Raw genomic sequence first — 56,454 nt, forward strand, 5'->3', positions numbered from 1 at the left:
CCGCACAGCACAAAAGCTCAGCTCTCCGTCAACTCGCGATACGCGTCCGCGCTCAACAGCGCGTCCACCGCCGCCGGATCCGACACCGCGATCTCCACCAACCAACCCGCGCCGTACGGATCACTGTTGATCACCTCGGGCGTGTCGACCAACGCCTCGTTGCGCGCCGACACCGTCCCGGCCACCGGGGCGTAGAGCTCCGACACACTCTTGGTCGACTCGATCTCACCCAACGACTCACCGGCCGCCACCGCCGCACCCGCCTCCGGCAACTGCACATACACGATGTCGCCAAGAGCATCCTGCGCGAAATGGGTGATGCCCACCCGAACGGCCCCACCGTCCGCGGCAGCCACCCACTCGTGCTCGGCGGTGTAACGCAGATCCTCAGGAATCACCAGCAGCGTCCTCATCCATCGCGACACCGGACCAACCGGTGCCGGCCCCGCCGACCTTCAGGAGACCGGACGGGCATGTTCCAGCGGGCGGGGATCGTGCAGCGCCGAGACCTCGGCAACCTCACGCTCCTCAACGATCACGTTACCGCCGTCACCGGCCACCGACGCGACCACCCCACCAGGAATGTTGAGCGCCGTACGCATCGTCGCCGGGTCGCCCAGCACGGTGATCGTGAACGGCCCCGTCAACGGACGCCCGTCCACGATCAACGACCCGCCCTCCCCGTTCAGGAAATACGTCGACGCCACGATCCGCACCGTCGCCCGATCACCACCGGAGATCTGCATCGCCTCCGCCCCGGCACCCCGCAACTCCTGCACCGCGTCCAGCACCCGCACCGCCGAGATCGGCTTCGCCCCCGCCTGGAACCGCACCGTCAGACCCGGACCCCGCGCCGGCAACGTACCCGCCAGAATGCCCAACTCGTCCGCCCGCCGGGTCGCCTCCTCCAACGCGGCCTGACGCCCCTGCTCACCCGAACGCAACTGCCGCTGGCTCTCCTCCAACGCGGCGATGTCCTGCCGCAACCGGATCTCCCGCGCCTCCAGGTCGTACAGAATCCGGACCAGGTCCTCCTGCCGCGCCGCCGCCAACGACGAATCCGTCGTCGTCATCTTCAACTGCACCGCCAGAGTGAACCCCAGCAGCCCCAGCAACACCACGATCATCACCGCGGCGGAACTCAACCGCCGCCACGGCGGCACCACCGCGGCCGCCTCGGCGGGCTCCGCCGACACCGACCCGTCCGGCGCGGCCGACGGCTCCTCTTCCTCCGGCGGGTGCCCCTGCGGCGACAACGGACTCAACTCGTCCGGATCCGGCGCCTCCGGACGCGGATCCGGCTCCCCCGCCGGGCCGTCCGGCCGCGCCGGCTCCGCCGGCTGCGGCCACCCCGTACCCGTCTGCGTGTGCTCGTCACTCACGCCACAAACCTACGCCCGGAACAGGTGCCGACGGATCGCCGCCACGTTGCCGAAGATACGAACCCCCAACACGACCACCACACCGGTGGACAACTGACCACCCACCCCCAACTGGTCACCCAGATACACGATCAGCGCGGCCACCAGCACGTTCGAGATGAACGACACCACGAACTGCTTGTCGTCGAAGATGCGGTCAAGCTTCGCCCGAACCCCACCGAACACCGCGTCCAACGCGGCCACCACCGCGATCGGCAGGTACGGCTGCAACGCCGCCGGCACCGTGGGATCAAGCCACAGCCCGAGCAGCACACCGGCCAACAGGGCCAGCACCGCGATCATCGACCACCTCCGGAGGGACTGGGGGACGTACCCGAGCCGGACGACTCGTCTGCACCCGACGACGACACACTCGGACTCACCGCGGGCTCCGCGTAGCGTAGCCGCGGCTCCGGAGCAGCGGGCAGCGTGAGGTCGTCGGCGTCGCGCACCGCGAAGGAGACCCCCGTCACCTTCGCCACCTGGCGCATCGTCAACGCGCTCCCGCTGGCCTCGTACCGCTCGCGCATGCCGTCCGGTCCGATCGCGCTCACCTCGTACGGCCCGGTCACCGGACGGAAGTCGACAAGGATCGCCTGACCCGCGGAACGAATCGTCGACGTCGAGGTCAACCGCTGCCCGTTGATCGCGATCGCCTCGGCACCGGCCCCCCACAGGTCGTTCGCCACGCTCTGCAGATCAAGGTAGATCACCTGCGCCGGACCGGCGTCGGTGCCGCTGAGCGCGTCCTGACCAGCCGGCGCGTCCGCCAACTCCACCACCACACCGTCACCGCGCACCCGCCCCAGGCCGGTGCTCGCCTCCAGCTCCCGCAACCGGGCCGCGTGGGAACCACCCAACGCCGCCTCCCGCTGCCGGTTGACCTCCTCGCGCAGCTCCTCGGCTCGGGTCGACAGCGCGTCGGTCTCAACCTGCCGCTGCTTGATCTGCGCCACCAGGCCGGAGCGGGCCTGCGCACGACCCGGCTCCTCGGCCACCGTCTGCCGGTAGGCCACCGCGAACAGGAACCCGAGCAGCACGACCACCACCAGGCCGATCGGCCCCACCGACCAGCCCGACCGGGCCGCACGGCCGGTCTTCGCCCGTCGAGCCGCCGCGTCGGCGTAGCCCGGATCCAAGGGATTACGGAACAACTCGGTGAGAAAGTCCGGGGTGAAGCCCCTCGGCCCACGCCGGCTCTGACCGGGATCGTCGCTCATGACGGCCCTCCCCCGTGCGACAGCAGGGCGCTGAGTTGATGGTCTGCTCGCCGCCGCGCGCTCATGCCACCGTTTCCTGCCGATCGCGTACCGCCCGCACCAACTGCCGGGCCTGGATCACGTACAGCACACCGGCGATCCAGTAGAGCACCAGACCCCACCACGCCAGCGCCCAGCCGATCGCGCCACCGGCCGCCGCGACCGCCGGAACCACGGCGGCCAGCAGCAAAATCGGAAAGGCGGCCAGCAGCAGGAAGGTGGCCGTCTTGCCGACGTAGTGCACCGGCGGCGGCCCGTAGCCGTGCCGCCGCAGCACGCCTAGCGAGCCCAGCAGCAGCAGCTCCCGCGCCAGCAGCGCGGCGGTGAACTGCCACGGCACCACCTCACGGGCGGTGAACGCGATGAGGGTGGCGAGGATGTAGAGCCGGTCGGCGAGCGGGTCGAGCAGTTCACCCAGCCGGCTGACCTGTCCCAGCCGCCGGGCGATCCAGCCGTCCACCCAGTCGCTGGTGCCGCCGACGGCCAGCACCACGATCGCGGCGACGTCGGCGCGAGCCACCAGGAACAGGAAGAGGAACAGGGGCACACCCAGCAGACGGACGAAGCTGATCAGGTTCGGCCAGGTAAGCACCCGGTCGTCGCCGCCGCGGGCCTGCGGTCGCTCCGCCCGACCCGACACCGAACCTCCTCCGCGACGCGCTCGGGCACCGCGGCCCTGGTCCGCCGCGCGGCGTCGTACGCGTATCCAGCCGGCTGCTGCCGGCGCCCCCTGTGATTCCTGCCCGGCCGTCCATCGTCGATGATCACCGGCCGGCCGAATGCGCTGCCACTATAGCGGGCGGTCGCCGTGCTTCCGCTGCCCAGAGGCGGCGTGCCGGCTGCTGGTCGACCACTGTGACCGGGGTCACTGCGCGTAAGGCGTCCTAGGATACTGGGGTCAGGTGCTTCGGGTAGCCGCGCTCTGCGCCGTCGTCGCCGCCTGCCCGAAAGCCACAAGCGCCCCTAGCAGCTCCTGCTGCCCCCGCACCGGCATCCGTTCCAGGACGGCCCGCACCGCCTCGTGCCGGCGACAACGCACCTCCTCCAGCAGCACCTCGGCGGCGGCGGTCGGGGCCAGGCGCACCTCCCGACGATCCCGGGGGTCGACCGTGCGGCGCACCAGCCCGATCGCCTCCAGCCGGTCACAGAGCCGACTGGCCGAGGAGGGCACCACGTCCAGCAGCTCGGCCAGCCCGTTGACGTTGGTCTCCGGGCGGACCCTGAGCAGGGACAGCACCCGTAGCTGGGTCGGCGACACCGCGAGCCGGTGCCGGTGGACGGCCGAGTCGAGCACGCCCACCAGCGCCTCGGCGGCCGCGTCGATCGCCGCGCTGAGCTCCGGTCGCTCCACCCGATGTCCCCTGCGATCGTTCCGCTGCCCACACCGACCCGCACCACGGGTCGGTCACACCTGATCCCGGCCGGCCGAGCCACGCCAGTCCAGGCAGACGACAACCGCATCGTCGCGCAGGTCGGCGTCCGCGTGGAAGCTCTGCAACTCGCGCATCACCGTACCAACCGCCTCGGTCGGTGGCTGCAACCGTGTGGCCCGCATCGCCCGGGCCATCGCCCGCTCGCCGTAGGTCTCCCGGCCGCTCGGATCCGCCGCCCACACCCCGTCGGAGACGACGAACAACCGGTCCCCCGGGTCGAGGTCGAACTCCTGGAGGTCGTACCGGGTCTCGCCGAACATGCCCAGCGGTAGCTGCTGTTCCAGGGCGACCCGGGACACCGCGCCGCCCCGCACCCGCACCAGATGTGGTGAGCCGGCGTCCACCGCCCGCACCCGTCCGTTGGCACAATCCAGTTCGAGCAGCAGCGTGGCCACGTGCCGATCGCCCCGATGCTGGTAGTAGACCGTGTCGGAGGCCAGCTCGGCCTGTTCCACCAGGCCGCCACCGGAGCGACGGGCGTTGCGCATCGCGTTCACCGTCACCGCCGTCAACAGCGCGGCGGCCAGCCCGATACCGTCGCCGTTGAGCACGGTGACGGTGAGCCGACCCTCGTCCAGGGACCAGTCGAAGTGGTCACCACCCACCGTGTACGCCGGTTCGAGCTGACCCGCCAGTTGGAACGAGTCGTGGCTGACACTGCGCCCCGGCAACAGTTCCCACTGCAACTCCGCCGCCATGCTCAGCCGCTCCCGCCGCCGGGCCCGCCGGTAGCGGTCGGTCTCCCGGTCGGCGGCCCGCAGCGACATGGCCAGATCCCCGGCCATGTCGACCGCCGCGCGCACCATCGTCTCCGTCGGTTCGCCGGCCACCTCGACCATGAGCACGCCGAGCCGCTCACCCCACACCGTCAGCGGCAGGTGGATGCGGCACCGCCCGTCCTCACCGGACTCCCGGACCGGCTGCTGGCTGCTGAAGCAGCGCTGCACCGTACCCTGGACGTCCGGGCCGCCCGCGCCGACCTGGCGGGAGTCGAGCACCGGCCACAACCCGCTGATCCGGTAGTCGGCGATGTACACGGCGGTGCCCGACGCACCGAGCGCCGACCGGATGGCCAGGTCGGCGGCTTCGACCACGCGGTCGGGCGGGGCCTCGCGCAGGGCGCGGGAGATCCCTGTGGGCGCATCCGCCATGACCATCCTCCGAAAATTACTTGCTCTGGGGCAAGCATCATACGGAGGTGGGTCCACGCATGGTCACCCGGCCGACCGCATGGTGACAGCGCCGTGGAACGCCTTTGCCACCCGCGCCGGCGGGCCCGCGCACGCCGGCGGGTCACCGGCACGATGCCGTGCACCCACCGGCCGGGCAGCGGAGCGGACGGACCCGCCGGACGCGTCGGGAACGAAGGCCCCGCTTCGCCAGCGCCTGCCGACACGCGGCGATTTCCTCGGTGTCGTAGTCGATCGCCCGGTCGAGCAGGACCATCCCGACCGGTCACAGCACCCGTCGGGATCCACCATCGACGACGCTCCTTCGCCGGCCGCAAGCGTACCGACCTGAGCTCCCTCGGCGGTATCGCCCCGCTGGCCACCGGGGGACGGCGATACTGACCGGGACCGGTCCCGATGACGACCGAGCACGGGAGGCGACGGTGACCTCGGACAGCGGCGCGGCGGTGGTGGTCGGCGTGGATGGCTCCGAGCCCGCCCGCGCCGCGCTACGACTTGCCGCCACGGCGGCCGCCCACCGCGACCGACCGCTGCGGGTGGTGCACGCCTTCATCTGGCCGACGCTGCACTCCCCCGTCCGTCCGGCCACGGAGAGCGGCCCCGACGGGGGTCTGCGAGCACGGGCGGAGCAACTGGTTGCCGCCGCCGTCGACGAGGCCGAGGCGACCGCGCCGGGGCTCCGGGTCACCGGCGAGATCGTCGACGGTGAGGCCACGGCCGTGTTGCTCGCCGAGGCGCCCGCCGCGGCGATGGTGGTGCTCGGTGACCGCGGCGGCGGTGGATTCGCGGCGCTGGTGCTCGGCTCGGTCGCAGTGAAGTTGGCCGCGTACGCCGACTGTCCGGTGCTGGTGGCGCGCGGCACGTCGCGCGCCGACGGCGAGGTCGTGGTCGGGGTGGACGGTTCGGAGCTGTCCCGCCGGGCCGTGGAGTTCGCCGTCCAGGAGGCCGCGCTGCGCGGCGCCGCGGTGCTCGCGCTGCACGCATACCGGCATCCGGTGTCCACCGGTCCGGGTGACATGCAGCCGCTGGTGTACGACGAGTCCGAGTTGCGGGCCGACGAGGACCGCGCGGTGGCCGAGTCCATCGCCGGGCTGACCGAGCGGTACCCCGAGGTGCAGATCACCCGCAGATCGGTGCGAGGTCGCGCCGCGCGGGTCCTCACCGACGCCTCCCGCCAGGCGCAACTGATGGTGGTCGGTGGACAGGGGCGTGGTGAGGTGACCGGGCTGCTGCTGGGTTCGGTGAGCCAGTCACTGCTGCACCACAGCCACTGTCCGGTCGCGGTGGTACGCGGCCCCCACCGACCGGCCGGCACGGTTGACGGCGGTTCAGGCGGGTAGACGGGGCGCGTCCGCCACCGGCGGCCAGCCGACGCCACGGCCACGACCGAACCGGCCACCGCCGCCGCGGCGACGAGGCGCCGAACAAAGGAGACAGTGATGCCCGGACCTCGACCCGGCAGCAACGCCTACGACAAGCAGCGTGCCCGCCTGCGCAACGCCATCGACGGCTCGGGCCGACGCACCCCGGACCAGAAGGCCGACGAGGCGGCGAACCGGATCCTGCGGGAGGACCGGGGCCGGCGCGGGGTCGTGCGGGGCGACCGCGCCTACGGACCGAAGGGCAACCGCGAGCCCGGAGATCCGAAGAAGTGAGGGCGAACGACCTGACCGACGGCCTCATCGCCGGGGCCGTCGGCACCACCGCGCTCAACATCGCGACCTACCTGGACATGACGGCCCGGGCCCGGCCGGCCAGCCAGACCCCGGAGCGCAGCGCCGGCAAGGTGGCCCGCATCGCCCATCTGTCCCTGGGAGCGCCGCAACAGGCGGACAACCGGCGCAGCGGCCTCGGTGCGCTGATGGGCTACGCCGTCGGTGCCGCCGCCGTCGGCTTCGCCCTGCTGACCCGGGGCCGTCGACAGCCGCTGTTGCGGGCTGCCGTCCTGCTCGGCGGAGGCGTGATGACCCTGTCGGACGGATCGCTGACCCTGCTCGGCGTCACCGATCCGCGCACCTGGCGCCGCGTCGACTGGCTCGCCGACATCGGCCCGCACCTCGCCTTCGGGCTGACGGCCGCAGCCACCTGGAACCGGCTGCGGCCGTCGAGGTAGGACCGGTCCGGCTAGTGGTCGCTGTCGTCCTCGGCGACCGGCTGACCGCTCGGACCGTACGGCGACACCTGACCGTGCGGCACCGGACGGCCGGTGTCGCCCGGCGACGAGCCACGGTTACGGGGATGGCCCACCGGATCGGGGCCCTTGTTGTCCTGGCTGGTCTCACCGAGGGCGTTGCGCCGCAGTTCCTGCTGCTGCGGGTTCGTCACGGTGCTCTCCCTTCGCCGGTACGCGGCGCGCTGCCGCGTTCACCTGCGGCTTACCCGCCCCCGTCGGCGGCATTCCGGCACGGTCGGCCCGGCGAGGGCTAACCGTGCCGCCGGTGGGTACACCCCGAGGATGGGCGACCAACGGGCGCTGGCGCGGGCCCTGCTGACCCGCCGCACGTACGCCGAGGAGGCCGGCATCGCGCTGGCCGACCGGCCGGCGCCGCTGTACCAGCTGCTGGTGCTGGTCACGCTGCTCAGCACCCGGATCAGGGCGCAGGTCGGGGTGGCGGCGGCCCGGGAACTCTTCGCGGCCGGCTACCGCACCCCGCAGGCCATGGAGGCCGCCAGTTGGCAGCAACGGGTCGACGCACTGGGTCGCGGCCACTACCGCCGCTACGACGAGCGGACCGCCACGATGCTCGGCTCCGGCGCCCGGCTCTGTCTGGACCGCTGGCACGGCGACCTGCGCCGGCTGCACCGGGAGGCGGCCGGCGAGCCGAGGCAGCTGCGTCGGCTGCTCACCGAGCTCCCCGGCATCGGACCCACCGGGGCGGACATCTTCCTGCGCGAGGTGCAGTCGGTCTGGCCGGAGCTGCGCCCGTACGCCGACCGACGGGCGGTGGCCGGGGCCCGACGGCTCGGTCTGCCGGCCACCACGGACCGGTTGGCCCGGCTCGTCGACGACGTCGACTTCGGTCGGCTCGCCTCGGCACTGGTCCGGGTCGCCCTCGGTGAGGAGTCGGCCGGGCAGATCAGCCGCGCCGCCGCCACCCGCTGAGCGCCGTCACTTCGCCGCGTCACCGCCGGGCCTGGTCAGATACCACACCAGCAACGACGCCAGCAACGCCAGCACCACCAGCCCGCCGGAGAGACCGCGCCCCTCCTCCGGCGACCGGCCGGTGGTGCCGAAGTAGATGACGGCGAGGCCGGCGAGCACCGCGAGGAACTTCCGGATGCCTCGGTCCTTCACAGTCGGCACCGTACGCGCCACCAGACCCGATTGGTGGTTTTGCGGCATTATGTCCCCCGCAGGAGGGAGCGTTCAGTCGACCTCCAGATCGTCGAGGGAGATCTTGTGGCTCATCAGCCACCGGGCCAACGCCGACATGCCGAACAGCCACAGCGGCGCGGACTCGGTGGTGCCGTTCGTCGCGTAGACGGCGAACCGCAGGTCCGGCGCCCGGTACGCCTCGATCCGCCACCGGTGCTGCCGGTCCCGCCAGACCGCGGAGGGGTCCATGCCGTCACCGTAGGTGTCCGGGCCCGGTCCGGGGCGACGATGCGCTCAATCCACCACCACGACCCGGGCGTCGTCCGGCAGTCGCCGGGTCAGTCCCCGCCGGTCCAGCAACTCCAGCAACGGCACCGCCACCCGGCGGGTCGTGTCGAGCGCCTGCCGGGCGGCACTGAGGGTGAACGGCTGCGGCAGCCCGCTCAGCACCCGGACCGCCTGCTGCGGCGCGCCGGGCGGCAGCAGCACGTTACCGGTCAGCCGCAGCAGCGCCCCGGCCCGCACCGCCGCACCGATCTCCCGGGCACCCAACCCGACGGCGGCGAGCCGCGCGGCGTCGGGAGCGCGAAACGGGTGCGCCGCGTAGTCCTCGCCCACCAGGGCCAACGCGCGCGCCACCGGCTCGGGCAGCGCCGCCGTGCCGGTGGCCACCACCCGACCGGCGACCAGCCGCAGCGGCGACCGGACCAGCGCTTCGACAAGCAACCGGTCGGGCAGGTCGAGCTGCCGGCGTAGCTGCTCGACCGGGACACCCGCCGCCAGCGGATGCGCGGCGGCGTGCTCGGCCACCGCCACGGCCAGCCGATCGCCCAACCGCCGCCAGTGATCCGGATCGGCCAGCCAGTCACCCGCCACCGGCGTCCGGGTCACCGGCACGCCCGCCCGGGCCAGGTCGCCGACCCGGGCCAGACCGCGGCGGCCCAGCTCACCGGCGAGATCGGGACGGCCGTCCAGGGTGGCCAGCACCGCCGCCCGGGCCGCCGCGGCGCCCCGACGCGCCAACGGCGGCGGCAGCACGTCGAGCACGGTGACCGCGCCGGCTACGTAGCGGCGGCCCGGATCACGCAGCAACGCCCGCTCCCCCACCAGCAGCGGCAGCGGGCGGCTCAGCCGCAACCGGGCGGTGTCCGACCCCAGCGGACGGATCCGCACCGGCACCGCGGCCGAACCGACGTGCAGCGTCAGCGTCACCGGCAGCTCAGTCACCGCGACACCGGCCACACGTACGTCGACCAGGTCGGTGGGGCGGAACCGACCCGGGGTGAGCAGCGCGTCGCCGCGGCTGACCCGGTCGCGGGCCACGCCCCGCAGGTTCACCGCCACTCGGGCCACCGGCAGGGCCTCGTCGCAGGCGGCACCGAGCCGATGCAGGCCCCGGACCCGCGCCGGTTCGCCGCTGCCGGCCAACTCCAGTTGGTCGCCGACGCGCAGCCGCCCCGCACCCAGGGTGCCGGTCACGACGGTGCCGCTGCCCCGCACCGTGAAACAGCGGTCCACCCAGAGCCGCACCGGGCCGTCGGGCACCGGGGTCGGCATCCGGTCGGCCAACCGGTCCAGCGCGGCCCGCAGCTCGGGCAGGCCGGTGCCGGTCACGGCACTGACCGGCACCGCCTCGACCGCGGCGAGCGAGGTCCCCGCCAGCTCCGACCGGGCCCGGGCCAGGGCCGCCGCCGGATCGGCCAGGTCCACCCGGGTCACCACCAGCAGGCCGTACCCGACACCGAGCGCGTCCAGGGCTGCCAGGTGCTCGGCGGACTGCGGCATCCAACCCTCGTCGGCCGCGACCACCACCACGGCGGCCGGCACCGGACCCACCCCGGCCAGCATGTTCGGCACGAACCGCTCGTGCCCCGGCACGTCGACGAACGCGACGGTACGACCCGACGGCAGCGCCGTCCAGGCGAACCCGAGGTCGATGGTCATGCCCCGGCGGCGTTCCTCCGCCCAACGGTCCGGTTCCATCCCGGTCAGCGCCCGCACCAGCGTCGACTTGCCGTGGTCGACGTGCCCGGCGGTGGCCACCACCAGCATGGTCAGTCGTCCCCCGACACGGCCAGCACCGCCGCGCGCAGCAGCCCGTCGGCCCGCTCGGGCACGCACCGCAGGTCGAGCAGCAGCCGGCCACGGACCACCCGACCCAGCACCGGTGGGTCGCCGACCCGCAGCGGGCCCGCGTACCGCTCCGGCAGGCTCAGCGCCCACGAGTCCAGCTCGACGCCGGGTGCACCGCCACCACCGACCACCGCCACCGACGGCACCACCTCACCCTTGCGACCCTCGGCGGCGAGCGCGTCGCGCAGCCGTTCGGTCCGCTCACGCAGCACCACCGGGTCGGCGTGCAGCGCCCGACGGGTGGGGGTGTCCTGGTCACCGAGGGTGCCCGCGAGGGCGGCCAGGGTCAGCTTGTCCACCCGCAACGCCCGCGCCAGGGGGTGCCGGCGCAACCGCTCGACCAGGTCGGCGGTGCCGAGCAGCAGCCCGGCCTGCGGACCACCCAGCAGCTTGTCGCCGCTGGCGGTGACCAGCGCCGCCCCGGCGCGCAGGGTGCTCGCGGCATCCGGTTCGTCCGGCAGCAGCGGGTCGGGTACGAGCAGCCCGGAGCCGATGTCGGCGACCACCGGCACACCGAGCCCGGCCAGCCGCCGCACCGGCACGGCCGAGGTGAAACCGGTGATCCGGAAGTTGGACGGGTGCACCTTCAACACGAAGCCGGTACGCGGCCCGACGGCGGCGGCGTAGTCGGCGAGGGTGGTCCGGTTGGTGGTGCCCACCTCCCGCAGCCGGGCGCCGGTGCTGGTGAGCAGGTCAGGCAGCCGGAAGCCGTCGCCGATCTCCACCAGCTCACCCCGGCTGACCACGATCTCGGCGTCGGCGGCGAGCGCGGTGGCCGCCAGCACCAGCGCGGCGGCACCGTTGTTGACCACATGCACCGCCTCAGCGGCGGGTACGGCGGCGGCGAGCGCGTCCACCGCGTCCCGGCCACGGCGGGCCCGCCGCCCGGTGCCCAGATCCAACTCCACGTCGGTGTACCCGGCGGCGGCGGTCACCGCGGCCAGCGCGGCCTCGGAGAGAGCGGCCCGCCCGAGATTGGTGTGCAGCACCACCCCGGTGGCGTTCAGCACCACCCGCGGCACCGGCGGCGGCAACGCGGCCAGCGCGGCGTCGCGTACCCCGGTCGGGTCGATCTCCCCCCGGCGGGCCCGCTCCTGCGCCTGCCGCACCGCGCTGCGCACCCGGTCACGGCCGACCGCGACGGCGGCCGCGACCAGCGCCGGCTCGGCCAGCAACACATCGGTACGCGGCACCCGGCGCCGCGGGTCGGCGCCGCCGTCGCCCATCGGTTCATCTCCTCGCAGCCTGGCGGAGACGGACGGGAATCGAACCCGCCTGGCCCGGATCCCGGACCACACCGGTTTTGAAGACCGGGAGGGGCACCAGCCGCCTGAACGCCTCCACCGGCCATTGGATCACAGCGCGGCGGCGGGTGTGCGGCCGAGCCGACACCACGCTCACCGGTCGGGTTCGACCGCCCGCCGGTCGAGCCGGGCCCGCTGTGGCAGCACCGTGTACTTCGGATCGCGGGCCGAGGCGACTCCGGCGTGGAACACCCCGAAGCGGGTGGCCACCGAGGCAGCCAGCAGCGCGGCACCGGAGACGGCCGAGACCAGTCGGCTACGCCGGCCCAGCACCGCCCCGGCCACCCCGGCCACGGTCAGTGCCCGCCCGGCACGCAGCAGCCGACCGGCACGACCCGTCCGGTACGGCTCACCCAGCAGACCGAGGCGATTCTCCACCCGGTGCGCGCCGAACAGTTCCAGCCCGGCACCGGCCACCGCCAGCCGTCGCGCCGGACCGGCCTGCGCCGGCGGCACGGCCAGCAGACCCACTCCCGCGCCGCTGGCCAACGCGCTGCCCGCGAAGACGAACGGCAGGTCGGGGTACGCCTCGTGCCAGGACGGCACTGCCGTGTCGGCCAGCAGCACCGCCGTGTACGTGCCCAGGGCCGGCGCGGTCACCGCGGCGGCCAACCCGGCGACCCGCCCCACCGGCGGCAACGCCCGACGGGCCAATCCCAGCGGACCCCGGGTGGGCAGCAGCGGCGCCACCTCGGCGACCGCCGCCAACCCGGCGGCCGGACCGTACCCGGTGAGGATCCAGGTGCCCACCGACATCGGTGAGGTCGGCTTGGCCACCCGCAGCATGTGGTGGAACCGATCCGGTCGGCCCAGGTCCTTGACCAGCAGGCCGGCGCTGGCGGTGACGGCGGCCAGCGCGGCGAACCGGCCAGCGCGGCGCAGCGCGGCGCGCCCGGTGAGCTGCCCACCCGCCGCGAGCAGCGACGAACCGGCGGCCAGCCCACCGGTGAACAGGTAGGCGGCGATCTCCCACGTCCACACCGGCGGTTTCAGGATCGGCCGGCCGTAGTAGGAGGTGAACTCCGCCGGCGGCACGGTCAGTTCCTCACCGCCGCGACGGCCGGCCCGGAAGCGGCGGAACCTGTCGCCGACCGCCGGCCGGTGCGGGTTCACCGTCGACCACCGAGGAACGCGCCGACGGCCGCCGCCGTCATGGCCAGCGCGGCCAGCCCCGCCCGGCGCCACATCGCCGGCAGGTCCCGGGTGGTGACCTGCGGATCCGGCGGCAGGCCGTACACCTCCGGCTCGTCGAGCAGCAGGAAGAACGCGCCGTCGCCGCCGACGCCGTCGTCCGGGTCGTGGCCGTAGAGCCGCGCCTGCGTCTCCCCCCGCTCCCGTAGCGTGCCGACCCGGGCGGCGGCTCGTTCCCGCAGCTCGTCGAGGGGACCGTACTGGATGGACTCGGTCGGGCAGGCCTGCGCGCAGGCAGGGGTCAGGCCCGCGCCGATCCGGTCGTAGCAGAGCGTGCACTTCCACACCCGGCCGTCGTCCACCCGGCGGTCGATCACCCCGTACGGGCAGGCCGACACGCAGTAACCGCAGCCGTTGCAGATGTCCTCCTGCACCACCACGGTGCCGAACTCGGTGCGGAACAGCGCGCCGGTCGGGCAGACGTCGAGGCAGCCGGCCCGGGTGCAGTGCTTGCACACGTCCGACATCATCAGCCAGCGGAAGTCGCTGCGCCCTTCGGCGCTGCCGGTGCGTCCGGGTGGACCGGCCGCCGGCATGCCGAGGAACTCGGTCATCCGGGCGGCGGCCGGCGGTTCGCCGGGCAGCACACCCGGTTCGGTTCCGGTCGGGTTGGTGGTGTCGGCCGAGCGGGCGGCTGAGGTCGCACTGGCCGGGTCGCCGATGGGGTTCCCGGCGAACGACGCGGTGCCGTGACCGGCGGCTCGGGGCTGTTCGACGAAGGCCACGTGTCGCCACGAATTCGCCGTCAACGCGCCGGTGTTGTCGTAGGACATGCCGAGCAGGTCCAGCCCGGAGGTCGGTACCCCGTTCCACTCCTTGCAGGCCACCTCGCACGCCTTGCAGCCGATGCAGACGCTGGTGTCGGTGAAGAAACCCATCCGCGGTGGGGCGTCGACCCAGCCGGCCGCGGCCGCCGGGTCGGCGGCCTGCGGCGACGACCGTGGCGGTGCGGCGGGCCGGTGTGGCGGGTCGGCCATCAGCGGTTCCCCTCTCCGTCGCCGGTTGGCCCGGGTGGCTCGACCGGTACGCCGGGGGTGACCGCCGGCGGTACGGCGCCCGGCACGATGCCGGCCCTGGTGCGGTAATCCTGCACCAGGTCCCGCAGCGCCGCCCCGGTGGGCCGGCGCCCCGGCCGCACGTCACAGGTGCCGATCTTGCTCTCCTGGATCAGCACGTTCGGGTCCAGGGTGATGCCGAACAGGTCGTTGGCCGAGTCCCCGGTGACCAGCCCCTCGAAGCCGAAGTGGTACGGCAGCCACAGCTGGTGGATCACCCGACCGTCGACGGCCAGCGGCACCAGCCGATCGGTGACCAGGACCCGGGCCTCGATCGCCGCCCGGGCGGTGATCAGGTGCGCCCAACCGAGGTGGGTCAGCCCGGCCAGCGCCGCCAACTCCGGGGAGACCTCCACGAACATCTCCGGCTGCAGTTCCGCCAGCGGCGCGACGGTCCGGCTCATCCCGCCCGCAGTGTGATGCTCGGTGAGTCGGCTGACCGTGAACACGTACGGGAAGACCTGATCGTGCTGCTGCGGTGGACTCGGGTTGGTCGAGTTCACCGGATGGGCGTACATCTTGCGGGTCGGATTGGCCTGCTGGCCGTAGAGCGGGTTGCGCACCGGCGACTCGGCCGGCTCGTAGTGCGTCGGCAGCGGCCCGTCCAGCACCCCGCTGGGCGCGTACAGCCAGCCCTTACCGTCGGACTGCATGATGAACGGATCGTCACCGGCCAGCGCCGCCGATCCCGTGGCGCCCTCCGGCGGCCGGTACGACGGCGGTTTCGTCACCTCGAAGTCCGGCACGTCGCGGCCGGTCCACCGGCCGGCCTCGGCGTCCCACCACACGTACCGCTTCCGCTCGCTCCACGGGCGGCCCTGCGGGTCGGCGGAGGCCCGGTTGTAGAGCAGCCGCCGGTTCGCCGGCCACGCCCACCCCCACTCGGCGGCCACCCAGTCCTGTTCGTGTCCGGGCCGACGGCGGGCCGCCTGGTTGACCCCGTCGGCGTACACCCCGGTGTAGATCCAGCAGCCGATCGCGGTCGTCCCGTCCTCGCGGGCCTGCGTGAACGCCGACAGCGGACGACCGGTCGTCGTGTCGTACCCGTTGATCTCCCTCAGCACCGCCTCGGCGTCCGGCTCGGCGTGCCGGCCGTGGGTGGGGTAGTCCCAGGTCAGATCGAGCAGTGCCCGGTCGCGCGGCAGGGCAGAGCTGGCCAGCTTCGCCCGGATCCGGCGCCCCAGGTGGTAGAAGAACCACAGCTCGGAGCGGGCGTCGCCGGGCGGGTCGACCGCCTTCTCCCGCCACTGCAGCAGCCGCTGGGTCTGGGTGAAGGTGCCCTCCTTCTCCACGTGCGAGGCGGCCGGCAGGAAGAACACCTCGGTGGCGCACTGTTCCGGCACGATCTCACCGGTGGCCACCTCCGGGCCGCGCTGCCAGAACGTCGCACTCTCGATCATGAACAGGTCGCGGACGACGAGCCAGTCGAGGTTGGCCATGCCCAGCCGCTGGGCCCGGCCGTGCGCCGAACCGACCGCCGGGTTCTGGCCGAGCAGGAAGTAGCCCTTCACCTTGCCGTCGATCATGTTGAGCACCTGCTGGTAGGTGCCGTGATCACCGGTCAACCGGGGCAGGTACCCGTAGCAGAAGTCGTTGTCGGGGGTGGCCGCGTCCCCCCAGTACGCCTTGAGCAGGCTGGCGGCGTAGGCGCGGGCACCGCCCCAGAAACCCTTCTGACCCGGGTGCCGGATGCTGTCCGTCCAGGCGTCGAAGTCGGGATGCCGGGCGTGGTGCGGCATCGGCAGGTAGCCCGGCAGCAGGTTGAACAGGGTCGGGATGTCGGTGGAGCCCTGGATGCTGGCGTGCCCTCGCAGCGCCAGCACCCCACCGCCGGGCCGACCCACGTTGCCCAGCAGCAGTTGGATGATCGCCCCGGTGCGGATGTACTGCACGCCGACCGTGTGCTGGGTCCAGCCGACCGAGTAGATCAGGCAGCCGGTGCGTTCCCGCCCGGAGTTCTCCGTCCAGGCCCGGGCCAGCTCCAGGAACTTGTCCCGAGGTACGCCACAGACCCGTTCCACCATTTCCGGGGTGTAGCGGGCGAAGTGCCGCTTGAGGATCTGGTACACGCAGCGCGGGTGTTGCAGCGTCTCGTCCCGCTGCACCTGCCGGGCGACCGGAGCACCGTGCGACTCGTGGCGCAGCCCGGCCGCGGTCTCCCGCTCCCGGGCCGTGTGCCCGCTGCCGGAGTCCCGCTCGTGGCCCGCGTACTGCCAGCTGTCCTGCACGTAGCTGGCGGTCGCCGGGTCGAAGCCGGAGAAGAGCCCGTCGGCGTCCTCGGCGTCGACGAAGTCGTCACTGACGATCGTCGCGGCGTTCGTGTACGCCAGCACGTACTCCCGGAAGTCCAGCTCGTTGCTGAGGATGTGGTTCACCACCGCACCCAGCAACGCGATGTCGGTGCCCGCCCGGATCGGCAGGTACGCGTCGGCGACCGCGCTGGTACGGGTGAACCGCGGGTCGACGTGGAAGACCTTGGCCCCGCGCCGCTTCGCCTCCATCACCCACTGGAAGCCCACCGGATGGGCCTCGGCCATGTTGGAACCCTGGATGACGATGACGTCGGCGTTCGCCACGTCCTGCTGGAAATCCGTCGCGCCACCGCGACCGAAGCTGGCCCCCAGACCGGGGACGGTGGCGGAGTGTCAAATCCGGGCCTGGTTCTCGATCTGAAGCGCCCCCATCGCGGTGAACAGCTTCTTGATGAGGTAGTTCTCCTCGTTGTCCAGGGTGGCCCCGCCCAGACTGGCGATCCCCAGCGTGCGGTTCAACGGCCGGCCCTCGGCGTCGACGTCCTCCCACGTGTCGGCGCGCGCCGCGAGCACCCGGTCGGCGATCATGTCGAGCGCGGTGTCGAGATCCAGGTCCTCCCACTCGGTGCCGTACGGCCGCCGGTAGCGCACCGTGGTCTGGCGTAACGGGCTGGTGACCAGGCTCCGGCTGGCGGCACCCTTCGGGCAGAGCCGGCCCCGGGAGATGGGGCTGTCCGGGTCACCCTCGATCTGGGTGACCCGCTCGTCGGTGACGAAGACCCGCTGCCCGCAGCCGACGGCACAGTACGGGCAGACGGAACGGGCGACCCGGTCGGCGTCCTGCGTGCGGGCGGTCAACTCGGCACTGCGGCTCGAACACGCCGCGGCACCCCGACCCAACGGGTCGGTGCCGGTGAGCTGCCGGTAGACCGGCCAGCCCAGCAACCTGTCCCGCAGCCCCACGCTCGACACCTCCGGTCTCGACCTTAGGACAGCGGGCCGGGATCGGCGACCCACCTACCGGAACCACACACGACGTCGCCCCCGGCCCGAGGACGGGCCGGGGGCGACGAAGGTGCCGGTGTGCAGGTCGCCTCTCGGCGAGTGGCGCGACGCGGCTCCAGCCGAACGGTATTCCGCGACGGCAATTTAGGTGAGGCCCGGGGACACTGGACACACCGACACCCGAGTCAACAGGTTACCCGCTCCGCTTCTTCCTACCCCTGTCGTGACCACCGCCACAGTAGGAGCCGGTGGTCTCCGCAGACGCCGCTGGCCGGCACCCGGGTTCGGGTGCCGGCCAGCGGTTTTCTGCTCCCCCTGTGGAGGAATGTCTTCGGTTGTCGCCTGGTCGGTTGTCAGCTGGTCCAGTGCTGGGCGACGAGGTCGGCGGCCTGCTGTTCCCACTGGGCGTAGTGGTCGGGGTACGCCGACACCTGCACCGTCTGCGCGGCCTGGGTCAGCGGCATGTCCTGCCAGCCGTCGACCTGCTTCAACCCCTTGAGGAACGCCAGGGTCGAATACTCGGGGTCGGTGATCTGCTCCACCGTGCCCCAACCGGAGGACGGGCGCTGCTGGAACAGGCCCTGCGAGTCGTGGTCGTTGCGGTCACCCAGGTGACCCAGGTTCTCCAGCTTCGACTCCTGCAACGCGGTCGCGATCGACACCACGGCGGCACGCTCGTCCATGCCGGCCTTCTTCGTCGCCGCGATGATCGCCTTGACGTTGTCGATCTGCTCGTCGTTCAGCTCGACGTGCGACTGGTTGGACGGGGTGCCGTGCGGCAGCAGCCGGCCCATGTCCGGCTTGTCGGCCCGCACCACGTCGGCCTGCACCGCCGCGACCGGGTTGCTCGTGACCGGGGTGGTGTCGGCGTGAGCGGCCACCGGACCGGCGAACAGACCACCGGTGAACGCCAGACCCGCGATACCCAGCACGCTCTTCCGCAGCATCGTGTTCATCACAGAAGCTCCATTCGGGGGTCGACGCACACACACCCACAGGGGGGGACGGGGCGCGCGTACGCAAGCACCACAAAGGCGCCCAAACAAAAAGGGGGGAAAGTCCTCCGGCACGCGGGGCGTATCGCCGCTTCGCATCGCCGGGACCATGTCCAACGACCACCGGCCCGCCATCATTCCCGGGGGCCCGCACCCACCCTGGCGGGCGGTGTCTTCCTCGGCCGTTCACCCGTGCACAACGCCCCCGGGCCCGCACCCATTCCACCCCGAGCCCACGCCCGGAACCCGACACCCACCCCCAAACCCCGACAACCGCCCCCGACAACCCGCAATCTTGGTCCGACAACGCCCCCCAAAGGGCACAACTGCACCAAGATTCACACCCAAACGCCGGCACGACGAGGGTGTGGCCCGCCGTGCCCGGCGCAGGGATCAAGCCTGACCGCCCGGAGCCGGGCACGGCGGGCCACACCCCCAACCGCAACCGACACCAGCCCGCAGCCGCCCCGAACAGGTCATGAGTTCGAATCGACCCGATCTGGGGTTACCCTGACACCATGCAGGCGGTCTCCCCCACCACGACCGGCGTGGCGCACCTGGCCCGACCCGGCCGGCCCGCCGTGGTGGCCCGGACCCTCGCCGAGCTGCGCGGACCCACCCGAGGAGTGGTGGAGTTGCCGGTGCGACTGATGTGGTGCGCCGACCGGGCGTTCGACCTCGCCGACCCCGACCAGTTGCTCTGGCTGTACGAGAACGTGCTGCGCGAGACCACGAACGTCGAGGATCTGCGTCGGCTGGTCGACGGACGGACGCTGCGCCGGGTGTGGCAACTGCTCAATCTGCCCCGGGGCGTACGGCTGGCGTGGGAGAGCCGACACCCGGGTCTCCGGCCGGCGTGACCAGGGCATCCCCCGACGCGCACCCCCACGAGTTCTACCGGGAGGTCGCCCGGGTCGCGCTGACCGTCGCCGGGCCGCACCGCTTCGTGCTCGGTGGCGGGGTGGCCTGGGCCGCGTACGGGCTGGTCACCCGGCCCACCGAGGACGTCGACCTGTTCGCCGACGTGGAGGGGGCCGCCGCCGCGGCAGCCGCCGACGTGCGGGCCGCGCTGGAGTACGCCGGGTTCCAGGTCTCCGACGCCGACCCGGCCAGCGACCTCGGTTACCTCTTCGACGGCTTCGACCGGGACCTGCGGGACTTCGTCGTCGCCCGGGACGGCCGGCGGATCCGCCTCAGCCTGGCCCGTCTCGACCGGCACCGCAGCCCGGTGGTGATGGACCTCGGGCCGGTCATGGACGTCCGGGACCTCATCGCCAACAAGACCGCCGCCCTGGTCAACCGGCGCGAGGTACGCGACTACATCGACGTGGCCTCCGCCCTGGCGCACCGGTCGGTGGCGGAGTTGCTGACACTCGCCCGGCAGCTCGATCCCGCCCTCGATGACGACGACGTGCGGGCGGCCGGCCGGTACCTCGACCGGATCCCGGACGCCCGGTTCACCCGCTACGGTCTCGGCCCCACCGACATCGCCCAGGTCCGGCGACAGCTGGCGGACTGGCCGCGCTGACCCGGCCCCGCCGACCGGCCTCGGGTCGACGGGAGCACCGGGTCGACGGGGATGTCACTTGGTGAAGCGGCCGCCGGTGACGCCCAGGATCTCACCGGTGATGAAGCTCGACTCCTGCGAGGCGAAGAAGACGTACGCGGGTGCCAGCTCCGCGGGTTGACCGGGCCGACCGACCGGGGTGTCGGTGCCGAACTGCTCGACCTTCCCCTCCGGCATGGTCGCCGGGATCAGCGGGGTCCAGATCGGACCCGGTGCCACCGCATTGACCCGGATGCCCCGGTCGACCAGGTCGGCGGCGAGTGCCTTGGTGAAGTTCGCGATCCCCGCCTTGGTGGTGGCGTAGTCGAGCAACTGCGGCGACGGGTCGAAGGCCTGGATCGACGACGTGTTGATGATCGTCGACCCCTCGCCCAGATGCGGCAACGCCGCCTTGCACAGCCAGAACATCGCGTACAGGTTGGTCTTGAACACCCGGTCGAACTGCTCGGTGCTGATGCCGGCGATGCCCTTGTCCTGCGCCATCTGGTAGGCAGCGTTGTTCACCAGGATGTCGATGCCACCGAGGTCGGTCACCGCTCGTTCGATCAACGCCGAGCAGTTGCGTTCGTCGGCGATGTCACCCCGGATGGCGACACCCTTGCGACCGGCGGCCTCGATGAGACGTACCGTCTCCCGGGCGTCCGCGTCCTCCTCCTCGCCGAGGTAGGAGATCAGCACGTCGGCGCCCTCCCGGGCGTACGCGATGGCGATCGCCCGACCGATACCCGAGTCACCGCCGGTGATCACCGCCTTCTTGCCGTCGAGCTTGCCGGTGCCCCGATAGGAGTCCTCTCCGTGGTCCGGCTTCGGCGTCATCTCGTCGGTACGACCCGGTGGGCTCTGCTGCTGGTTCGGCTGCCCTGACTGCTGGCCGTACTGCTCGGTCGGGTCCTGCTGGGTGTACTGCGTCTCGCTCACGGAGGTCTCCTCGCCCGGAATCGTGGGGGTGCCGACCCGCAAGCACCTACCCGGGCGAAGTCGGCGGAAACCGGCCGGCGACCCGGACGAGAGTCGTCGGCGGAGCAGCGTGTGTCACCACCCGTAAGGCATCCTAGGATCCTGGATGGCTGCTCCGTCGGACGGTGGACCGGCCAGCCAGGCTCAGCCGGCGGTGCGGCTGCGCCTCGGGGCGGGCAGGCGATCCGCGAGCGCCAGTGCGGCCCGCACCGACACCCGGCCGACCACCTCGTCGAAGTCGGCGCGGCCCAGGCAGAACCGGGTGAACGCGCGCCAGCCCGGCGGCGTGGCGAGCGCCCGGTGGCAGAGCGCCGGGCGCTGGGCGAAGACGTCGAGCAGCCGTTGCCCGGCCCGCATGGCCGGGACGAGACGTTCGGTCACCGACCGCTCGTAGCCGGCGAGATCGGCGCCGGCCACCGCCGCCCCGGCCAGCTCGCCGGAACGCAGCGCATAGCTGATCCCCTCCCGGGTCCAGGGCTCCAGCAGACCGGCGGCGTCACCGGCCACCAGCACCCGCCCCCGCCGCAGCGGCGAGTCGTCGGACCGGCAGCGCGTCAGATGGCCCGAGTCGTGGACCGGCGACACGTCGGCGAGCCCGAGGCGGTCAACGAACCGCCGCAGGTACTGCCGGGTCCGCTCCCCCTCCCCTCGACCGGCGATCACCCCGACGGTGAGCCGGTCCCCCTTCGGGAACACCCAGGCGTACGAGCCGGGCAACGGCCCCCAGTCGAGCAGCACCCGGCTCCGCCAGCGCGCCTGCTCGGGCGGCGGTACCGGCAGCTCCAACTCCAGCCCCAGGTCCACCTGACGATGGCGCACCCCGACATGGCGGGCGGTCACCCCGGACGAACCGTCGGCACCGACGACCGTACGGGCCAGCAGCACCTCGCCGTCGGCAAGTCGCAGCCGTACGCCGTCGGAGTCCTGCTCCACCGACCGGACCGTCGCCCGCTCGCGGACCTCGGCCCCGGCGGCCACCGCGGCGGCCCGCAGCCGGTCGTCGAACTCCTCCCGGCGCACCATGCTCACCAGCGGCCCGGCAGCGTGCCGGCGGGTGAACCCGCCTCGCCCGTCGAGGGTGAAGGTCACCCGGTCCACCGTGTCGTGGGCGGGCACCTCGATCCGTCCGGCCACCGCGGCCAGCGAGGCGCCGATCAGACCACCGCCGCAGGTCTTGTAGCGCGGATGCGCGGCGCGCTCGACGACAAGCGTGCGCACCCCGCGACGGGCGGCGGCGTACGCGGCGGAGAGCCCGGCCGGGCCACCACCGACCACCACGAGTTCCCAGACGCTCACCGATGCAGGGTAGATCAGCCGAGGCGCGGGCATCTTCCCCGCCGCACCGGGTAACCGCCGGCCGCAGACCGCCTGCCGCAGGCGGACCAGGCGCGAGGAGGACACCATGCAAGAGGTGCGGCTGTCGGAGGACGAGGCGCGGGTGTACGACGCCGTGGCGGCCCTGGAGGCCCGCGGCCAGGTACCGTACCCCGACATGATCGCCCAGGAGTGTGGACTGACCGAAGAGCAGCTGCAGACCCCCCTGCACCTGCTGACCGAGAAGAACCTGCTGCACCGGGAGGACTCGCCGATGGCCGGCCTGGACTTCGGCCCCCGATTCTGCGCGCAGCAGTTGGCATGACCGGCAACCGCACCCGTCGACCGGCGCCACGGCGTCGGACCGCCGGTTGAACCCCGCGAAGTCCAGCGGTCCGACGGGATCCGAGGCGACGTCGTACGAGCGGCGCCGCTGGCAGGCGCTCGGGGTGGGACTGGTCGCGGCGTTCATGACGCTGCTCGACATCAGCATCGTCAACGTCGCCCTACCGTCCCTGGAGCGTGCCCTGCGGGCCGATCCGAGCGACCTGCAATGGGTGTTGTCCGGGTACGCGCTGAGCTTCGGCCTGGTCCTCGTGCCGGCGGGACGCTTCGGTGACGTCCGGGGGCGACGCAACGCGTTCGTCTTCGGCATCGCCCTGTTCACGCTGACCAGCGCGCTGGCCGGGCTGGCCCAGTCGCCCGGTTGGCTGGTCGCCGCCCGGCTGCTGCAGGGTGCCGCCGCCGGAGTGGTGAACCCGCAGGTGACGGGCCTGATCCAGCAGTTGTTCGCCGCACCCGAACGGGGTCGACCCTTCGGTTGGCTCGGTGCCACCATCGGCATCTCCACCGCGATCGGTCCGTTGCTCGGTGGCCTGCTGATCGCCGCCGGCGGCCCGGACCACGGCTGGCGGTGGGTCTTCTTCGTCAACGTGCCGGTCGGCATCGTCGCGGTACTGCTCGGCTGGCGGTTGCTGCCCGGCCGGGTCACCCCACGCGGTGCGCGACGCCGGTTCGACCCGGTCGGGGTGCTGCTGCTCGGCGTCGGCGTGACCCTCGTGCTGCTGCCGCTGGTGCAGCGCGAACAGTGGCCCGGCGCGACGAAGTGGTTGCTGCTGCCCGTCGGCCTGGCCATCCTCACCGGCTTCGTCGCCTGGGAGCGCCGCTACGCCCGACACGGCCCGCCGCTGTTCGACGTCCGCCTGTTCAGGCACCGGTCGTACGCCCTCGGCTCGACGATCGCGCTGCTCTACTTCGGCGGGTTCACCGCGATCTTCTTCATCTTCACCCTGTACCTGCAGAACGGGCGTGGCTACAGCGCCCTGGTCGCCGGTGCGGCGATCACCCCGTTCGCGCTCGGCTCCGCCGTCGCGTCCGCCGTCGGCGGGCGGCTGGTCAACCGGTACGGCCGCCCCCTGGTCGCCGTCGGGCTGGTCGGCGTGGTGACCGGTCTCGGTCTCGCGGCGCTGGCCATCGAGCTGGCACCGAAAGCGCCCGTGCCCTGGGTGACCGCGCTGCCGCTGCTGCTCGCCGGCATCGGCAGTGGCCTGGTGATCGCGCCCAACCAGACGCTCACCCTGACGGAGGTGCCGGTTCCGCAGGCCGGCAGTGGTGCCGGGATGTTGCAGACCGGGCAGCGGATCGGTTCGGCCGCCGGGATCGCGGTGGTCGGCGCGGTCTTCTTCTCCGCACTCGCCGACGGCGCGGACGCCTGGTCGAGAGCGTTCGAACGGTCGCTGCTCACCTCGGCCGCGATCATCGCGCTGGCCCTGGTGGCGGCCACCGTCGACATCGTCGCCAACCACCGTCGCGGCCGGCCCCGCGAGCGGGGCCGGCCGGTCGGTCGGTGATTGGCGGGATCACCAGAGCTGGGAGACGATGTCCGCCGCCTGCTCCTCCCACTGCGCGTAGTGGAACGGGTAGGCCGACACCTGCACCGTCTGCGCGGCGGAGGTCAGCGGCAGATCGCGCCAGCCGCCGACGTTCTTCAGCGCCTCGAAGAAGACGGTCGAGGAGTACTCGGGATCCCGGATCTGGTCCACGCTGCCCCAGCCGGTGGACGGACGCTGCTGGAACAGGCCCTGCGAGTCGTGGTCGTTCCACGCGCCGAGGTGTCCGAGGTTGTAGAGCTTCGACTCCTGCAGGGCGGTGGCGATGCCGATCACGGCACCACGCTCACCGACACCGGTGCGCTTGGCCACCTCGATGATGGTCTTGGCGTTGTCCCGCTGCGCGTCGTCGAGCGGGACACGCGACTGGGCGCCCTGCACACCGTGCGGGATCAGCTCGTCGCGGGTCGGCTTCCCGGCTTCCGGCTGGTCGGTGCTGCCAGCGGTGGTCAGCCCGGACTCCACCGGCACACCGGTGCTGGTGCGACCGGTGGCCCGGTCGATCGCCGCGACCGCGCCGGAGTGCGGGCCGGTGGTGATCGGCGCGGCGACGGCGGTGGGGCCGAAGGCGAGTCCGGCGAGGGCGGTGGCGCCCACCACGCTGAGCGCGGTCTTCCGGTTCGGGATCGTCGCGATGGCCGGGAGCCATCGAGTGAAGTCCAGCTTCACGATGGTTGCCCTTTCGATCGGGTACGAGCCGCTCGGGGTTGAGCCGCTCTCGAGGGCTGCACGGGGCCGGCGACGTTTGCCGACCGGCACTATGGGGACACAACTCGGCTGGCATGTCCGCCATTCCGGAAATGCTGTGATCGTGGTCGGCTGCGACCCAGGTCACGACGGGGGCATGCCCAGCGGGGCACGAAACGGACGGCCGCCTCAGACCTCGTACGGGGCTCCGAAGCGCACCAGAACGTGCCAGAGCTGCTTGAGGTGCTGCATCGTGTCCGGGATCGGGCCACGATCGGCCCATCGGCCCGGGTCGGTCACCACCGACGCGGCGGCCCGGCCGATCAGTGCGGCGTGCAGCGGCTCGCCCGCGCTGGCGAACTCGGCGTGCACCCGGGCCGCCAGCGGTGGGATCGCCGGCCCCCGGAACTCGGCGTCCACCCCGTCCACCGGCAGCGCGAAGCCGCCGTGCCAGCGGATCGGAAAGCCGTACCGGTCGGCGGCGGCGCGCAGCACAGCCTCGGTGTCGGTGCCCCGGAACGAGGGATCGACGACCAGGTCCAGCACGTCCCGATCCAACCGCACCTCGCCGTGCACCTGGGCCTCGACGTAGTCGTCGAGGGCGCGGCCGGCGGCCCGGGGCGCCGCGGCCAGCGCCTCCCGACGGCGCAGCAGCTCACCGGTGAGGGTCACCAGATCTGTACCGGGCCGGCCCAGACACACGCCGGTGTCGACGGTCGCGGCGATCAGGGCGGCCAGCACCGGCTCGACCACGTCGACCGTGCCGACGTCGCGCGGTCCGAGGTGGCTGTCGCCGAAGCAGAAGGTGGTGCGGGCCAGCACCTCGGGGCGCAGCCGCAGGTGACAGGAGCCGAACCGGGGACAGGCACCGTCGGGATGGTCGAGCAGGTTCAGGCCGCCGTACTTCGGCCGCTCCGCCGGGCCGACGCCCGGTCGCTGGTAGGCGCCGCCGAACAGACGCTCCTCCCAGCGGTCGCGGTCACCGCCCCGGTAGGCGGTGAGGCCGCCGTTGGAGATCCGCGTCTCGAACTGGTTGCGGTAGACCCCCTCGGTGGCGAGCGCCTCGGCGACCGTGCGGCCGTCGGCCCGCAGCCGGTCCGGATGGAAGTTGAGGGTGACCCGCCCCTGCCGGCCGATCGCCGCGACCAGCCGCTCCGGTTCGTGGCGTACGCCGGTGCGGGCCAACGCCCGCCCGATCACGGCCAGCGCGGTGGGGCGGTCTCGCAGTGCCACCGCGCGTACGTGGCGCAGTGCCGCCCGTTGGGCGGCGGTCAGCGTCGGATCACCGGACATGCCGGCAGTCTCGTGGCAACCGGCTCCTCCTCGCAGCCCCGTTTCCGGGCCGCCGCCCCGACAGCGGCTCGGACCGCCCACCGGGCACCGAGCTCAGTGCCCCCGGGCCAGCCACTGGGGTAGCTGTGGAGCCTCGGCCCCGATGGTGGTGCTGTCGCCGTGCCCGGTGTGCGCGATCGTGTCCGGCGCGAGGGTGAGCAGCCGCTCGCGGATCGAGTCGACGATGGTGCCGAAGTCGCTGTACGAGCGACCGGTGGCGCCCGGCCCACCGGCGAACAGGGTGTCGCCGGTGAAGACGACGTTCAGCTCGGGGGCGTGCAGGCAGCACGCGCCGGGACTGTGCCCGGGGGTGTGCACCACGGTCAGCGCGGTGCCACCCACCTCGATGGTCTGACCGTCGTCGAGGGTGCCGCCCGGTGGTTCGTCCGGATGCACCAGATCCCACAGCACGCGGTCGGCGGGATGCAGCAGCACCGGGGCGCCGGTGGCGCGGGACAACGCTGGGGCGACCCGGACGTGGTCGTCGTGGGCGTGCGTGGCGACGATCGCGGTCACCCGCCGCCCGGCCACCACCTCGACGATGGCGTCGACGTCGTGCGGAGCGTCGATCACGACGCACTCGGTGTCGTCGCCGACCACCCACACGTTGTTGTCCACGTCGAAGGTCTGACCGTCGAGGGAGAAGGTGCCGGAGGTGACCGCGTGGTCGATGCGGGCGGCCATCAGAAAACCACCACCGAGCGGAGCACGTCGCCCCGGTGCATCCGGGCGAACGCCTCCTCCACCCCGTCCAGGCCGATCTCCTCGGTGACGAAGGCGTCCAGGTCGAGGCGGCCCTGCAGGTACAGCTCGGTGAGCATCGGGAAGTCCCGGCTGGGCAGGCAGTCGCCGTACCAGCTGGACTTGAGGGCGCCACCACGGCCGAAGACGTCGAGCAGAGGCAACTCGATACGCATCTCGGGCGTGGGCACGCCGACCAGCACGACGGTGCCGGCCAGGTCGCGGGCGTAGAAGGCCTGCTTCCAGGTCTCCGGCCGGCCGACCGCGTCGATCACCACGTCGGCGCCGAAACCGCCGGTGGCGGCCTGGATCTCCGCCACCGGGTCGGCCTCCGAGGCGTTGACAGTGTGGGTGGCGCCGAACCGGCGGGCCCAGTCGAGTTTGCGGGAGTCGGTGTCGACCGCGATGATCGTCGTCGCTCCGGCCAGGGCCGCGCCGGCCACCGCCGCGTCGCCGACGCCCCCGCAGCCGATCACCGCCACCGAGTCGCCGCGGGTCACCCCGCCGGTGTTCATCGCCGCGCCGAGGCCCGCCATCACCCCACAGCCGAGCAACCCGACGGCGGCCGGCCGGGCCGCCGGGTCCACCCTGGTGCACTGGCCGGCGTGGACCAGGGTCTTCTCGGCGAAGGCGCCGATGCCGAGCGCCGGGGCGAGTTCGGTGCCGTCGGTGAGGGTCATCTTCCGGGCGGCGTTGTGGGTGGCGAAGCAGTACCACGGGCGACCGCGCCGGCAGGCCCGGCACACCCCGCAGACGGCCCGCCAGTTGAGCACCACGAAGTCACCGGGTGCGACACCGTCCACACCCTCGCCGACCTGCTCGACGATGCCGGCGGCCTCATGGCCGAGCAGGAATGGGTAGTCGTCGTTGATGCCACCCTCGCGGTAGTGCAGGTCGGTGTGGCAGACACCGCACGACTGCACCCGGACCACCGCCTCGCCCGGACCGGGGTCGGGCACCACGATCTCGGTGACCTCGACGGGCGCGCCCTTGCTGCGCGAGATGACTCCTCGTACCTGCTGGCTCACGCTGTCCTCCTACTCCGCACCGGCCCGCGGCCCCGCCGTCGCCGCAGGGCGGCGGCTGCCACCTTCGCCTCCGGTGGCGAACCTACCGCCGCGACGACGGAACGGCACCGCTTCACCACCGGCGACGGCGCGGACGGCAGCGGGTGCGGCGATCCGACCCGGCACACCGGTGGTGTGGTGGGGCGAGCCTACGCATCGACGGCGCTGCGTCGCGACGCGCCGGCCCGGTCGAACCGGATGGTGGCGTCGGTCAGCCGTCCGTACCGCATGGGCAGCAGGTCGCGCAGGTAGTTCTGGTGCAGCCGCCAGGGTGCCCGGGTGCCCTGGCGGGGCAGCCGCGCGACACCGCGCCGCACGTACCCGGAGGTGAGGCCGATCAACGGGGTACGCGGGCCCGGTGGCGGGGCGAGCGGGGTGACGATCTGGGTTCCGGTGCGGTCCAGGTGACGCAACAGCCGGCACACGTAGCCGGCCACCAGGTCGGCCTTGAGGGTCCAGGAGGCGTTGGTGTAGCCGATCGTCATGGCGAAGTTCGGCACCCCGGAGAGCATCATGCCCTGGTACGCGACGGTCTCCGGCAGATCCACGTCCGTCCCGTCCACCCGCAGCGTCATCCCGCCGAGGGCGAGCAGGTCCAGCCCGGTGGCGGTGACCACCACGTCGGCGGGCAGTTCCCGACCGGAGGCGAGCCGGATGCCCTGAGCGGTGAAGGTCGCCACGGTGTCGGTGACGATCTCGGCCCGCCCGTCGGAGAGCACGGTGAACAGGTCGCCATCCGGAACCACGCACAGCCGCTGGTCCCACGGGTCGTAGCGGGGGGTCAGGTGGCGTTCGACGTCGAAGCCGGCGGGCAGCCGGCGGGCGGCGGCGCGGCGCAGCAGCCCGCGTACCAGGCCGGGGGCGCGCCGGCTGAGCTGATAGTTGGCGGTGGCGAGCAGGATGTTCTTCCACCGCACGGTCTGGTGGGCCAGGTGCGCCGGCAGCAGCCGCCGCAGCGCGTCGGCGATCCGGTCGCGGGAGGACAGCGGCAGCAGGTACGTCGGCGAGCGTTGCAGCATGGTCACCCGTGCCGCCTGTCGGGCCAGCGCCGGCACCAGCGTCACGGCGGTGGCGCCGCTGCCGATCACCACCACCCGACAACCGGTGAGGTCGAGATCGGCGGGCCAGTGCTGCGGGTGCACGATCCGTCCGGTGAACCGGTCCTGGCCGGTGAAATGCGGCGTGTGGCCGGCCTCGTACCGGTAGTAGCCGGTGCAGGCGTACAGGAAGGAGCAGGTCAGCACGACGGTGTCGGTGGTGTCCTCGCGGTGGACGTGCACCGTCCAGCGTGCCTGGTGGCTGTCCCATTCGGCCCGTTGCACCCGGTGCCGGAGCCGGATGTGTCGGGTGACGTCGTGCTCGTCGGCGGTACGACGCAGGTAGTCGCGGATGGTGTCGCCGTCTGCCAGGCTCTTCGGGGCGGTCCACGGCGCGAACGAGTAGCCGAGGGTGAACATGTCCGAGTCCGACCGCACGCCCGGGTAGCGGAACAGGTCCCAGGTGCCGCCGGTCGCGGCACGCGCCTCGAGCAGCGCGAAGGTTCGGCCCGGATGGCGGCGCCGGAGGTGGCAGGCGGCTCCGACACCGGACAGACCAGCGCCGACGATGAGCACGTCGACATGCTCTGGGGTCATCTCGTCTCCCGCCCGTCCAGTGATGATCGGAACCCTATCGCCTGCGGCTGACGGGTTGCCGGGTCACGAGGTGAGCAGGGCCGCCGCCGCGTCGAGCAGCGCGAGTTCGGTCGAGCTCTGGGTGGGGTTGGCCCGCCGGATGGCCACGGCCTCGGCGACGAGCGGGGCGGCGTGGTCGCGCAGCGCGTACCGGTAGGCACGCTGCATCTCGTCGGCGCCCGCCGCCATCGGTTGATCCGGGTCGACGGCGACCTGGGCGAGGATCAGGGCGGTCATCGCAACGTCCAGTCCGGGTGGACCGTGCCGGACGTTGCGCCAGTCGAGCAGCACCGGGCCGGCCGGGCTGAGGATGACGTTGTCCGGGTGCAGGTCCAGGTGCAGGATGCGCTCGCCGTCCGGGGCGCCGGGCAGCGGTGCGACGGCGTGCAGTCGGCGGTGCAGTCCGGCGAGGATGGCGGCTCCCGGTTCCACCTCGATCGTGCCCGCCGTCAGCGCCTGGAGCATCGTCGGTCCGGTCACCCGCTGCAGGACCAGGTCCGCACCGGCGGCCCGGTACACCAGGGGCACCGGGAACGCGGCGGCGTGCAGGTGGGACATGAACCGGGCCTCACCGGCCACGTCGGTGCCGTCGCGGTAGCGGCGCAGCACCCGGCCGTCGTCCAGGGCGTAGACGTCGGCGTCGCGACCGGCGGCGAAGGGAGTCGACGCTGCCATGGGCGGCAGGGTAATCGGCGGTGTCCAGGACCATGATGGACGGCGGGCCGGGCACTGAGCGTGGTTTCCCTGTGACAGGCTGGGATGAGGATGAGGCCGCCGGAGGTGATGGTCACGTTACGCACGCTCGACCTGGTTGCCGTGCCGGACATGTCGCCGCTCGACGTCGAGGTGGCCGTCGGCGCGACGGCTGCCGTGGTCGCCCCGCCCCGGCCGGCCACCGCCGTGGCGCGGGTGGTGGCCGGGCTGGCCGCACCGGTCACCGGGCGGATCCTGGTCGGCGGTCGCGACGTCACCGACCTGCCTCCGTTGCGCCGCCGCATCGGGTACGTGCCGGCCGGCGGGGCTCTGCTGCCCCACCTCACGGTCGGGCGCAACATCTCCTACGGTCAGCGCCGTCGCCGGTGGGTGCGCGAGGTCGCCGAGAGTTGGGCGGCCCTCCTGGTCGACCGGCTCGAACTCGCCCCGACCCTGGGACTTCGCCCGCACCTGCTGTCCGAGGCGCAACGGTTCCGGGTCGCGCTCGCCCGGGCCATGGCCTGTCTGCCCGAGGTGCTGGTGGTCGACCTGCCGACCCCGATCGACGGGGTGCGCCTGCCGGACCTGCTCGACCGGGCGGCCCCACCGGACGACCCGGGCGTGACGGTGCTGCTCTGCTCGGCCGACGAGGAGGTGCTGGCCGGCGTGCGCACCCGGGTGCCGGTCGGTGACGACAGCCCGCCCGGTCCGGCCCGTCCGGCGGTGCGGTCATGACCGGGCTCGGGTTGCGCCGCCGTACGCTGCTGGGTGCCGCCGCGGCGGCCACGGCCGCCGCGACCGGGGGTTGCGGGCGGGGGCGCCGGTCGGTGCAGGTGGCGGTCGTCTGGGCCGGCGGCGAGCTGGCCCGGTTCCGCGAGGTGGTCGCCGGCTACCCGGCGACCGTGCAGGTGGTCGGCGTGGGCAACGACATCGACGCGTTCCTGACCGCGCGCCGCGCCGCCGGCACCAGTCCCGACGTGGCGATCCTGCCCCGCCCAGGTCTGGTGGTCGAGTACGCCCGCCGGGGCTGGCTCGGCGAGGTGAGTCCGGCGGCCAGCTATGCCGCCCCGGCCGGCATGGGCGACCTGCTCAGCGTCGACGGACGCCGCTACGGCGTCTGGGTCAAGGCGGCGCACAAATCGCTGTGCTGGCACTTTCCGTCGATGCTGGCCGAACCGCCGAGGTCCTGGGACGCGCTGGTCACCCTGACCCGTCAGCTCGGGCAACGGCACCGGGCGGGTGCCGGTCCGGCCCCGCTGGCCATCGGTGCCGCCGACGGCTGGGTGCTCACCGACTGGTTCGAGAACGTGCTCGCCGCCGTCGCCGGCGTGGACCAGTACGAGGCGTTGGCCCGTGGTGAGGCCGACTGGCGCGGCCGGCCGGTGGCGTACGCGCTGGACCGGCTCGCCGAGTTGTGGAGTGTCGCGGGGGCCTTTCCGGGCGGAGGACGGCGGGCCCTGCTCACCCAGTTCGAAGAGTCGATCATCCAGGTGGTGCACCACCGTGAGGCGGTCATGGTGTTCGAGGCCGACTTCGTCGACGCGGTGGTCGCCCGGTTCCGCCAGGGCGACGAACCGCTGGCCACCTTCCGCTTCCCCGGCGCCCGGGTGGCCGATCAACCGCTGATCGTCGGCGGTGACGCGGCGGTGGCGTTCGCCGGTTCCGACGGCGGTGCGGAGCTGGTGCGCTGGCTCAGCGACGCGGTGGCCTTCCTGCCGTGGCTCGACGCGGGAGGTTATCTCTCCCCCAACCTCGCCGTGCCGGTGGACAGTTACCGCGACCCGTTGCGTCGACGCCTCGCCGGTGAGCTGCGTGCCGCCGACGCCGTGCAGTTCGACCTCTCCGACCAGTTGCCCGGCACCTTCACCGGCACCGACGGGGTGGGGATCTGGCGGATCATGCAGGACTTCTTCATGGACGTGACCGACGGGGTGCCGGCCCGGAAGGCGGTGAGCCGGGCCACCGGGCAGCTCGCCGAGGCGGCCCGGGTGGCGGGGGGCGGCAGGTGAGCCGGGGCCCGTTGCTGGGTGGACTGGCGGTGCTCGACGATGTCGGGCCACCCCGACGTGGCCGCGCCTACCCGGCGGCGGGCGTCGGTTGGGCGCTGCTGACACCGGCGGTGCTGCTGCTCGGCGGCCTGCTGGCCTGGCCGGTGCTGCGCACCGTGCACGCCAGCGTCACCACCGAGGGCCGCTGGGTGGGTGTCGAACACTATCGGGCAGCCCTCGCCGCTCCCGGCACCGTGGCCGTGATCGGGCGGACCCTGCTGTGGGCGCTGCTGGTGCCGACGGTGGTCACGCTCCTGGGCTATCTGCTCGCCGCGGCCTCCCGGCGTTCCCAGGAGGGTTGGCTGGTCCGGCTCATCCTGGTGGTGCCGACCGCGTTGCCGCTCGTGGTCACCGGCATGACCTTTCGGCTGCTCTACGACCCCGACCCGGAACGGGGGCTGGCCACCCGGTTGCTGACCTGGGCGACCGGACGGAACCCGGAGCAGCTGCCGCAGCTGCTCGGACCGGACCTGGTCACCGTGGCGGTGATGTCGGCGTTCGTGTGGGCCTGGGTCGGGCTGGCGATGCTGGTGTTCCGGGCCGCCCTCGACGCGGTGCCGACCGGGCTGGCGGACGCGGTCCGAGCCTTCGGTGGCAGCCGCCGCGACGTGCTCTGGGACGCGCAGTGGCGACCGCTGCTGCTGCGTACCGTCGCGGTGGTCTTCGCCCTGGTCGCGGTCGGCACCAGCCGGACGTTCGACCTGATCCTGGTGATGACGCCGGGTTCGGCGCGCGACGAGGCGGCGGTGCTGTCGCTGCGGATCTGGCAGACCTCCGGTGCGACGACCACCGGCGAGGGCGCCGCCCTGGGGGTCGTCTGGCTGGTCGCGGTGACCGCCGGCATGCTGGTGGTGGCCCTGTTCGTCCGGCAGGCGTGGCCGCCGCCGCAGCAGCCGGCGGGCAGCGCCGTGACCGCGCCGCCACCGCGCCGACTGGTCCGGCTGCTCGCCGCCGGTGCGGCGATCGCGTGGCTGTTGCCGCTGGGGGTGCTGGTGGCCACCTCGTCGCAGAGCCCGGTACGGGCGGCCACCGGCGGCTGGTGGTCCGGCCCGCCGGGGCTGGACTCCTACCGGGCGGTGCTCGGCGGTGCCGAGCTGTGGCGCAGCCTCGGCTTCACGCTGGTCCTGGCCACCGTCGTCACCGCCGCAGTGCTGGGGGTCGCGCTGCTGGCCGCGTACCCGCTGGCCTGGTTGACCGGGCCGGCCGCCCAGGTCACCGGCCTGGTGCTGATGGCCGCGGTGGTGGTCCCCGTGCAGGTGATCGCCGGGCCGCTCAACGAGGTGCTCGGGTTGGCGCTGTCCTCCGGCACGGCCCGGGGGGTGGCCCTGGTGCACATCGCGCTGGGGGTCCCGTTCGCCGTGCTGGTGCTGCGCAACGCCTTCGCCGACCTGCCCGCCGACCAGGTCCGTGGCGCTCGGATCGGCGGGCGGCACTGGTGGGGCACGTTGCGCCGACTGGCCCGGCACAACCGCACCGCCCTGGTGGCGGTGGCCGTGCTGGAGTTCGTGCAGGTGTGGAACGACCTGGTGGTGGGTCTGCTGTTCAGCGGGCCGGACGCCGCACCCCTCGGGTTGTTCCTCGCCGCGCAGACCCGTGGTTTCGTGGCCGGCAGCGGCCCGCTCGCCGCTGGCTGCGTACTCGCCTCGATCCTGCCGGTGCTGGTTTTCGTGCTCGCGCGCCGGCAGGTCGTCGCCGGTCTGGTCGCCGGGGGTGTGCGGTGACCGGGCCGCCACCACGGCGGGCCGACCGGCGGTCACGCCTGTTCAGCGTGCTGCTGGCCGCCGGTGGGGTGGTCGGTGCCGGGATCAGTGCGGTCCTCGGCAACGTCACCGGCAACCTGGTCTCCGAGTGGTCGTTGACCGTCCTCGGCTCGGCGAGCCTGGCCCTGGCCGCGCTCGGGGTGGCCGCGTCGTTTCTGGTGGAGTGGCGGCGGCGGCAACGCGAGCACCTGCTGGCCGCTGCGGAGGCCGAGGCGCGGTCGGGTAGCAGCGCACCGACGTTGCCCTGGCCGGCCGGGTACACCGGTCGGCGGGGGCAGGCGGAGGCGGTGGTGGCCATGCTCGCCCCGGAACACGCGGTGGCGGTGGTGGGCCGGCGTGCCGTCGGTACGTCCTGGTGCGCGATCCAGGCGGCGAACCTGAGCCGGGCGGACTTCCCCGACGGGCAGTACTACCTCGACCTGCGCCGGGGTGGCCGGGCCGGCTCACCCCGGGAGGTGCTGGCCGCCCTGGCCCGCATCGTCGGCACCCGGGCGCCGCGGTCCGGCCGACCGGACGATCTCGCCGACGCCGCCGACGAGCTGCGCGGCCAGTTGGATGGTCGCAAGGTGCTGCTGGTGCTCGACAACGTGGACGCACCGGCGCAGGTCCGGCCGCTGCTGCCGCCCACCGCCCGGGACTGCCGGTTGCTGCTGGCCGGCACCGGTCGGCTCGCCGCGGTCGACGGCGTGGTGGCGTACTGGCTGGCCGAGCCGGATGTCGACGACGCGGTGGAGATGTTCGCCGACGCCGGGGCGGCCACCGCGGTGGCGCGCCCGCACCGCCCGGACCCGCGCACCGACCCGGCGGTACGGGCCATCGTCGAGTTGTGCGGACGGCAGCCGCGCACGGTGACCGAGCTGGGACGACGCAGCGCGCAGCACGGCTGGCGGCCCGCCGACGTGCTGCACGCGCTGCACCGCGCCGCCGACACACCGCCGCACCAGCGGGTGGGCGTGTCACCGGTGACGGGGCTGGTCACCGCCCGCGACACGGCGTACCACGCGCTCACCGACGAGGCGCGCCGGCTGTGGCGGTTGCTGTCGCTGAGCCGGGTGCCACTGGACCGGGCGACCATCGCCGCGCTCGCCGGACGCCGGCCCGCCCAGGTTGCCGCCCTGCTGGACGAGCTGGCCGACGGCGCCTTCGTCGTCGGCGCGCCCGGTGACCGGTACGAGGTTCGTCCGCTGCTCGCCGGGTACGCCCGGATGCACCTGCGGGACACCGAGCCGGTGCGCCGGCGGGTCACCGTGCAGGCGCGACTGACCCGGCATCTGGCCCGCCGGGCCGAACAGCAGGTGGCCGCCCTGGCGGCCGGTGCCCTGGACCGTGACCAGCGACTGCCCGACGACGATCCGTACGGCTGGCTGGACCTGCACCAGGAGCTGCTGCTGGCGGTGGTGCAGGTGCCGGCCGGCGCGGTGGAGACGCTGCCGCGTCGGGTGCGGAACTGGTGGTTCCGGCTGGCCGTGGCGCTGTGCGGCTGGCTCGCCCACACCGAGCGGCTCGACGAATGGGAGAACGTCTGCCGCACGGTGCTGGCCAACCCCACCGCCCAGGACCGGCCGGAGATCGCCGGTTGGGCCCACAACGAGTTGGGCGTGCTGCGTCGTCGCCGGCACGACCCGTACGGCGCGGTGGCCGCGCTCAGCCTGGCGGTCGCCGGGCAGGGTCGCCGGGGCACCGCCCAGGCGCGGATGAATCTCGGGCTGGCCCTGCTCGACCTCGGTCGCACCGACGAGGCGGTGGAGCACCTGGAGCTGTCGCGGCGGCACCGGTCCGGCGCCGACCGCGCCGGCCAGGCGCTCAGCGATCTCGGGCTGGGTGCGGCGAAGCTCGCGCGGTACGAGCTGGACACCGCGCACGACCTGCTGGTTCGGGCGGCGAACTCGTTCCGTTCGCTCGGCGACGCCCGTGGCTACGCGGCGGCGTTGACGAATCTGGTGCTGGTCCACTCGGCGATGGGCGAGCACCTCGACGCGGCGCAGGCGTGGCGGGCCGCGCTGCGCGAGTACGAGTCGCTCGGTGACCCGAGCAACCGGGCGGTGGCGCTGCTCAACGCGGGCGTGGCACTGCTCGGCGTGACACCGGGGCAGGCCCGTCAGGCGTACGAGCTGTTGGCCGAGAGCTGGCGGTTGCGCGAGGGTGGCCGCCCGGACGCCGGACTGGGCCGGACGCTGTTGCATCTGGGCGACGCGGCGGCGGCGCTCGGCGACGACGAAGAGGCCCGTGGGCACTGGGCGGACGCGGCGGCCATCTGCGAGGTGGCCGGGGACGACGATGGTCAGCGGGCCGCCGACGCCCGGCTGGGCGGTGAGCGCTCGGCCGAGCCGCGCCCGGGGTGACGACGGCGGCTACCCCCGCCGCACGGCGGCGACGGTCGCGATTCCCGCGTCGATGGCCGACGCGGTGTTGGCCGCGTAGCCGAGCACCAGGCCGGGGCGGTTGGGCCGCAGGCAGTGCCAGGACAGCGGCTGCACCTTCACCCCACGCGCCAGCGCCGCAGCGGCGAGTTCCGTGTCGACCACATCGCCGTCGAGGGTGACCATCAGGTGCAGCCCGGCCGCCGCGCCGTGCACGGTGGCCTCCGGCAGGTGACGGGCCAGGGCGGCGGTCATCGCGTCCCGCCGGCGTACGTGGCGTTGGCGCAGCAGCCGCAGTTGCCGTTCGAACGCTCCGGAGGTGATCAGCTCGGCGAGCACGAGTTGGGGCAGGACGGCGTTTCCCAGGTCGGCGTTGCGTTTGGCCGCCACCACCGCGTCCCGGTATCGACGGGGCACCAGCAGCCAGCCGATCCGCAACGCCGGGGCGAGCAGCTTCGACACGCTGCCGGCGTAGCACACCCGCTCGGGCAGGGTGGCCCGCAGCGCGGGCACCGGCGGACGGTCGTAGCGGTGCTCGGCGTCGTAGTCGTCCTCGATGACCAGGCCACCCGTCCGGGTCCAGGCGGCGAGCTGGCGGCGCCGTTCACCGTCGAGCACCGCGCCGGTCGGGAACTGGTGCGCCGGGGTGAGCATCACCGCCGGCACGCCGCTGGCTGCCAGCTCGTCCACCCGCACCCCGGCGGCGTCCACCGGGATCGGCACGGTGGTCAGCCGCCAGTTGTCGAGGTGCTGACGGACACCGAGCGAGCCGGGGTCCTCCACACCGACGGTGCTCACGCCGTCGGCGCGCAGCGCCTGGGCCAGCAGGCCGAGCGCCTGTGAGACGCCGGTGGTGATGATGACCTCGGCCGGGTCGACGCCGATGCCCCGGCTGCGGGCGAGCCATCCGGCGACGGCCCGGCGCAGGGCCGGCGTCCCGCACGGGTCACCGTAGCCGAGGTCGGCGGCGACCAGCCGGCCGAGCACCGCCTTCTCGGCACGCATCCACGCCGCCCGGGGAAACGCCGCCAGGTCGGGTACGCCGGGCGTGAGGTCGATGCGGGCCGGGATGGTGCGTACCGTGTCGAAGACGTCGGTGCCCGGTGCGGACCGGAACACGGCTGCCGGATCGGCCTCCCGGGCCGGCGGCGCGGCGGCCCGCGGCGCGGCGGCCGTGGTCGTCACCGTGAGGGCGCTGGCCACGACCACGGTGCCGGCGCGGCCCCGGCCGGCGACGTGCCCGTCCTCCATCAGACGCTGGTACGCCTCGACCACCACGCCCCGGGACACCCCCAGGTCCGCCGCGAGGGTCCGGCTGGCCGGCAGCCGGGATCCGATGGGAACCACTCCGTCGGCGATCGCCCGGCGTAGCCGGTCGGCCAGCCAGGTGGCCCGGCCACCCGGCGGTGCCTGGCCGACGTCCAGGTGCAAAAAGTCCGCCCCGGCGTTCAAGCTCGGTTCCGGCACCGGAGGTGACGTCCGGCCAGCGTCACCGCCGGCCGTTATGGACCTGTCGGCGGGTACGGTTTTGGCACTGCTCATCGGACCATTGTCGGCGGCAGGGTGGTGGTGAACCATAGCCGACCAAGGAGCAGTTCACGTGACCGTCGCATTCCTGCTGACCACGATCATGGTGGTCGCGACCCCGGCGGCCGGGGTGCTGTTCACCCTCTCCGCCGGCTTGACTGGTGGGCACCGGGCCGCCCTGCTCGCCGCCCTGAGCGGCACGTTGGCCACCCTGCCGCACCTGGTGGCGGCGGTGACCGGGCTCGCCGCGTTGCTGCACTCCAGTGCGCTCGCCTTCGACCTGGTCAAGTACCTGGGCGTGGGCTACCTGCTCTGGCTGGCGGTGGCGACGGTACGCGAACGGGGCGCCTTCACCGTCGACGGCAGCGGCCCCGCCCGGCCGGCCAGCCGAATCATCGGCTCGGCGGTGGCGATGAACCTGCTCAACCCGAAGCTGACGATCTTCTTCGTGGCGTTCCTGCCCCAGTTCGTCCAGCCCGGCAGTCCGGGTGCGCTGGCCCGGATGCTCGGCCTGGGGGCGGTCTTCACGGCCACGACGCTCGTGGTCTTCGTCGGCTACGGACTCTGCGCCGCCGCGGTACGCCGGCGGGTGCTCGACCGCCCCCGGGTGGCCGACTGGCTGCGCCGGTGCTTCGCCGGGTCGTTCCTGGGGCTCGGGCTGCTGCTGGCCCGCGCCGAGGCGTGAGCGGACGAGGAGCCGGAGATGTTCTTCCAGCACTCACCACAGCTGTGGGCGCAGCACCCCACGCTCGTCGCCGGTGTGCTGTACGCCGAGGGCGTCGCCGGGAACCCCGGTGCCGACCTGCCGCTGGCCGAGTTGGTCGGTATGGCCCGCCGCAGGCTCGACGGGACCACCGAGGCGGCGTTCCCGGAGATCCAGGCGTGGCGACGGACGTTCGCGCGGATGGGCCTGGCTCCGACGAGGTACCGGTGCGCGGCGGAGTCACTGCTGCGGCGGCTGCGCACCTCAGGTGACCTGCCGAGGGTGCACCCGCTCGTGGATCTCGGCAACGCCGTCTCGGCCGCGTACGCCGTGCCGGTGGGGATCTTCGACGTCGACCGGTGTGGTGGCGGCATCGAGGTACGGCAGGCCCGGGGCGACGAACGCTACCTGACCTTCGGCGGGGTCGAGGAGCACCCCGAGCCCGGTGAGGTGATCTTCACGGATTCGGCCGGCCGGGCACACGCGCGACGGTGGACCAATCGGCAGAGCGGGTGGTCGGCGGTACGTGACGACACCCGCACCGTGCTGGTGGTGGTCGAGGCGATGCACCAGGCGGCGGACCGCGACGTGCCGGCGATGCTCGACGCGCTCGCCGCCGGGTTGCGGCACGGCTGGGGCGTCTCGGCACACACCAGCGTGCTGGCCCCGTCCGAGCCTCGGTTCGAGGCGTAGGGCCGGTGCCGAGGCCGCGCGGTCGAGCCGAGTTCAGGCGGCGGCCGGCGGCGCGGGTAGGTCCGCAGACGGCCGGCACGGGGCGGCCGTCTGCGGATCTCGGTCCGCCCGGGTCAGCGGCTCTCGCCCGGCGCGAGATAGCGGTAGCCCGGCACGGTCTCGCCGAACCAGCCGTTGACGCTGGCCAGGCCACGCGCGTTGAGCTGGGCGTCGTGGATCGGCAGGACCTCGGGCGCAGCGACCTCGACCGCGAAGTCGATCGCCTCGGTCAGCTTCAGCCAGGACGCCTGCGCCGGCACCAGCAGGGTCCGCACCGGCCGGTCCGGCGGAGCCAGCGAGTCGCCCGGGTGATAGACCGCGTCGGCCACGAGGTAGCCGAGGTTCGGGCAGTCGGGCTGCCCTCCGTGGATGGTGGCGTGCCGCCCACCGAACGCGGTGACCTCGAGACCGGCGGCGGTGAACCGCTGCCCCGCCCGCACCCGGGTCACCGGTAGCGGCGCCAGGTCCGGCAGGGCGGCGCCCTCCGGCGCGAAGACCGGTACGCCGAGGCCGGCGAGCCGGAGCACGTCGATGTGGTCGGTGTGCTCGTGGCTGACCAGAACCGCGTCCGCGCCGACCAGTGCCCGCGGTTCGCTCCAGGTGCCCGGGTCGATGACCAGCACGACGCCGTCGTGTTCGAGCCGGACGCAGGAGTGCGTGTACTTCGTGATCCGCATCCCGGGACGGTACGCCGCGGAGTCCGCCGCCGGGTGCCTCCCGCTCGGCGCAGGTCGTGCTGTCGCCGGCCGACGCGCCGGTGACGTGCTGCGTCAGGTCCGGGTCGGACGCCGCCGTGCGGCGCGTCCGGTGGGCGGCCGCTCCGCCGCCGCCTCGACCGCCTGGCACAGGTCGGTGAGCGGGTCGACCGCCTGCGCCGCGCAGGCCACCCGGCGCAGCAGAGCCCGCAGGGTGCCGGCCTGCTCCGGCGACAACTCCCGCAGCAGCCGCGACTCGACCGCGCCGAGGGCTTCGCGCCGGTGCCGCGCGGCCGCCCGCCCGGTCTCGGTGAGGGTGACCAGGCGGCTGCGCCGGTCCGCCGGGTCGGGTCGGCGGACCACCAGCCCGCCCTGCTCCAGGTCGTCGATCAGGTACGTCAGGACGGTGCGGTCGATGCCCAGTTCCTCGGCGATCGCGCCCTGGTTGCGGGCCGGTTCCCGGTCGGCCGAGGTGAGCACCTGGTATCCGCGCGGTCCGCCGGGCAGGTCACCGACCGCGTGGTCGGCGGCGCGGACGTAGGCGCGGAAGACGACGCCGAGCATCCAACCGAGGTCGTCGTTGATCGGGTCGCTGGCCCGGGCACCGCTCATCACTCCACGATAGCGTAGGTCACATATTTTCTTGTGCGATGATGTTCTGTACGACATAACATTTTTCCTGCGGCGAGCGGCGCCGCGGGATCGGGAGGACGGCCGAGATGAGCGACTACGGGCACCCACTGACCTTCGGGTCGTTTCTCACGCCCGGCAACGCCGACCCGATGCGGCCGGTCGGCCTGGCCATGCTCTCCGAGCAGGTCGGGCTCGACCTGGTGACGTTCCAGGACCACCCCTACCAGCCGGCGTTCCTGGACACCTGGACACTGCTCAGTTTCGTCGCCGCCCGCACCGAACGGGTACGGCTGTCCGCCAACGTCACGAACCTGCCGCTGCGCCCGCCCGCCGTGCTCGCCCGGAGCGTGGCCAGCCTCGACCTGCTCGCCGCCGGCCGGATGGAACTCGGGCTCGGTGCCGGCGCGTTCTGGGACGCGATCGAGGCGATGGGTGGCCGACGCCTCTCGCCCGGGGAAGGGGTGCGTGCCCTGGCGGAGGCGATCGAGATCATCCGCCAGATCTGGGACGTCGACGCCCGCGGCGGAGTCCGCGTCGACGGCGAGTTCCACCGGGCGGTCGGCGCCAAACGCGGGCCCGCCCCCGCCCACGACATCGGCATCTGGCTCGGCGCGTACAAGCCGCGCATGCTGGCGTTGACCGGGCGGCGGGCCGACGGCTGGCTGCCCTCCCTGGCCTACCTGCAACCCGGCGACCTGGCCCGGGGCAACGCCATCATCGACGAGGCCGCCACCGACGCCGGGCGCTCCCCGACCGACGTGCGCCGGCTGCTCAACGTCAACGGACGGTTCGCGGCCACCGGGAGCGGCCCGCTCAACGGTCCGGCCGAGCAGTGGGCCGAGGAACTCGCCGGCCTTGCGCTGACCGAGGGAATCAGCACGTTCATCCTGGCCAGCGACGATCCGGACGACCTACGGCGGTTCGCCGCCGAGGTGGCACCGGCCACCCGGAAACTTGTCGCCGCCGAGCGCGCCGCCCCGCCGACCGGTGTTCCGGCCGGGCAGGGCCACACCGCGACCGACCGGACCCGCACCGCGACCGACCGGGCCGTCACCACCAGCGGCACGCGCAGCAGCACGTCGGCCGGCCCGACCGCACGTCCGACCACTGTCGGCGCGGCTCCGTTCGCCGTGGTGCCGACGCCGGACGACAGCGTACGCCGCAGCGAGGTGCGGGTGTGGGACGAGGCGGCCCGACCGGCCGGGCCGACGCCGGACCCGCAGCGCACCTACACAGCGCACGACCAGGCCGGCGCACAGCACCTGATCGACGTGCACGACGGTCTGCGGGCCGAGCTGGCCCAGATCCACGACCTGATCGAGCAGGTCGCGGCCGGGCTGATCGACGTGGGCGCGGCCCGGTCACACATCAACACGATGACCATGCGGCAGAACAAGTGGACGTTGGGCACCTACTGCGAGTCGTACTGCCGGGTGGTGACCACCCACCACACGATCGAGGACCGGTCGCTCTTCCCGCACCTGCGACGGGCCGACCCGCGACTCGCACCGGTCATCGACCGGCTCGAGGAGGAACACCACGCCATCCACGACGTGCTGGAGGGCGTCGACCGGGCGCTCGTCGCCTTCGTGGCCACCCCGGACGGGATGGCCGACCTGCGGGCGGCGGTGGACCTGCTCAGCGACACGCTGCTGTCCCACCTGTCCTACGAGGAGCGCGAGCTGGTCGAGCCGATCGCCCGCCTCGGCGCGCACTGACGTCGCGGTCGGCGCGGCGCGCGGCTGGGGGCGGGTGGTGGGTCCGGCGAACCTGTCGAGCTGACGGCACAGCCGGATCGGCGGCGACAGCGCGGACGGGTCAGGTCGACAGCGGGCATACATGGGAACCGCCGGGACGGACGCCCCGCAGGGTATGGGAGAACCCGAGGACCCGGCGGGGGCCGCGACGCGACAGCGGCATCGCCCACCGACGGGTCGGACGGCGGCTGCCGTACGTCGAGAGGCGATCCTCATCAGCGCCGTCAGACGGCAGATGGCTCACCGTCACCGACCTACCGTTCACACCGCAACGGACCGAGCGCGCCCGGACGGGCGCCGAAACGGTAGGAGAAGCGGTGTCCCGCAGCAGATTGACCTGGCTCGGGCTGGTCGCGCTGACCTGGGCGGCGATGATGTCGTTCGGCGGCGTGGCGGCCGAGACCGTGATGCTCTACCCGAACATCTTCCACGACGCCCCGGCGTCGCTGGAGCGCGCCCGAGACTTCCTGACGGTCAGCGGCCCGAGCGACTACTTCCCGCCGCTGGGCGCCTCGGTGGTGCTGCTCGGCGTCGCCACCACGGTGCTCACCTGGCGTGATCGCCGGCTGCGGTGGTGGGTGGCCGCCGCGACGATGGTCTTCGTCGCGGGTGAGTTCCTGTTCTCGGTCGTCTTCTTCTGGCCGCGCAACGAGATCATGTTCGTCGACCCGGTCGGCACCCACTCGCCGCAGTACCTGCGCCAGGTGGCGGAGGAGTTCGTCGCCGGGCACCGGGTGCGCCTCGTCGGTGGCGCGGTGACCGCCGCGCTGGCCTTCACCGCGCTGCTGCGGTGGGCCCGTACCCCCTCGGGAGCACGGTCGACCGGCACCGTCGTCACAGCTGGTAGAAGCGACGGTAGCGGCGGATGAGCCGCCACTGCACCAGCACCGCGGCGACGGTCAGCAGCATCATCACCAGGGTCGCCGCCGCCGCGTAACCGTACCGCAGGTACTCGAACCCGGTCTGGTAGACGAACAGCGACAGGTAGGTGGTGGCGTACGGCGGGGGGCCGCCGTCGGTGACCACGAACGCCGGCACGAAGGTGAAGTGCAGGCTGGCCACCGCGTCGCGGACAGCCAGCAGGGCGAGCACCGGCGCCAGCAGCGGCAGCGTGATCCGGCGGAAGACGTCCCAGCCGGTGGCGTCCTCGATGGCGGCCATCTCGTACACGTCGCGGGGCAGCGCCCGCCGGGCGGCCAGCAGCACCACGAAGGTCTCCCCCATGGTGAACAGGCTCATCAGGATGATCCCGGCGCGGGCGCTGGTCGGGTCGGTCAACCACTGCGGCGGGGTACGCCCGAAGGCGGTCAGCCCGTTCTCCCCGCCGACCCGCAGCAGTTGGTTGATCGGCCCGTACAACGGGTTGAACAGCCACAGCCAGAGCAGGCCGTACGCGATCTCGGGTACGGCGGTGGGCAGCAGCGCGGCGGTGCGGGCGGTGCCGACCCCGGCCGCCCGGCGGTGCAGCAGCAACGCCAGGCCCAGCGCCAGCAGCACCCGCAGCGGTACGGCGACGAGGGCGAAAACCACCGAGTTGAGCAGCGCCACGCGGAAGATCGGGTCGTCCAGCAGGGCGGCGAAGTTGTCCAGTCCGGCCCAGGTCGGCGGCCGCAGCAGGTCGTAGTCGGTGACCGACATGCCGAGCGTGACCAGGGCGGGCACCAGGACCAGCCCGACCAGCCCGATCAGGTAGGGCGTCAGCATCAACGCCAGCTGCCGCCGTGCCCGGGTGTCCGGCCGGGCCGCTCGCCGCCCCGGCGCCGCGTCGCCGGCGCTCACGGCTGGTACCGGCGGCCGGTGGCGGCGTGGAACAGGTGCGTGTCGGCCCAGCGCACGTCGAGGCGTACGGTCGCGTCCCGCTCGGGCCGGCGGGCGGCCGGCACCCGGGCGACCACCTGGTGCCCGGCGGCGAGGCGCAGGTACGCGAAGGCGTCCTCGCCGATCACCTCGACCCGGTCGACGGTGGCCGGGGTGCCCTCGGCCGCGTCGAGGGTGACCGCCTCGGGTCGGAACCCGATCTCCAACGGCTCCTCCCCAAGCGTCGGCGCGTCGCCGCGCGGTCGCAGCGGGCCGTCGGCCGGCAGCAGGTTCATCGCCGGCGAGCCGACGAACCGGGCAACGAAGCTGCTCGCCGGGGTGCGCCAGATCTCGTCCGGGGTGCCCACCTGTTCGACCCGCCCGTCCCGCAGCACCGCGATCCGGTCGGCGAGCACCAGTGCCTCGGTCTGGTCGTGGGTGACGTGCACCATCGTCGCCCCGAGCCGGTCGTGCAGGGCCCGCAGCTCGGTCCGCATCTCGGCGCGCAACGCCAGGTCCAGGTTGGACAGCGGCTCGTCGAGCAGGAACACGTCCGGTTCGCGGACCAGTGCCCGGGCCAGGGCGACCCGTTGACGTTCCCCGCCGGAGAGCTGCCCGGGCCGGCGGTCGAGCAGCCCGGCGCAGCCCACCGTCTCGGCCGCCGCCCGGGCCCGTTCGCGTGCCACCCGGCGCGGGGTGTCGCGGACCTCCAGCCCGAAGGCGATGTTCTCGACCACGGTCAGGTGCGGGAACAGGGCGTACGACTGGAAGACCATCGACACGTTGCGTCGGCCGGGCCGTTCGGCGGTGACGTCGCGGTCGGCGATGCGGACCCGACCCGCGGTGACCGGTTCCAGCCCGGCGACCACCCGCAGCACCGTCGACTTGCCGGCACCGGAGGGGCCGAGCACCACCAGCAGCTCACCCCGGGCGACGGTGAGGTCCACCTCGTGCAGCACGGTGGCGTCGCGGTAGGCGGCGCTGACACCGTCGAGGACGAGCCCCTCGCTCACCCGTTCTCCCCTCGGGCGAACATCGGCCGGCTCTTGACGTCCAGCTCCCGGATCACGTCGTCGATCTTGTCGCCGCGGTGCACGGCGTTCTCCAGGATGCCGTAGCTGAGGTCCTCGATCTCGGGCCAGGTGGAGACGGTCGGCAGCGCCCGGACGGTGGGGATGGCGTCGAGGAAGACCTGCGAGTTACGGGGCGGCTGATCCGGATCCAGGAACGCCGGTGAGCGGGACACCCCCATGTGCGACGGCACGGTACGCCCGGTCGCGGCGATGATCCGCTGTCCCTCCTCCCCCATCGCGTACTCCATGAACCGCCACGCGGCGTCCTTGTTCCGCGACCCCCGGGTCATGCAGTACGCGTCGGAGTGCAGCACCCCGACCGGCTGCCGGTAGACCGGCAGCGGTGCGACGTCCCACTCGAAGCCGGTGATGGTGCGGAAGTTGGTGGTGGCCCGGCGGGAGGTCATCAGCATGGCGAGCCGGCCGTTGAGAAAACGTGACTCGTCGTCCTCCGCCTCCACCTCGGCGTCGCTGGGCACCACCCCGTACGCCTGCCGCAGGTCGATCAGGTTCCGCAGCGCCTCCCGGGCGGCCGGGCTGTCCAGGGTGAGCCGGGTCGGCCGGTCGGGGTCGTCGACGATCTCACCGCCGTTGGACCAGACCAGCGGGGCCAGCCGGATGATCGAGGGCTCCACGCCGAGGCCGTGCACGGCCGGCAGCCGAGCGGCACCCTCGGCCTCGGTGCCCTTGATCACCAGCCCGCGGTCGTCGCGGGTCATCAGCGTCGCGGTGGAGACGAGGTCGTTCCAGGTCCAGCCGGCCGTCGGCTCGGGCACCCCGTACCTGGTGAACAGGGTGCGGTTGTAGTAGACGGCGAGGCTGGAGACGTTCTGTGGCAGGCACAACTGGGCACCGCCCCACCGGAACGCCTCCATCGCCACCGGGTAGTAGTCGGCCGGGTCGAGCACCGACGAGGCGGCGATCCGCTCGTCGAGCGGCTCCACCACCCCCTTGGCCGCGAACTGGCCGTAGAAGCGGTAGTTCATCAGGAACAGGTCCGGCGGTGCGCCGCCGGCGACCGAGGTGGCGAGCCGGGCCAGCAGGTCCTTGCGGTCACTGGCCTCGATCAGCTGGATCCGCTCACCGGTCCGAGCCTGCTGGTACGCCTCGGCGAGGGTGCGGTACGCGCCCAACTCCTCCGGCGCGCCGAACACCAGCAGCCTGACCGGGTCGCCGGAGGCCGAGCCGCCGCCGGAGCCGCAGCCGGTGAGGGCGAGCAGGGCGCTCACCGCGAGGGCGGACAGGGATCTGGTTCGCACGATGGTCATCCCTCGGATCGGTCGTCGTGGCGCAGGAACCGCCGCTGCGCCAGCGCGAAGACCACGAGCGCGGGCACCGTGGCGATCACCGCCCCGGCCAGGAAGACGGGAAAGTTGGTCGGGTCCAGCAGGGACAGCGACCGCAACGCCAGCGGCAGGGTGAACAGCTCGCGGTCGTAGACGTAGATCAGCGGGTCGAGGAAGTTCGACCAGGTCAGCACGAAGGTCAGCGCGGTGAGGCCGGCGGTCACCGGCCGTACCAGCGGCAACGCGACCCGCCACCAGGTCCGCAGCGGCGACAGGTCCTCCACCAGGCAGGCGTCGTACAGGTCGGCCGGCAGCGCGCGGAAGGCCAGGTAGTAGACCAGGACGTAGAGCGGCGAGGTGCCCAGCAGCGCCGGGGCGATCAGGGGTACGAGGGTGTCGGTCAGCCCGAGCAGCCGGAAGATCGCGAAGCGGGGCACCAGCAGGGCGGTCGCCGGCACCATCAGCGCGACGAGGGAGGCGGCCACCACGACGGTGGTGGCGCGTGGGGCGATCCGGGCCAACGCGAAGCCGGCCAGGGCGGCGACCAGCACACTCAGCGGCACCGCCAGCACGGCGACGAGCACCGAGTTGAGCGAGGCGCGCAGCAGGCCGCCGAGGTCGACGGCGCGCTCGTAGCCGGTGGTGGAGAGCGGGTCGGGCACCAGCTGCGGCGTCGGCGACGGCGGCAGGCCGGGCTCGGTGAGGGAGCCGGAGACCAGCAGCAGCAGCGGCGGGACGAAGACCAGCAGGACGAAGGCGGCGCCGAGCGTACGCCACAGCCGAGCGGCCCGCTCGGGCAGCGGTGAGGGGCCGCGAGCGCGGCCCCTCACCAGGGTTGTGCCGATGATCGTGTCCCTACCTCAATGTCATCTTCCAGGCGCCGAGGCCGTGCGAGGCAGCGTAGAGGATCCGCTCGCCGGGCACGATGGTCAGCCCGGCCACCTCGACGTTCGGCATGCCACGGGCCGCCTTGGTCCAGGACTTCTTGCCCTTCGGCAGCAGCAGCACCCCGAAGTCGGTGGAGGCGTACAGGTCGCCGGTGACGTCGTCGCGGACCAGGTCGGTGATCGGCTGGTCGCCGAAGTCGTACGACCGGTCGCTCCAGGTCGCCCCGTCGGCCGTGGCCGTCACCTCGAAGGCGTGACCGGGGGTGGTCGGCGTGTTCGAGCCGTACCCGCTGTAGGAGATCCACGCCCGGTCCGGGTTCGCCGGGTCGATGTGGATGCTGGTGACGAAACGGTTCGGGGTGGTGGCACTGTCCACCCGGGTCCAGGTCACCGCGGCGGCCGGCTCGGCGTCGACGTTGCGGCTGACGAAGACCCGGCCGGTGCTGGTGGCCGCCCAGGCGGTGGAGCTGTCCGAGTCGACCCGCTGGATCACCGACACCGCGCCGCCGGCCCGGTCACCCCAGCCGGTGCCGGTCAGGTTGGTGGTGCCCAGCGGCTCCCAGTCGCCGCAGTCCTCCTCGTAGGTGCCGGTCCAGGAGTTGCAGATCCGGTCGGCCTCGGCCAGGGTGCGGTCGCCCAGGCCGAAGGTCTTGGTGCGGTACGCCGTCAGGCCGGTGCCGGCGAACATGGTCCCGCTGACCTTCGGGTCGCTGATCACCGGGGCGTAGAACAGGCTGCCCGGCTGGCCGTAGATCGGGTCCGCGGTCCAGATCCAGCTCGCGATGTCACCGTTGGCGAAGCTCACCTCGGGCGAGACGTCGTAGTAGGTGTGGAACCGGAACTCGGGGCGGGCGACGTCCCAGCCGGAGGCTCCGCCGTCACCGATCATCGTGTTGACCCAGCGCTGCCGCTGACCCTTGTTCTCCCAGGTGCCGTTGTCCTGGGTACCACCCTGCAACAGGTTCACGTCGTGCGGGCTGGCCGAGAGGCTGATGAACTGGAGGGTGTTCATGCCCTTGTTGACGCCGTCCAGCTTCGACGGGATCTTCGACAGCATCTGCCGGCAGCGATCCTGCTGGCCCGGCTTGGTCAGGTTGCGGTCCGGGTTGTCGCACCAGGACGAGCGGTCCACGAACTCACCGCTGGAGCGCATCACGCCACCGTCGCTGGCCTCGAAGAACTGGTACGGGTTACGCGGGTTGGTGACCAGGTCGTGCTGGTCGGGGTGCAGACCGTTGGGGTGCAGCTCGTCGGTGCCGTCGTAGGTCATGTCGGTGCCGCTGACCCCGGCGTCGGTGGACAGGATCACGGCCCGCTTGTTGGCCACCGTCTCGCCGTACAGGTAGGAGCCGCCGGTGTAGACGATGTCGGGGTGCCCCGCCGGGGTGTGCACGAACACGTCGTACCAGCACTGTCCGGTGCACTGGTTGTAGGTGGCGAAGCCCGGGTCGGCCGGGTTGGAGCTGGTCAGGTCGGTGAACGTCGGAGTGCCGGCGGCCACGTCGTCACTGCGGAACAGCCGCGAGTACGGGGTGCCGGTGTTGCCCTCGTAGACGTACATCCGGGTCTTGCCGCCGGGCAGGGCGGTCACGTCGATCGCCGGGCGGGTCTGGAACATCGCCGGGTTGAGCGACGGCTTGATCTGGGTCCAGGTCGCTCCGGCGTCGGACGAGCGCCACACCCCCCGCCCGTACGAGGAGGCGTAGACGATGTCGGCGTCTCCCGGGTCGAGCTTGACCTGGCGTACGCCGCGCGGCGAGCAGGTGGCCGTGTTGTTGTACTCGGCGGCGCTGCCGGTGCAGGCCGTGGCGTCGGCCGAGCCGTTGTGGATGAACTTCCAGCTCTTGCCACCGTTGGTGGACTTGTACAGGCCCCACTTCTCGGCGTCCGGCACCGGCCGGGTGACGCCGGTGCAGCAGGAGCTGGACATGCCGCGCAGCGCGGTGGTGGTCGCCACGTAGAGCGTCTTGGGGTCGCCGGGCTTGATGGTGATCTCACCGATGCCCTTGCCGCCGAGCGCGTCCTTGCCGAGCGGGCCGGACCAGGTCAGACCACCGTTGGTCGACCGGTACAGGCCGACGCCGGCGACGCAGCCGGAGCCGCAGGTGTTGGCCTCGCCGGTGCCGACGTAGATGGTCAGGCCGGTGCGGTCGTTGCGGTCGATGGTCACCGCGCCGGCCGCGTTGATGCCCAGCGGGCCACCCAGGTAGAACCACTTCGGTTCGGCGGCGAGGATGTTCAGGGTGCCCCAGACACCGCCACCGGCCGGGGTCACGTACGCCCGGCAGAGCAGCTTCGAGCAGTCCGGGCTGATGTCGATCGAGGTGACCCGACCACCGGCGACGTACTCGTTGGGCACGTAGTTGAAGGCGTTGCGGTACTCGGTGAACGGGTAGAGCGCCTCGCTCGGGCCGACGTTCGTCCACTTCCGGCTGCCCCTGAACCGCTTGTCGGCCGCCGTGAAGGCCGCCTTCGACCGGTCCAACTGGGCGATGGTGATCGCGTCTGCGGGGTAGGCCCGCTCCAGGAACGCCTGCTGGGCGGCCCCGCCGGGTCCGTCCGGGGACATGCCGCTGTCGCCCGGAACGGCGCGGCGCAGCCGCTCCAGGTGGGCACCGAGGGCGTTGGGCATCTCCCCGCCGACCGCGACGGGTGTCGGCGCCTCGGCGCCGGCGTAGTGGATTCCGGCCAGGCCGGTCGACGCCACCAGGGCACCTACCGCCAGGCCAACAAGAAGATGGCGACGTCTACGCTTCACGAGGGTTCCTCCGGCATGACGGCGTCACCGCAGCTCGGCATCCGGATTGGCGACCGTCGCTGGCAGCGTCCACGCAGGAATATGTCAGAGGGATCCACCGCAGGCAATAGAGCTGTTAGACGTTATCCAACCGCCGCGAGGAGGAACGGACCAGATGTCGAAGGAGGGTGGGCCGACGGGCGCCGAGTTGCGGGCCGACTGTGCCCGCTGCTTCGGCCTGTGCTGCGTCGCCCCCGCCTTCGCCGCGTCGGCGGACTTCGCGCTCGACAAGCCCGCCGGTCAGCCGTGCCGCAACCTGGGGACGGACTTCGGCTGCACCATCCATGCCGAGCTACGGGACCGGGGTTTCCCCGGCTGCACCGTCTTCGACTGCTTCGGCGCGGGTCAGCGGGTCGCCCAAGTCACCTACGGCGGGCGGGACTGGCGCGGCGAGCCGCGCAGCGCCCGGCAGATGTTCGACGTGTTCGCGGTCATGCGCCCGCTGCACGAGTTGCTGTGGTTGCTCACCGAGGCACTGCGGCTGAGTCCCCCAGCCGACCTGCGGGCGGGGCTGGCAGCCGCGCTCGCCGAGACCGAGCGGTTGACCGGTGGCGACCCGGGAACGCTGCTGGCCACCGACGTCGACACGCATCGGGCCGCGGTCAACTCGCTGCTTTCGCGTACCGCCGAGCTGGCCCGTGCCCGGGACGGAGCCGGCGCCGACCTGCGCGGCGCCACGCTGGTCGGGCGCGACCTGCGCCGCACCACCCTGCGTGGGGCGAACCTGCGGGGCGCGGTGCTGATCGGCGCCGACCTGCGCGGGGTGGACCTGACCCGGGCCGACCTGACCGGCGCGGACCTGCGCGGGGCGGACGTACGCGGGGCCGACCTGTCCGAAGCCCTCTTCCTGCACCGGTCGCAGGTCGACGCCGCCCGGGGCGATCCGCGGACCCGGTTGCCGGAGCGGATCGGCCGCCCGGTCCACTGGTCGCACCTGCCACTCGCCCCGACGAGAACTGTGCGCCGCCGCTGACCCGGTGCCGGGGTCGCTTCCCCGGCCTGCTCGACCCCGCAACGGCGACCACGGCGTGTCCGGTCCGGTCACGCCCGGCACCTGCCCGGGAAGTGATCCGCTGCCTGGCCGGTCAGCGACCACCGGACGCGGCAGCGGTCCGGGCCTCGGTCATGCCCTGGTTGGCCAGGGCGTCGGCCCGCTCGTTCTCCGGGTGGCCGTTGTGCCCCTTCACCCACAGCCAGGTGATCTGGTGCCGGGCGCAGGCCGCCTCCAGCCGCTGCCACAGGTCGGCGTTCTTCACCGGCTGCTTGGCGGCGGTCAGCCAACCGTTGCGTTTCCAGGACGCCAGCCAGCTGGTGATGCCGTTGCGCACGTACGTGCTGTCGGTGTGCAGCTCGACGGTGACCGGGCGGGTCAGGCTCTCCAGCGCCTCGATGGCGGCGGTCAGCTCCATCCGGTTGTTCGTGGTGGGGCTCGCCTCCCCGCCACGCAGCTCACGCTCGTGGGAGCCGTAGCGCAGCACCGCACCCCAGCCACCCGGGCCGGGGTTGCCGCTGCACGCCCCGTCGGTCCAGATCCGCACCACCCGGCCGGCCGTCTCGTCCACCATGCGGCGAATCTACCGAGGCCACGCTGGCTGCCGGCAGGCACCACGCAGGTGCCGGTTCCAGTAAGGTCTGGCCAGTGAGCGAACTCGTTACTGACACGCGTCTGGCGATCCGCCCGGCGGAGCCGGACGATGCCGAGTTGCTGCACCGCTTCATCGTCGAGCTGACCGTGGCCGAAGGCTATACCGAGGAGGTCACCGCCGAGCCGGCGGACGTGCTGCGAGCGCTGTTCGGGCCACGGCCGGTCGCCGAGGCGGTGGTGGCTTCGGTCGACGGTGAGCCGGTCGGCTTCGCGCTCTACTACTCGACCTACAGCACCGTGGTCGGTCGGCCCGGCATCCACCTGGACGATCTGTACGTCCGGCCGGAGCACCGGGGCAGCGGCGTCGGCCAGGCGTTGCTGACACACCTGGCGCGGCTGGCCGTGGAGCGCGGCTGCGGCCGCCTGGAGTGGTGGGTGTTGCGCACCAACGATCCGGCTCTGCGCTTCTACCGGAAACTACACGCCCGCACCCTTGACGAGTTGGACGTGCTGCGGCTCGACGGCGAGCACCTGCACGCCCTCGCTGCCGGGGCGCACGGGCCGGGTCCCACCGGCGGCCGATCCTGACCCGGCCGCTACCGATCCGAGCCTGACCGCTCGACGCCCGGCGGCGCGGAGCCGACGACCGGCGGCGGCACGGTCCAGGCCGGTCGGCGCGACGGCGCGCTCCGATCACGCACCCGAGCTGCGGCGTCGGCGACGGTGGCGGTGACCATCGGTCGCAGGCGGGTGGAGCGCATCACCGCCAGGTCCTCGGCGAGGCTGGTGTCACCGTCGAGGAAGCGCAGCACCCGACTGGCCGGGTTGCGGTCGAAGAGGCGGCCGAAGAACTCCGGCCCGTCGACCAGGCCACCGTCGAGTGCCCGCAGGGCGACCGCGTCCATCCACCGGTGCCGGCCGGGGTACGCGGGTGCCGGCACCGGCGGCCGGCCGGCGGCGACCGCCCGGGCCACCTGTTCGGCCTGACGGTGCATCGCCGAGAAGGTGAAGCCGGTCGAGGGTCGGGTGGCACCACCGCCCGTGCCGAGCCGCACCACCCGGGGCGAGGGTCGGGCCACGAACGGACCGTCGGTCATCGGGATGACACCGTTCTCGACCTCGGTCACGGTGAGCCGGGCCGCATCGAGGCCGAGCAGGTCGCGGTAGCCGGCCAGGGCCGCGTCGTACGCCGCTGCGGTCAGCAGGTCGGGTGAGAACTCGGTGTACTCGACGAGCGCGTACCGGCTGTCGACGGGCAGCACGTAGCCGAAGGAGACACCCCGGGCCGGCTGCGGGGTACGGAAGTCCATGAGCACGGCCCGTGCCGGGTCGAAGACCGGCCGGTCCGCCGTCAACCACCAACCCCGGAAGTGCTGCAACCAGTTGGTACGCCCGGGTCGGTGCGGTGGCCGCGGTCGGGAGTCCAGCAGCCAGCGGGCCCGCAGCAGCGGTCTACCGTCGACGGCACGCACCAGCACCCGGTCACCGTCGTCGTCGACGCGACCGGCTGCGGCGCCGATGCGGGTCACGCCCAGGTGCCGCTCAGCCTCGGCGGCGCGGGCGTAGATCGGGCCGGAGCGCAGCATCGCGTACCGCAGGGGCGTCAGGTCCAGGGCGCGCTGCGCGTCCGGCGTGACCACCTCGACCCGTGACCAGCTGGCGCTGAGCAGTTCGTCCAGGTCGTTGCTGGGCTGGCCCCAGAACGCCCAGGTGCGGTCCTGCCCACGTCTGTGCACCGGGTCGACGACGGCGATCCGCACGTCGCGTACCCGGTGGCGGGCCAACGCGGCCAGCACCAGCGACGCCGCACCACCCCCACCGACCAGGGCGAGATCGACGTCGACGGGCGAGGAGTCCATCCGATCACGCTGCCACATCGTCAGGCTTGTCGAAGGCGCAGGGCCGTTCCCCGCCCTCCGGACGCCGAAAGCCCGCTGGCCGGCACCCGGGTTCGGGTGCCGGCCAGCGGCTTTGCTCCCCCTGCGGAGGAATGTTCGTGGTTGTCAGCTGGTGTCAGCTGGTCCAGTGCTGGGCGACGAGGTCGGCGGCCTGCTGTTCCCACTGGGCGTAGTGGTCGGGGTAGGCCGAGACCTGCACGGTCTGGGCGGCCTGGGTCAGGGGCATGTCCTGCCAGCCGTCGACCTGCTTGAGGCCCTTGAGGAAGGCCAGGGTCGAGTACTCGGGGTCGGTGATCTGCTCCACCGTGCCCCAGCCGGAGGAGGGGCGCTGCTGGAACAGGCCCTGCGAGTCGTGGTCGTTGCGGTCACCCAGGTGGCCCAGGTTCTCCAGCTTCGACTCCTGCAGCGCGGTCGCGATCGACACCACGGCGGCACGCTCGTCCATGCCGGCCTTCTTCGTCGCGGCGATGATCGCCTTGACGTTGTCGATCTGCTCGTCGTTCAGCTCGACGTGCGACTGGTTGGACGGGGTGCCGTGCGGCAGCAGCTTGCCCATGTCCGGCTTGTCGGCCCGCACCACGTCGGCCTGCACCGCCGCGACCGGGTTGCTCGTGACCGGGGTGGTGTCGGCGTGAGCGGCCACCGGACCGGCGAACAGACCACCGGTGAAGGCCACACCCGCGATACCCAGCACGCTCTTCCGCAGCATCGTGTTCATCACAGAAGCTCCATTCGGGGGTCGACGCACACACACCCACAGGGGGGGGACGGGGCGCGCGTACGCAAGCACCACAAAGGCGCCCAAACAAAAAGGGGGGAAAGTCCTCCGGCACGCGGGGCGTATCGCCGCTTCGCGTCGCCGGGACCATGTGTAACGACCGGCGACCCGCCATCATTCCGGGGGGCCCGCACCCACCCTGGCGGGCGGTGTCTTCCTCGGCCGTTCACCCGTGCACAAACGCCCCCGCCTCCCGCGCGATTCCGCCCTCAGCCGGCCGACGGAACCCGGAAACCGGACACCCGGCACATCCGGGCAGTGTCCGCCCACGACGAGGGTGTGGCCCGCCGTGCCCGGCGCAGGGATCAAGCCTGACCGCCCGGAGCCGGGCACGGCGGGCCACACCCCCAACCCCGCACCACACCCCCAACCCCGCCCACAACGGACCCCGACCGCCCCTTTCACAACGCCTGCGGCGTACGGGGGAACACGGGACGGCAACGAGGATTTCTCATTTTCACCGGATCGGGTCTCAAGCCCACCTAGTGTTGGGCACACCGGTGCTAGTCACGGAGTTGGCCACCCGAACGACGTCCCACGCAGTCAGCGGACGAAAAGTGAGGGAAGACGCGTATGAAGGCAACAAGATTTCTCGTACCGGCGGCAGGCGGGGTCGCTCTCGGCGCACTGCTGCTGCCCGGCACCGCGCTGGCCGACACGACCGTGTCGCCGCCCACCACGCCGGTCGGTGGAACTGTCGTACTGACCGCGACGGGCTGCAACCCGAAGTCAGGTGACGCGATCTTCCGGGTCACCGGGCCGGACCGTGACCAGAATGTTCGCTCCACCACCGCCGCCGCTGGTGGCGGACTGAGCGCGGAGCTGTTCACCGCCGGTTTCACGCTGGGCACCTACACGGTGGCCGCCACCTGCGGCGACGGTACGCCCGACGGCAGCGCGACCCTGACGGTCACCCCGATCGGCGGTGCCGAGGCCGGGGGCCGGGCCGGCGACGACGGTGTCGGGACGATGGCCACCGGCGCCACCCTGCTGGCCACCGCGCTCGGCGGCGCCGTCATCCTGGCCCGGCGACGGCGTCACGCCGTCACCGCCGCGACACACTGACCCACGACCCACCCCATCCCATCCTGCGACGGGTGCCCGTACCGTGCTCGACGGTACGGGCACCCGAGGCGGCACGGCAGAGGTAGTTCCCGCGCCCGTCGCGGGCACCGGCGAACGGAGGTTCCCGTGCGGGCGTACCGGTTGGGCCGTCTCCTGGTCGCGGCGCTCGCGGTGGCCGGGCTCGCGCTGGTCGGCGCGGGTGCGACGCGGCTGCCGGTGCGACCACCGCAACCGGACGGTACCGCCGCTCCGCACCGGACGGTGCCAGCGCCGCACCTGCCGCCCTTGCCCCGAGCCGTGCCCGTCGAGGTACGCATCCCCGCCATCGACGTTCGCGCACCGTTGGTGTCCGTCGCCGCCGATGCCGCCGGGGCGCTGGAGGTGCCGCCGCTGGACCGCCCGGCCGTGGCGGGCTGGTACCGGCTCGGGGTCAGTCCGGGAGAGACCGGCAACGCGGTGCTGGTGGGTCACGTGGACTCCCCCGCCGGGCCGGCCGTCTTCTTCAACCTCGGACGGCTGCGTCCCGGGGATACCATCGAGATCGTCCGGACCGACGCCCGGCTGGTGCGCTTCGCCGTGCTCGGGGTCGAGGCGTATCC

Annotated in this window: 55 protein-coding genes and 1 tRNA gene (1 of these 56 running past the window's edge); 20 read left to right on the forward strand and 36 right to left on the reverse strand. The window is 73.0% G+C overall.

Going from position 1 to position 56,454, the window contains the following annotated elements; genetic code table 11:
* Positions 1–17 precede the first annotated feature (17 nt).
* The 7 genes from gcvH to O3597_RS10100 all read right to left on the reverse strand — a co-directional run bounded on the left by gcvH (position 18) and on the right by O3597_RS10100 (position 5,264).
* Positions 18–398: a glycine cleavage system protein GcvH gene (gene gcvH, locus O3597_RS10070; RefSeq protein WP_164449897.1), complete on the reverse strand. Its 381-nt coding sequence runs from the start codon at positions 396–398 to the stop codon at positions 18–20.
* Between the two features lie 57 nt (positions 399–455).
* Positions 456–1,382 (reverse strand): DUF881 domain-containing protein, encoded by a 927-nt coding sequence (locus O3597_RS10075; RefSeq protein ID WP_281603950.1) that lies wholly within the window; start codon positions 1,380–1,382, stop codon positions 456–458.
* A gap of 9 nt (positions 1,383–1,391) precedes the next feature.
* On the reverse strand, positions 1,392–1,724 hold the full coding sequence (locus O3597_RS10080) for a small basic family protein (protein WP_093402419.1): 333 nt from the start codon (positions 1,722–1,724) through the stop codon (positions 1,392–1,394).
* Complete coding sequence (locus tag O3597_RS10085; RefSeq protein ID WP_281603951.1) at positions 1,721–2,641, reverse strand: DUF881 domain-containing protein; 921 nt, start codon at positions 2,639–2,641, stop codon at positions 1,721–1,723. Before O3597_RS10085 ends, O3597_RS10080 begins: the two co-directional genes overlap by 4 nt.
* A 61-nt stretch (positions 2,642–2,702) precedes the next feature.
* On the reverse strand, positions 2,703–3,320 hold the full coding sequence (locus O3597_RS10090; protein WP_164449900.1) for a CDP-alcohol phosphatidyltransferase family protein: 618 nt from the start codon (positions 3,318–3,320) through the stop codon (positions 2,703–2,705).
* A 258-nt stretch (positions 3,321–3,578) separates the two neighbouring features.
* On the reverse strand, positions 3,579–4,031 hold the full coding sequence (locus O3597_RS10095) for a MarR family transcriptional regulator (RefSeq protein WP_281603952.1): 453 nt from the start codon (positions 4,029–4,031) through the stop codon (positions 3,579–3,581).
* A 54-nt stretch (positions 4,032–4,085) separates the two neighbouring features.
* Positions 4,086–5,264, reverse strand: coding sequence for a PP2C family protein-serine/threonine phosphatase (locus O3597_RS10100; RefSeq protein ID WP_164449902.1), 1,179 nt, complete (start codon positions 5,262–5,264; stop codon positions 4,086–4,088).
* 461 nt (positions 5,265–5,725) lie between these two features.
* Here O3597_RS10100 and O3597_RS10105 point away from each other — a divergent pair, with 461 nt between their 5' ends.
* From O3597_RS10105 to O3597_RS10115, 3 genes are all read left to right on the forward strand, one after another.
* Positions 5,726–6,643 (forward strand): universal stress protein, encoded by a 918-nt coding sequence (locus tag O3597_RS10105; RefSeq protein WP_281603953.1) that lies wholly within the window; start codon positions 5,726–5,728, stop codon positions 6,641–6,643.
* A gap of 99 nt (positions 6,644–6,742) precedes the next feature.
* On the forward strand, positions 6,743–6,958 hold the full coding sequence (locus O3597_RS10110; protein ID WP_164449904.1) for a phosphatidylethanolamine-binding protein: 216 nt from the start codon (positions 6,743–6,745) through the stop codon (positions 6,956–6,958).
* On the forward strand, positions 6,955–7,416 hold the full coding sequence (locus O3597_RS10115; protein WP_281603954.1) for a hypothetical protein: 462 nt from the start codon (positions 6,955–6,957) through the stop codon (positions 7,414–7,416). Before O3597_RS10110 ends, O3597_RS10115 begins: the two co-directional genes overlap by 4 nt.
* Before the next feature lie 11 nt (positions 7,417–7,427).
* Here O3597_RS10115 and O3597_RS10120 read toward each other — a convergent pair whose 3' ends face one another.
* Positions 7,428–7,628, reverse strand: a complete 201-nt coding sequence (locus O3597_RS10120) for a hypothetical protein (RefSeq protein ID WP_164449906.1) — start codon at positions 7,626–7,628, stop codon at positions 7,428–7,430.
* 130 nt (positions 7,629–7,758) lie between these two features.
* On the opposite strand from O3597_RS10120, the gene O3597_RS10125 reads away from it, so the two are divergent.
* The gene (locus tag O3597_RS10125; protein ID WP_281603955.1) at positions 7,759–8,406 is read left to right on the forward strand and encodes a hypothetical protein; all 648 of its coding nucleotides are present in this window, start codon (positions 7,759–7,761) and stop codon (positions 8,404–8,406) included.
* A 6-nt stretch (positions 8,407–8,412) separates the two neighbouring features.
* Here O3597_RS10125 and O3597_RS10130 read toward each other — a convergent pair whose 3' ends face one another.
* The 9 genes from O3597_RS10130 to O3597_RS10170 all read right to left on the reverse strand — a co-directional run bounded on the left by O3597_RS10130 (position 8,413) and on the right by O3597_RS10170 (position 18,515).
* On the reverse strand, positions 8,413–8,598 hold the full coding sequence (locus O3597_RS10130) for a hypothetical protein (protein WP_164449908.1): 186 nt from the start codon (positions 8,596–8,598) through the stop codon (positions 8,413–8,415).
* A 72-nt stretch (positions 8,599–8,670) separates the two neighbouring features.
* Positions 8,671–8,868: a hypothetical protein gene (locus tag O3597_RS10135; protein ID WP_093402430.1), complete on the reverse strand. Its 198-nt coding sequence runs from the start codon at positions 8,866–8,868 to the stop codon at positions 8,671–8,673.
* Positions 8,869–8,913: 45 nt separating this feature from the next.
* Entirely contained in the window at positions 8,914–10,671 is a 1,758-nt protein-coding gene (selB, locus tag O3597_RS10140; RefSeq protein WP_281603956.1) for a selenocysteine-specific translation elongation factor, read from the reverse strand.
* Between the two features lie 2 nt (positions 10,672–10,673).
* Positions 10,674–11,978, reverse strand: coding sequence for an L-seryl-tRNA(Sec) selenium transferase (selA, locus tag O3597_RS10145; RefSeq protein ID WP_281603957.1), 1,305 nt, complete (start codon positions 11,976–11,978; stop codon positions 10,674–10,676).
* Positions 11,979–11,998: 20 nt separating this feature from the next.
* Positions 11,999–12,094, reverse strand: a tRNA-Sec gene (locus tag O3597_RS10150).
* Positions 12,095–12,149: 55 nt separating this feature from the next.
* Complete coding sequence (nrfD, locus tag O3597_RS10155) at positions 12,150–13,169, reverse strand: NrfD/PsrC family molybdoenzyme membrane anchor subunit (protein ID WP_281603958.1); 1,020 nt, start codon at positions 13,167–13,169, stop codon at positions 12,150–12,152.
* Entirely contained in the window at positions 13,166–14,224 is a 1,059-nt protein-coding gene (locus O3597_RS10160) for a 4Fe-4S dicluster domain-containing protein (RefSeq protein WP_281603959.1), read from the reverse strand. The genes nrfD and O3597_RS10160 overlap by 4 nt, the downstream gene beginning before the upstream one ends.
* The gene (gene fdh, locus O3597_RS10165) at positions 14,224–17,517 is read right to left on the reverse strand and encodes a formate dehydrogenase (protein WP_281603960.1); all 3,294 of its coding nucleotides are present in this window, start codon (positions 17,515–17,517) and stop codon (positions 14,224–14,226) included. Before fdh ends, O3597_RS10160 begins: the two co-directional genes overlap by 1 nt.
* Before the next feature lie 395 nt (positions 17,518–17,912).
* Positions 17,913–18,515, reverse strand: coding sequence for a hypothetical protein (locus O3597_RS10170; protein WP_281603137.1), 603 nt, complete (start codon positions 18,513–18,515; stop codon positions 17,913–17,915).
* A gap of 557 nt (positions 18,516–19,072) precedes the next feature.
* On the opposite strand from O3597_RS10170, the gene O3597_RS10175 reads away from it, so the two are divergent.
* Positions 19,073–19,414 carry a hypothetical protein gene (locus O3597_RS10175; RefSeq protein WP_164446809.1) on the forward strand — a complete coding sequence of 114 codons (342 nt, stop codon included), beginning with the start codon at positions 19,073–19,075 and terminating at the stop codon, positions 19,412–19,414.
* Complete coding sequence (locus O3597_RS10180; protein WP_164446810.1) at positions 19,411–20,082, forward strand: nucleotidyl transferase AbiEii/AbiGii toxin family protein; 672 nt, start codon at positions 19,411–19,413, stop codon at positions 20,080–20,082. The genes O3597_RS10175 and O3597_RS10180 overlap by 4 nt, the downstream gene beginning before the upstream one ends.
* Before the next feature lie 54 nt (positions 20,083–20,136).
* Here O3597_RS10180 and O3597_RS10185 read toward each other — a convergent pair whose 3' ends face one another.
* Positions 20,137–21,039 carry an SDR family oxidoreductase gene (locus O3597_RS10185; RefSeq protein ID WP_281603961.1) on the reverse strand — a complete coding sequence of 301 codons (903 nt, stop codon included), beginning with the start codon at positions 21,037–21,039 and terminating at the stop codon, positions 20,137–20,139.
* Positions 21,040–21,222: 183 nt separating this feature from the next.
* Positions 21,223–22,374, reverse strand: coding sequence for a geranylgeranyl reductase family protein (locus tag O3597_RS10190; protein ID WP_164446812.1), 1,152 nt, complete (start codon positions 22,372–22,374; stop codon positions 21,223–21,225).
* 106 nt (positions 22,375–22,480) lie between these two features.
* Here O3597_RS10190 and O3597_RS10195 point away from each other — a divergent pair, with 106 nt between their 5' ends.
* Positions 22,481–22,717 (forward strand): hypothetical protein, encoded by a 237-nt coding sequence (locus O3597_RS10195; RefSeq protein ID WP_164446813.1) that lies wholly within the window; start codon positions 22,481–22,483, stop codon positions 22,715–22,717.
* Positions 22,718–22,763: 46 nt separating this feature from the next.
* Positions 22,764–24,242: an MFS transporter gene (locus tag O3597_RS10200; RefSeq protein WP_281603962.1), complete on the forward strand. Its 1,479-nt coding sequence runs from the start codon at positions 22,764–22,766 to the stop codon at positions 24,240–24,242.
* A 9-nt stretch (positions 24,243–24,251) separates the two neighbouring features.
* On the opposite strand, the gene O3597_RS10205 is transcribed toward O3597_RS10200, so the two are convergent.
* From O3597_RS10205 to O3597_RS10230, 6 genes are all read right to left on the reverse strand, one after another.
* Positions 24,252–24,950, reverse strand: coding sequence for a hypothetical protein (locus O3597_RS10205; protein ID WP_164446814.1), 699 nt, complete (start codon positions 24,948–24,950; stop codon positions 24,252–24,254).
* A 207-nt stretch (positions 24,951–25,157) separates the two neighbouring features.
* Positions 25,158–26,261, reverse strand: coding sequence for a DUF3626 domain-containing protein (locus tag O3597_RS10210; RefSeq protein WP_281603963.1), 1,104 nt, complete (start codon positions 26,259–26,261; stop codon positions 25,158–25,160).
* A gap of 93 nt (positions 26,262–26,354) precedes the next feature.
* A complete protein-coding gene (locus tag O3597_RS10215) occupies positions 26,355–26,984 on the reverse strand; it encodes an MBL fold metallo-hydrolase (protein WP_281603964.1) in 630 nt (209 codons plus the stop codon).
* Positions 26,984–28,069, reverse strand: a complete 1,086-nt coding sequence (locus O3597_RS10220) for an S-(hydroxymethyl)mycothiol dehydrogenase (protein ID WP_281603965.1) — start codon at positions 28,067–28,069, stop codon at positions 26,984–26,986. The genes O3597_RS10215 and O3597_RS10220 overlap by 1 nt, the downstream gene beginning before the upstream one ends.
* Positions 28,070–28,257: 188 nt before the next feature.
* The gene (locus O3597_RS10225; RefSeq protein ID WP_281603966.1) at positions 28,258–29,742 is read right to left on the reverse strand and encodes an NAD(P)/FAD-dependent oxidoreductase; all 1,485 of its coding nucleotides are present in this window, start codon (positions 29,740–29,742) and stop codon (positions 28,258–28,260) included.
* 63 nt (positions 29,743–29,805) lie between these two features.
* Positions 29,806–30,456 (reverse strand): phosphotransferase, encoded by a 651-nt coding sequence (locus tag O3597_RS10230; RefSeq protein ID WP_164446818.1) that lies wholly within the window; start codon positions 30,454–30,456, stop codon positions 29,806–29,808.
* Positions 30,457–30,546: 90 nt separating this feature from the next.
* Between O3597_RS10230 and O3597_RS10235 the strand changes: the two genes are divergently transcribed.
* From O3597_RS10235 to O3597_RS10250, 4 genes are read left to right on the forward strand one after another with little or no spacing between them, the layout of a single operon-like run.
* On the forward strand, positions 30,547–31,209 hold the full coding sequence (locus tag O3597_RS10235) for an ATP-binding cassette domain-containing protein (RefSeq protein WP_164446819.1): 663 nt from the start codon (positions 30,547–30,549) through the stop codon (positions 31,207–31,209).
* Entirely contained in the window at positions 31,206–32,483 is a 1,278-nt protein-coding gene (locus tag O3597_RS10240) for an extracellular solute-binding protein (RefSeq protein WP_281603967.1), read from the forward strand. The genes O3597_RS10235 and O3597_RS10240 overlap by 4 nt, the downstream gene beginning before the upstream one ends.
* The gene (locus O3597_RS10245; RefSeq protein WP_281603968.1) at positions 32,480–34,243 is read left to right on the forward strand and encodes an ABC transporter permease subunit; all 1,764 of its coding nucleotides are present in this window, start codon (positions 32,480–32,482) and stop codon (positions 34,241–34,243) included. The genes O3597_RS10240 and O3597_RS10245 overlap by 4 nt, the downstream gene beginning before the upstream one ends.
* The gene (locus O3597_RS10250) at positions 34,240–36,624 is read left to right on the forward strand and encodes a tetratricopeptide repeat protein (RefSeq protein WP_281603969.1); all 2,385 of its coding nucleotides are present in this window, start codon (positions 34,240–34,242) and stop codon (positions 36,622–36,624) included. Before O3597_RS10245 ends, O3597_RS10250 begins: the two co-directional genes overlap by 4 nt.
* A 9-nt stretch (positions 36,625–36,633) precedes the next feature.
* On the opposite strand, the gene O3597_RS10255 is transcribed toward O3597_RS10250, so the two are convergent.
* Positions 36,634–38,109, reverse strand: a complete 1,476-nt coding sequence (locus tag O3597_RS10255; RefSeq protein WP_281603970.1) for a PLP-dependent aminotransferase family protein — start codon at positions 38,107–38,109, stop codon at positions 36,634–36,636.
* A gap of 133 nt (positions 38,110–38,242) precedes the next feature.
* On the opposite strand from O3597_RS10255, the gene O3597_RS10260 reads away from it, so the two are divergent.
* Both O3597_RS10260 and O3597_RS10265 read left to right on the forward strand, forming a co-directional pair.
* A complete protein-coding gene (locus O3597_RS10260) occupies positions 38,243–38,854 on the forward strand; it encodes a LysE family translocator (RefSeq protein ID WP_281603971.1) in 612 nt (203 codons plus the stop codon).
* Between the two features lie 18 nt (positions 38,855–38,872).
* Positions 38,873–39,565: a phenylalanine--tRNA ligase beta subunit-related protein gene (locus tag O3597_RS10265; RefSeq protein WP_281603972.1), complete on the forward strand. Its 693-nt coding sequence runs from the start codon at positions 38,873–38,875 to the stop codon at positions 39,563–39,565.
* Positions 39,566–39,678: 113 nt separating this feature from the next.
* Here the strand turns inward: O3597_RS10265 and O3597_RS10270 are convergent, their stop codons facing one another.
* Both O3597_RS10270 and O3597_RS10275 read right to left on the reverse strand, forming a co-directional pair.
* Positions 39,679–40,281 carry an MBL fold metallo-hydrolase gene (locus tag O3597_RS10270; protein ID WP_164446828.1) on the reverse strand — a complete coding sequence of 201 codons (603 nt, stop codon included), beginning with the start codon at positions 40,279–40,281 and terminating at the stop codon, positions 39,679–39,681.
* Positions 40,282–40,374: 93 nt separating this feature from the next.
* Positions 40,375–40,911, reverse strand: a complete 537-nt coding sequence (locus O3597_RS10275) for a MarR family transcriptional regulator (RefSeq protein WP_281603973.1) — start codon at positions 40,909–40,911, stop codon at positions 40,375–40,377.
* Positions 40,912–41,018: 107 nt separating this feature from the next.
* Between O3597_RS10275 and O3597_RS10280 the strand changes: the two genes are divergently transcribed.
* Together O3597_RS10280 and O3597_RS10285 are read left to right on the forward strand one after the other, a co-directional pair.
* Positions 41,019–42,650, forward strand: a complete 1,632-nt coding sequence (locus O3597_RS10280) for an LLM class flavin-dependent oxidoreductase (RefSeq protein ID WP_281603974.1) — start codon at positions 41,019–41,021, stop codon at positions 42,648–42,650.
* A 356-nt stretch (positions 42,651–43,006) separates the two neighbouring features.
* Complete coding sequence (locus O3597_RS10285; protein ID WP_281603975.1) at positions 43,007–43,558, forward strand: DUF1772 domain-containing protein; 552 nt, start codon at positions 43,007–43,009, stop codon at positions 43,556–43,558.
* Here the strand turns inward: O3597_RS10285 and O3597_RS10290 are convergent.
* The 5 genes from O3597_RS10290 to O3597_RS10310 all read right to left on the reverse strand — a co-directional run bounded on the left by O3597_RS10290 (position 43,524) and on the right by O3597_RS10310 (position 50,490).
* Entirely contained in the window at positions 43,524–44,393 is an 870-nt protein-coding gene (locus O3597_RS10290; protein WP_281604512.1) for a sugar ABC transporter permease, read from the reverse strand. The genes O3597_RS10285 and O3597_RS10290 overlap by 35 nt on opposite strands.
* A 71-nt stretch (positions 44,394–44,464) precedes the next feature.
* Complete coding sequence (locus O3597_RS10295) at positions 44,465–45,499, reverse strand: ABC transporter ATP-binding protein (RefSeq protein ID WP_281603976.1); 1,035 nt, start codon at positions 45,497–45,499, stop codon at positions 44,465–44,467.
* Positions 45,496–46,821: a sugar ABC transporter substrate-binding protein gene (locus tag O3597_RS10300; RefSeq protein WP_281604513.1), complete on the reverse strand. Its 1,326-nt coding sequence runs from the start codon at positions 46,819–46,821 to the stop codon at positions 45,496–45,498. Before O3597_RS10300 ends, O3597_RS10295 begins: the two co-directional genes overlap by 4 nt.
* 2 nt (positions 46,822–46,823) lie before the next feature.
* Complete coding sequence (locus tag O3597_RS10305; RefSeq protein ID WP_164446831.1) at positions 46,824–47,675, reverse strand: carbohydrate ABC transporter permease; 852 nt, start codon at positions 47,673–47,675, stop codon at positions 46,824–46,826.
* Between the two features lie 25 nt (positions 47,676–47,700).
* A complete protein-coding gene (locus tag O3597_RS10310) occupies positions 47,701–50,490 on the reverse strand; it encodes a sialidase family protein (protein ID WP_281603977.1) in 2,790 nt (929 codons plus the stop codon).
* A 154-nt stretch (positions 50,491–50,644) separates the two neighbouring features.
* Between O3597_RS10310 and O3597_RS10315 the strand changes: the two genes are divergently transcribed.
* Positions 50,645–51,502, forward strand: a complete 858-nt coding sequence (locus tag O3597_RS10315; protein ID WP_281603978.1) for a pentapeptide repeat-containing protein — start codon at positions 50,645–50,647, stop codon at positions 51,500–51,502.
* Positions 51,503–51,614: 112 nt separating this feature from the next.
* On the opposite strand, the gene rnhA is transcribed toward O3597_RS10315, so the two are convergent.
* Positions 51,615–52,094, reverse strand: coding sequence for a ribonuclease HI (gene rnhA, locus O3597_RS10320; protein WP_281603979.1), 480 nt, complete (start codon positions 52,092–52,094; stop codon positions 51,615–51,617).
* A gap of 74 nt (positions 52,095–52,168) precedes the next feature.
* Between rnhA and O3597_RS10325 the strand changes: the two genes are divergently transcribed.
* Positions 52,169–52,702, forward strand: coding sequence for a GNAT family N-acetyltransferase (locus tag O3597_RS10325; protein ID WP_281603980.1), 534 nt, complete (start codon positions 52,169–52,171; stop codon positions 52,700–52,702).
* 8 nt (positions 52,703–52,710) lie between these two features.
* Here the strand turns inward: O3597_RS10325 and O3597_RS10330 are convergent, their stop codons facing one another.
* Positions 52,711–53,991, reverse strand: coding sequence for a lycopene cyclase family protein (locus O3597_RS10330; RefSeq protein ID WP_281603981.1), 1,281 nt, complete (start codon positions 53,989–53,991; stop codon positions 52,711–52,713).
* Between the two features lie 136 nt (positions 53,992–54,127).
* On the reverse strand, positions 54,128–54,730 hold the full coding sequence (locus tag O3597_RS10335; RefSeq protein ID WP_281603982.1) for a hypothetical protein: 603 nt from the start codon (positions 54,728–54,730) through the stop codon (positions 54,128–54,130).
* A 633-nt stretch (positions 54,731–55,363) separates the two neighbouring features.
* Here O3597_RS10335 and O3597_RS10340 point away from each other — a divergent pair.
* Together O3597_RS10340 and O3597_RS10345 are read left to right on the forward strand one after the other, a co-directional pair.
* Positions 55,364–55,855: a hypothetical protein gene (locus O3597_RS10340; protein ID WP_164446836.1), complete on the forward strand. Its 492-nt coding sequence runs from the start codon at positions 55,364–55,366 to the stop codon at positions 55,853–55,855.
* Between the two features lie 126 nt (positions 55,856–55,981).
* Positions 55,982–56,454 carry the 5' portion of a class F sortase gene (locus O3597_RS10345; RefSeq protein ID WP_164446837.1) on the forward strand. The gene runs 142 nt beyond the window's last position, so 473 of the gene's 615 nt are visible here — the first part of the coding sequence; the start codon lies at positions 55,982–55,984; its stop codon lies off the right edge, out of view.

The sequence above is a fragment of the Verrucosispora sp. WMMA2044 genome, assembly GCF_027497155.1.
Classification (GTDB): Bacteria; Actinomycetota; Actinomycetes; order Mycobacteriales; family Micromonosporaceae; genus Micromonospora; species Micromonospora palythoicola.

Excerpts from the sequence above, each read along its gene's own strand:
- O3597_RS10080 (WP_093402419.1), bottom strand. The coding sequence starts at position 1,724 with ATGATCGCGGTGCTGGCCCTGTTGGCCGGTGTGCTGCTCGGGCTGTGG.
- O3597_RS10085 (WP_281603951.1), bottom strand. The coding sequence starts at position 2,641 with ATGAGCGACGATCCCGGTCAGAGCCGGCGTGGGCCGAGGGGCTTCACC.
- O3597_RS10100 (WP_164449902.1), bottom strand. The coding sequence starts at position 5,264 with ATGGCGGATGCGCCCACAGGGATCTCCCGCGCCCTGCGCGAGGCCCCG.
- O3597_RS10110 (WP_164449904.1), top strand. The coding sequence starts at position 6,743 with ATGCCCGGACCTCGACCCGGCAGCAACGCCTACGACAAGCAGCGTGCC.
- O3597_RS10125 (WP_281603955.1), top strand. The coding sequence starts at position 7,759 with ATGGGCGACCAACGGGCGCTGGCGCGGGCCCTGCTGACCCGCCGCACG.
- O3597_RS10135 (WP_093402430.1), bottom strand. The coding sequence starts at position 8,868 with ATGGACCCCTCCGCGGTCTGGCGGGACCGGCAGCACCGGTGGCGGATC.
- selB (WP_281603956.1), bottom strand. The coding sequence starts at position 10,671 with ATGCTGGTGGTGGCCACCGCCGGGCACGTCGACCACGGCAAGTCGACG.
- selA (WP_281603957.1), bottom strand. The coding sequence starts at position 11,978 with ATGGGCGACGGCGGCGCCGACCCGCGGCGCCGGGTGCCGCGTACCGAT.
- O3597_RS10160 (WP_281603959.1), bottom strand. The coding sequence starts at position 14,224 with ATGGCCGACCCGCCACACCGGCCCGCCGCACCGCCACGGTCGTCGCCG.
- O3597_RS10170 (WP_281603137.1), bottom strand. The coding sequence starts at position 18,515 with ATGAACACGATGCTGCGGAAGAGCGTGCTGGGTATCGCGGGTCTGGCG.
- O3597_RS10175 (WP_164446809.1), top strand. The coding sequence starts at position 19,073 with ATGCAGGCGGTCTCCCCCACCACGACCGGCGTGGCGCACCTGGCCCGA.
- O3597_RS10195 (WP_164446813.1), top strand. The coding sequence starts at position 22,481 with ATGCAAGAGGTGCGGCTGTCGGAGGACGAGGCGCGGGTGTACGACGCC.
- O3597_RS10210 (WP_281603963.1), bottom strand. The coding sequence starts at position 26,261 with ATGTCCGGTGATCCGACGCTGACCGCCGCCCAACGGGCGGCACTGCGC.
- O3597_RS10215 (WP_281603964.1), bottom strand. The coding sequence starts at position 26,984 with ATGGCCGCCCGCATCGACCACGCGGTCACCTCCGGCACCTTCTCCCTC.
- O3597_RS10225 (WP_281603966.1), bottom strand. The coding sequence starts at position 29,742 with ATGACCCCAGAGCATGTCGACGTGCTCATCGTCGGCGCTGGTCTGTCC.
- O3597_RS10230 (WP_164446818.1), bottom strand. The coding sequence starts at position 30,456 with ATGGCAGCGTCGACTCCCTTCGCCGCCGGTCGCGACGCCGACGTCTAC.
- O3597_RS10235 (WP_164446819.1), top strand. The coding sequence starts at position 30,547 with ATGAGGCCGCCGGAGGTGATGGTCACGTTACGCACGCTCGACCTGGTT.
- O3597_RS10240 (WP_281603967.1), top strand. The coding sequence starts at position 31,206 with ATGACCGGGCTCGGGTTGCGCCGCCGTACGCTGCTGGGTGCCGCCGCG.
- O3597_RS10265 (WP_281603972.1), top strand. The coding sequence starts at position 38,873 with ATGTTCTTCCAGCACTCACCACAGCTGTGGGCGCAGCACCCCACGCTC.
- O3597_RS10270 (WP_164446828.1), bottom strand. The coding sequence starts at position 40,281 with ATGCGGATCACGAAGTACACGCACTCCTGCGTCCGGCTCGAACACGAC.
- O3597_RS10275 (WP_281603973.1), bottom strand. The coding sequence starts at position 40,911 with ATGAGCGGTGCCCGGGCCAGCGACCCGATCAACGACGACCTCGGTTGG.
- O3597_RS10280 (WP_281603974.1), top strand. The coding sequence starts at position 41,019 with ATGAGCGACTACGGGCACCCACTGACCTTCGGGTCGTTTCTCACGCCC.
- O3597_RS10290 (WP_281604512.1), bottom strand. The coding sequence starts at position 44,393 with ATGCTGACGCCCTACCTGATCGGGCTGGTCGGGCTGGTCCTGGTGCCC.
- O3597_RS10315 (WP_281603978.1), top strand. The coding sequence starts at position 50,645 with ATGTCGAAGGAGGGTGGGCCGACGGGCGCCGAGTTGCGGGCCGACTGT.
- rnhA (WP_281603979.1), bottom strand. The coding sequence starts at position 52,094 with ATGGTGGACGAGACGGCCGGCCGGGTGGTGCGGATCTGGACCGACGGG.
- O3597_RS10330 (WP_281603981.1), bottom strand. The coding sequence starts at position 53,991 with ATGTGGCAGCGTGATCGGATGGACTCCTCGCCCGTCGACGTCGATCTC.
- O3597_RS10335 (WP_281603982.1), bottom strand. The coding sequence starts at position 54,730 with ATGAACACGATGCTGCGGAAGAGCGTGCTGGGTATCGCGGGTGTGGCC.
- O3597_RS10340 (WP_164446836.1), top strand. The coding sequence starts at position 55,364 with ATGAAGGCAACAAGATTTCTCGTACCGGCGGCAGGCGGGGTCGCTCTC.